Source organism: Bradyrhizobium sp. Ken51, from assembly GCF_055807435.1.
The window spans coordinates 1-47,897 of the sequence record NZ_JBVVPB010000040.1 but is presented as its reverse complement, the minus strand read 5'-3'; the positions used below and the strand labels follow the sequence as shown (position 1 = coordinate 47,897).

Below are 47,897 nucleotides of genomic sequence, written 5' to 3'. Positions count from 1 at the left end.
TTTGGCGATCTTTCTTCGAAAGATGGACTTCTCTTGCTTCGGGTATCATCCCGACGTTGAATCATGACTCACTTCCCAGGGAAAGTGGGTACTAGAATGCGGGGTAATCTCAGGACAGAGACATTGTTGTGTGGAAAGAATGCAAAAGTGCCCCGCAGTGCGGTAGACCATTCGACCGAATGCTCCTCGCAATGCCGCAACGGCGCAATCGCCCGAGATGTTCGCGTACATCGCCAGAAACTTCGATGCCGAGTTCCTCAACGAGTTCTCGGGCAAGGCCTGGCGTGGTGTTTCACCCCCTTCCACCGGTCCGCCTGGCTGCACGAACATTTTGGTCCAACGCTCGCGTACCAGCGGAAGGTTTCGTGCGACATTCGTGGTAGGGCACGCGGCGATCCGCGCTGTGGGCACGGCTGCGGCGTTATCCATCAAGCAAGGACCCCTTTTTTAGATCACCCTCTGGGGCCGCTTGCGGGAGAACTATCAGCAGAGGGATGATGACGACCATACCAGCTGCCAGCATCACTCCTGATGGGCCGGCTACAGTCAACATCTGGGCGCCAAGGACGGCTCCGAAGCCGATGGCCGAATTGATGACCGCCGAGTGCATCGCGGCAGCAGTCATTACTGTCGAACCGGCGGCGCGCAGGATCCAGGTCTGGAGTCCCGCGAACAGCGCCGCGACGGCAGCGCCCCAGATGACCAGCAAGACAAGGACCCGGCCTGTCCCCAAGTGGGGACCAAACGATCCAAGGCCTACGAGCGCCAGACACAGAGCAAGCAGCCCCGCAGTGATGATCGGCTTCATGAAGCGGTCGATGAGGACGCCCGCCAGGATGTTCCCCAGGAAGCCTGCTCCGCCAAAGCCGAACAACAGCGCGCCAATCATGACTTGGGCAACGTTTGGAATCTCGCTGAGGAATGGTTCTATAAATGTGTACGCCCCGAAATGCGCGGCCGCCATGAATGTCGTTACGGCATAGATCCCCAACAGGTCATGCCTGCGGCAGACTGATCCAAGCTCTCTCCATCCTGCTGGCGTCCCGGCCTGCATTTTCGGAAGAACTGCCACCATCAGGGCTGAGGTGATCAGTCCGATGGCGCCAATTAATCTGAACGCTGCGCGCCATCCGCTCACCTGACCGACGAAGTTCGCGAGCGGCACACCAACAACGGTCGCCATCGAGATCCCGCCGAATACGATTGCCATCGCAACACCCATACTGCGGGACGGCGCAATCTTAGACGCAACCGCAGCCGCCATGGCCCAATAGAAACCGTGAACGACAGCGCCCACCGTGCGTGCCAGCAACAACCCTTCGAAAGTGTGAGACATCGTCGCCGCAAACGTTGTTGCGGAAAGGATAAGAGTCAAGGCGATGAGTAGCGGCTTGCGAGGAAACTTCTGAAGCAGAACGGGCGACAACAGAGCGCTGGCAGCACCGATCCAGGCATAGAGGGCCACCGTGAGCCCGACCGCTGCCTGATCTCGTCCGAGATCGCGAGCGATCTGAGACAACAGCCCGATAGGTGCTATCTCTGCCAAGACGATGTGAAACGAGGCGATGCCTAGCACGATGACGGCGAGCCAGATGCGGAGCGAAGATTCTGTGCCGTCACTCGTCATTATTAAATATCACTGTACGAAGGATCCGCCCGTTTCATTTGTCGATGATCAGCCGCTGCTTGTACGCATTTTTCATCCATGGACGTGGCGCCGCATGGCATGGGCGTCTCTCCGGATGTTAATCGACCTGCTTCGGTGGTATCCGATCGTTACGGTTGCATGGGTCGTTCTCTCCATCAACTGCGAGAGTTGATAGTTGACACAGATAGGCGCCGACGCTTGATGCCGATCGGAAGCGCGATGTTTCAAGGTGCCGTGGCATGCGCTCGTTGAATTAGGAGGACCGATCGAGCTTTAGCATTGATGCTAGCAGCCGCTCCGGCTTTGAATCCTCAAGTAGGCATCAACGCGCGATGCCAACGGGCCGTATGTTGGTCCATGCGAAGCCCTAATGATGGACGGAAGCGCTCCGCGGTTACATAAATTAGACTACGAGGGGCACGGATCGGTGGTGGACGCCCGAAATGTCCCGGCTCAGCAAAATCCCCTTGGAATTCCGATAGGTGAGTTCGGCATTGCCTTCGTGCATCTCAAAATTCGATTTTCAGTTCTAGCCGGTTCGCTGCGCCAAGAGGTGAGGCTGCCCACAATCTACGAATTGCCTGGTTGTGAGCCCTCGAGGCTGGCGCCTTGACCCGATCCAACGTCCGGCGAAGGGAGCTCGCGCAGCACCCTGATATCGTAGCCCTCTCGAACCGCTCGAGAGTCCTTGGTTTCCCATCCCTTCGTTGGTCCACACTGTTGAACTCGCGCCGCAGCATCGGGTTTGATCAGCGCCGGCGCCACCACCTCCAGTCCAGGATGATCGGCGAGGATGACCTTCCGACCAATAAGCCGCTCGCGAGCGCGCTTCAAATCGCGCTATGACGAGCGGGCGGACCGACTGTTACCCGTCTACCAAACGGGACAAAGAGGCGACGCGCTAGCGAGCGTCGCTAGCTAGCTACGTTCTCTTGTATTCGGACCCACGAAACGTCAAAAATTGGCGAGAAATGAAACGACCCCAGTGCTTAAAGCGGCTGGGGTCGTTCCGAGGTAAGCGCCAGACTTGGGCGGGGGGCTGAGGCCAGACGCCTACGACATGAAATCAAACACGCAGATTTTCCGCACTGCTTTTACCACGCCTCGGGTCGACTTTAAGCTCGTAAGAGACTGCCTGCCCTTCCCGCAGGTCAGAGAGGCCAGCGCGCTCCAGGGCGCTTATGTGTACAAAAACATCTTGGCCGCTCCCATCCGGCTGAATGAAGCCGAAACCCTTCGTCGCGTTAAACCATTTCACAACACCCCTCGCCACTCCCGTTTCCCATTTGAGCAATACTGTAGAGTAGTTCTGGTCGGACCATTCGGGCGGCACCGATTCGCGCATTGACGCACAATCTCCGCTGCTTCGGCGTCAGCGTAGTTCGCTTGAGGAGTTCGAGTATGGCGAGCCTGGGCGATCATGCTTTCATGCCAGAGACCAGGCGCAGCCGACGGGTTTGACCCAGGTCGCATCGTTCTGATCTTCCATCCTGTTGCGTCACTTGGGTGACGAAGGTCACGTGGGTGGGTTCTCCTAGCAGGGAAGCCGCGAATTTCATCGGCCCAAATGGCTCATCGGCCACTATTTTGCGGACAAGCAGCGGCCTCGCAACTACCAAAAGGGGTAGCTGGACGAGCGTACCGCACCAAATTAGCATGCTCCCATGACTGTTCGGAGAACATGGAAGATGAACTGGAAGAAGGAACTGGAGGCGCTGGTTCAACAATCCGCGGCACTCGTAGAACGCGCACGGAGCGTAGCGCCTATTCCAAAGCTGATAGCACCCATCGCGCCAATCGCAAAAGCTTCCCCACCCGATTCTCCCCGGCGGTTGAGCTGGAACACCTCCGAGCGAGAGCACATCAGCAAACGAGTTGCGAATTTCAGAGCGCATCAAGAGCGCGTGCGCCGCGAGCGCGACGAATATTTTTCCCGCACGATGCAACGGACACGGGATCTCGCGAGAGGCCACGGCTCCGACGAACAGATGTAGGCGGTCGGACAGCTCGCGCAACTTTGCTAACAATCCGCCAAATCGCGCCAGAAGAGTCGACTGCGGCCGACCACCGGCTGGGAACGGCGAGTAGCCGTGAGAGTCGTACGAGTCTCCAAGAGACGCCCGTCACAGCCCATCTGAGGATTGCCGCGCGCTGCGGATTGCCGCGTGGTGTCCTCACGCCATAGATTGCCTTCGTACTGGATGCGCTGGGGCGCAACCACGCGATCGTTGTAGTTGCGCCGCCGACGCCCACACGAATCTGGCGCATGGATTTTGCACCGTCGAGGAAGGCGTGGGTGTTGATGCCCCTCGGGCTTAATCCAGTGTGAAGTTCGTTCTGGCCGAAGACGAGGACCAGAGCATGCAGCACGTTCGAGATCGGAAGGCCCGATCTGCTGGCTCGGCGCGTGAGGCAGAGACACGAGATGTGCGCATCGGGAAGAATTGAGATCAGACGCGCTTCACTGGAGATCGCGATGGCATTTTGCTGCATCGGACCGTTGTTGTCGCGCAGTGTGAAAGCACGGAGTCGACATCGTCCGCGATGATCGAGACGCTGGGAGCGAAATGACGAATGATGATCGTCGTGCACGGCATGACTTGGCTCACGATGTGTCGCATCGGAACGTTGATGTTCGAGGGCTGGAGCGTCTGAAGCTGTGTCGATAGCGCTCAATGATGCGCATGAGGCCACCACAATCGGGACAGGCAGGAACTTCGGCCCAGGTTTGAGCTTCCGAATCCACAGGCGGCGGCTAGCTGTCGTTTGGGGCTGTCTCATGATCGAGAAGTTCGCGGCAAAGGGCGAGCTTGGCAGCGCGATGCCGGTTGGCCATGAAGCCGAAGTGGCGGATGCGATGGAAACCGTCGGGCAGCGTATGAAGCAGGAAGCGGCGAATGAACTCGTCGGGCTTGAGCTTCATGATCTTGGTCGCGCCGTCCTGACGGTAATCCTTCCATGTGAAGGCAACATGATCGTTGTCGAGTGCGACGAGCCGGCTGTTGGCGATCGCGACGCGATGGGTGTAGCGGCCGAGATAGGCCAGCACCTGTGCGGGTCCGCCGAAGAGCCGCTTGGCGTAAGCAACCCAGTTGACGCGCTGCATGGCTTTGGATGCGACCAGCGAAAGCGTCGAGGGGACAATACCGATTCCGGCAGGAATTATAGGCGATCCGCGTCATGCCGCAGTCATTGCGGGCCTCGACGTGGCCGCCGAGCGCCTCGGTTCGGCACCCAACAATGGCGCTCATCACCCGCCGCTCCACGCGACCGAGATGACCGGCATGGTCACGACGATAGGGGGCGCCATGCCGGCGCAAGATATCGGCAATCTCTCGATGGCGGGTCGGTGCGGGCGGACGTCGGGGCGGGTCATAAGCCGGATCCCGGAGCCGTTGTCATGCCGATGGCGTCACCTCCAGCGACAGGCGGTCGAGCGGGCTCTGCGTCGCCCGGATCGTATGGGTGGCGACCTGCGTGTGGCGCGCCGTCGACGACGGATTATTGTGCCCGAGCGGAACCTGGATGATCCGGATGTCGATTCCGTTCTCCAGAAGATGTGTCGCGAAGCTGTGGCGCAGCGTGTGCAGCGTGACGCGCTTGGTCAGGGCCGCAGCCTTGACCGCCGAGCGGCAGGCGGCATGCGACACGGTCGGTTCAATCGGGTGACCTTCGTCGCGCCCAGGGAACAGATAAAGCCGCGGCCGGGCGAGCCGCCAGTAGGTGCGCAGGATGCCGAGCAGTTGGGACGACAGCATCACGTTGCGATCCTTCGCGCCTTTGCCGTGGCGCACCTGGATGACACCCGCGGGTGCTATCGATGTGTTCGATCCGCAGTCCCGCGACCTCGGCCTTGGGCCCGGCCGCATAGGCGGTGGTGAGCGCGCGCGGCTCTTCGGGCTCGACACCGCCTCGAGGAACTGCACCACTTCGTCGGCGCTGAGAACGACCGGCAGCTTGCGGGGCTCTCGCGCGTAGGGAATGCGCTCCGGGATGAGCGCCTCGCCGAGCGTGACGCCGTAGAAAAACCGTAGCGCACAGACGATGATCTGGTTCAGCGCCGGCCATGAGATGTCGGTCGAGACCAGATGCACCTGGAAGGCCCGGACGTCTTCCAGCTCTAACCGCTCAGGCGATCGGCCGAAATAGCGGCTGAACTTCGAAACCGCGCCGATGTAGGATCGCTGCGTCACCGGCGACAGATTGCGGACTGTCATGTCCTCGATCATGCGACGGCGAAGAGGGCTCAAATCGGCCGTCTCAATACTCCTGTCTGAGGGGGGCTCCAACACCCACATCCTCAGCCAGGAGGCGATCTACGCCAGCTCGCCACGCATGCCGCGACAGCGGCTTCGTTCAATCCCAAATCGATTCGGTCTAACCCCATCCGGCTTTAGGCCGCACAATCCGCGAAACGTCCTAACCGCGCTTGCATCGATGTCGGCGCGCCGCAGCTTGGCCGTCAGGCCATGACGGCTCCAGAACACGCGCACCAGCACACATCACACGAACACCGTAATAGCCTCGAAGAAGCCTCCCTCCTGATGCCCGTGTAGGGATGGGTGGCGTCGAGATCGAGGATGATCTGCAGGCCTCAACAATGCGAGAAATGCGCGCTACGCTCAGGAGAGGCCATTGCGGCACCCGCTGAGCTCTGCGTTATAAACAGAACGCTGCCATTGTAGCTCAGCGCTCACTTGCAGGCAGCAAACCAATCAGCGCTTTAGCCTCGGACTTCAGCACTTCAACGGCAGATTTCCGAGCATCTGCATCAAAGCGAGTGCGAATGGCGGAGACTGAGAGCGCGCCCCGCAATTTGCCATAGACATCGATTACGGGCACCGCTGCGGCCGCAACCTCAGGATCACGCTCGCCGATCGAGACGTAGAAGCCACGATCTCTGATCTTCTTTCCATCAGCTAATGCAAAATCGCGGTAAGCGGTAAGAACGCGGCCCGCAGCGCCGCGATCAATCGGCAATCGTTGTCCTTCTTCGAGGTGATGCCGGACGGAACGCGGAGAATTAACGCGATAAAGGCAAATGCGCTCGTCGCCCTCCGCGATGTAGAAGGATGCGGTCTCTCCGGTTGCTTCGACCAGACGATGGAGCGAGGGTCTGATCAGGTCACCGAGGTCGAGCCCACGCTGATAGAGCGCCCCAAGGCGCCATAGCTCCGGTCCGGGTCGAAATAGCCGGTCGGTCCCCCGCACCAGGAATCCGTCCGCTTCCAGGGATGCGGCAAGGCGAAGGACCGTGCTCTTGTAGAAGTCGGTCGCCTCGGCAATCTCGGTCAGCGTCATGGCTGCGCGCTCAGCGCCGAAGGCCTTGAGGATCGCCAGGGCGCGCCCGACCGCATCAACCCCGGTCTTTGCCATTGATACAGCCCTCGTGTTCTGTTCTGCAGAACAGATATCCAGAATGGATAGAAAGTCCAGTAGCTCATGCTCATCTGCGTTCTATGTTGCAGAATGCAATTGACTCCGGATATAGCGCCAGTTACCTGTTTTGAGCCTTAGAACAAGTTCTGCGGAGCGAAACAATGGAAGGGCAGCCGGCACTTGCCGTCGACCTGCGCGACGTGATGATTCGCTTCGGCGACTTCACCGCCGTGAAAAGCATGAACCTCCAGGTCGGCGAAACCGAATTCGTTGCAGTGGTCGGGCCGACCGGCTGCGGAAAATCGACCATTCTCAATAGTGTCACCGGACTGTTGAAGCCGGCCGCCGGCGAGGTTCGCATTTTCGGCAAATCGCTTAGAGGCCTGAACGGTCAGTCTGGCTACATGCTGCAACAGGAAGGGCTGCTGCCCTGGAAAACAGCCCAGGACAATGTCGGCCTCGGGCTGGTGTTTCAGGGAAGCTCGATCGCGAAAGCGCGCGAGCAGGCGCGGCCCTGGCTCGCCAAGGTCGGGCTGAAAGGCTTCGAGGAGCGCTATCCGCATCAATTGTCCGGCGGCCAGCGCAAGCGCGTCGCCATGGCCCAGACCCTGATCATGGAGCCGAAGATTGTCCTGATGGATGAGCCTTTCTCCGCGCTGGACGTTCACACACGCCGCCTCATGCATCGCATCCTGCTCGACCTATGGCAGGCGGACCGGCGCTCCCTCGTCTTCATCACCCACGATCTCGATGAGGCGATCACGCTGGCGGACCGCGTCGTCGTGATGTCCGCCGGTCCCGCGAGCCGCATGGTTGGTGATGTCAGGATCACGCTGCCTCGCCCGCGCGATGTCTCGGCACTGCAAACGACCGATGAATTCGTCGCGCTCTATCGTGAAATTTGGTCGCTGCTCGGCGCCGAAGTGGAGAAAAGCTATGCCACGCACGGGTAAGGTCGCTCTCACGCAGTTCGCCATCGTGCTTGGGCTGATCCTGATCTGGGAATTGGGCGTGCGGGCCGGGTTGATCGACCCGTTCTTCTTTCCGGCCCCGTCGACACTCATCGCAAGGATCGGAGAGTGGATGTCAACGGCCGACTTCTGGACCGATGTCAGCATAACACTGCTGGAGACGGTCCTGTCTTTCCTGGCTGGTATCGGGATCGGCACGGCGCTTGGTATCTGGTTGGGCTTAAGCCCGTTTGCGGCCGAGGTCCTTCAGCCCTTCATCAAGATGTTCAATGCGATCCCGCGCATCTTGCTGGGGCCCATTTTTGTCATCTGGTTCGGATTGGGCCTCACCTCCAAGGTCGCGCTGGGCGTGACGCTGGTTCTCTTTGTCGCATTCTTCAACACATTTCAGGGCGTTCGCGAGGTCAATCCGGTCGTGCTCGCGAATGCCCGCCTGCTGCGTGCATCGAAATCCTCCCTGCTGCGCCACGTCTACCTGCCGTCCGCCACCACGTGGATCCTGTCGAGCCTGCGGGTGTCTGTCGGCATGGCCGTGATGGGCGCGGTGGTCGCCGAATATCTCGGTTCGTCCGCAGGATTGGGGCACCTGATTGCGCAGGCCGAGGGTGTCCTCGATGCCACCGGCGTGTTCGCAGGAATCATCGTCCTCTCCGCCTTCGTCGTCGCCCTCGATGCCATCGTCGATCGCGTGGAAAAGCGGCTGCTGGTCTGGCGGCCGGCACCTGCCCACGAAGTTTGATCGTAGCGCTGCCATTCTCAAAGAGGTTCACATGCACGCTTTTCCACGACTGATGGTGGTCATCGCGATAGCCGCATTCCCGCTCATTTCAGCGCATGCCGCCGAGCCCGAAAAGACAAAATTGAAGATCGCGGTGGGATCACAGATCCTCAACTATATGCCTCTCGAGCTTGGCGTGAAGCTCGGTTCGTTTAAGGACCAGGACCTTGAGGTGACCGTCGAAAACTTCCAGGCCGGTGGTTCGAAGGCCTTGCAGGCGCTGATCGGCGGTTCGGTGGACGGGACGGTCGGCTTTTACGATCACACCATTCAGATGCAGGCGCAGGGCAAGCAAATTTCCTGCGTGTTCCTGCTCAATGACATTCCCGGCGTGTTGCTCGGTATCCGCAGCGACCTCGTTGACAAGGTCAAGTCTGGTGCCGACCTGAAGGGCCTCAAGCTCGGGATCACGGCGCCGGGGTCATCGACCGACACCATGGCGCGCTACTACATCAAGAAATCTGGGTTGGGCCCACGCGATGTGAACATCATCGCAGTTGGCAGCGGTGCACCCGGTATGGTGGCGCTCGAGGCCAAGAATATCGACGCACTCGTCTATTTCGATCCGATTGCGACCCTTCTCGCGCGCAAAAAGAGCGCGACGCCGCTCTTCGACGCGCGCACGCTCGAAGGCTCAAAGCAGGCCTTTGGCGGAATCTATCCGACCGCCTGTCTATACCTTCAGCAGAGTTTCATCGATAAGAATCCGGAAACGGTCCAGCGCCTCGTCAACGCCTTGCTCAAAACGCACCGCTGGATCAACACCGTGTCGACGGAACAGCTCGTTGACGCGGTGCCTGCTGGCTACAAGACCGACAATCGCAAGGTGAACATCGAAATCATGAACGCGTCGAAAGCGCTGTTCTCGTCAACCGGTCAGATGGACATCGAGGCGGCCAAGGTGCCGTTGGCCATCCTTAGCGACTTTGATCCGAAGATCGGTGCCGCAAACATCGACCTGGCCAAGACCTTCACTAACCGTTTCGCGGAACGCGCCGCGCAGCAGCTGAAATAGCTGCCCGGACCAGGATCTCGTGATCGGATCATCAAAGAAGGCTCTTTCGAAATGTCTCTGCCGTTAACCGGTATCCGCGTCCTCGACCTCTCAAACGTGCTGGCTGGTCCGTTCTGCGGCTATCATCTCGCGCGCCTTGGCGCGGAGGTGATCAAAGTCGAAAACCCGAACGGTGGCGACCTGGCGCGGCGCCTCGGCGCGGATCCGAAAAGAGCGGAGCGCCTGCAGGGACTTTCCTTTGTCGCCGTGAACGCCGGCAAGCAGTCGGTTGCGCTGGACCTAAAATCGGAAGCGGGCCGCGAGGTGTTCTTGCGACTGGTCAAGGAAGCCGACGTGGTGCTCGAAAACTTCCGGCCGAAGGTGATGGAACGCCTTGGCCTCGGCTTTGATGTGCTTGTCAGGCTGAACCCGCGTCTGGTCTACTGCGCGATCTCCGGGTTTGGGCAGAGCGGACCGTGGTCCGGCCGTCCGGCCTATGACCAGATCGTCCAGGGTCTCTCCGGAGCCATGAGCGTCACCGGCGATATAGCCTCGGCTCCCCTGCGCACGGGCTTTCCGATCTCGGACACGATCGCGGGACTGACTGCTGCGTTTGCCATCGCCGCGGCTCTGGTCGACCAGCGGAATAGGCACCGGGGTCGGTTCATCGACGTGTCCCTGCTCGAAGCCACCGTCGCCGCGATGGGATGGGTCGTCTCCAACCACCTGAACGCCGGGGTCGAGCCGCAGCCCATCGGCAACGAGAACTTTACCGCGGCTCCGTCCGGCACGTTCCGCACCGCAACGGGCCCGCTGAACATTTCGGCCAACGAGCAGAAGCAGTACCAAGCTCTATGCGACCTGATCGAGCGACCGGACCTGAAGGCGGATCCACGCTTTGCTGGACGCGAGATGCGCAAGGTCAACCGCGCTGCGCTGAGCGCGGAGTTGAACAAGGCATTGATTTGCAAGCCCGCTGAGGAATGGGAGACTCAAATGAATCTGGCTGGTGTCCCTGCCGGCCGTGTGCTGACGGTCTCGCAAGTGTTGCAGCAGCCACAGGTCCTTGAGCGCGGATTCGTCGAGACTTTGGCACCAGAACAAGACGGTGCGCAGCCGTTACGAATCACGCGGCCGGGCTTCCGGCTGGATGAGGAGTTTTCGGTGCCTTCACCACCTGCGACACTCGGAGCAGACACTGAGAGATGGCTGCAGCGGCTCGGCTATTCGTATGCGGAGGTCGAGCAACTGGTCTCAAGCCGGGCCGTCGGGACGCCAAAGCAAGGAGAGGCTGACTTCCTGCCCGTCCGCGTAGCCACGGACGGACCGATATCATGACATCCGACGGCTTGCGGCGGTTGGCAATAGGCAGGTTGAAAAGATGGAACCGGAAATGAGCGAAGAAGAAATGCGACAGCAAGCGGCCAGTTGGTGGCGAACCTCCATTTGCGATATCGCGCCAGGTCGCATCGCCTATCGCGGTTATCCAATTCAAGATTTGATAGGCCGCGTTTCCTTTCCCGCCATGATCTGGCTGATGTTACGTGGCAATCTGCCGACGCCAGCACAGGAGCAGCTGCTGCAAGCTGCGCTGGTTGGATCCGTTGACCACGGTCCGCACGCGCCCTCCATTGCAATTGCCCAAATGGCGGTGAGCTGCGGCCTGCCCCTGAACGGCGCAATGGCCTCGGCAATCAACACGCTCGATGACGTGCATGGCGGAGCAGGGGAGCAGGCTGTCGAACTCTACGAAGATGTGCTGCGACGGCGCCAAGGGCGAGAGATCGAGCAGGCCGCGGGCGCTGCAATCGACCATTTCACCGCAACCCGCAGCAAATATCTGCCGGGCTTCGGCCACCGGTTTCATCCAGTCGACCCGCGCGCGGCCCCGCTATTGGCGCTGGTGGATGCCGCAGCCGACGAGGGCAGTGTCGGCGGCGATTATGCCAAGGCCGCTCGCGCGATCGAGCGGGTGATGCAACAGCGCAAGAGCAAGCTCATTCCGATGAACATTGATGGCGCGACCGCGGTCATTTACGGCGAACTGGGCTTCGCCTCTCCGCTCGCGCGGGGGGTCTTCTGCTTGTCGCGCGCGGTCGGAATCCTGGCTCACGCCTGGGAGCAAACTGGGCGCAACGATCGCAACAAGGGCCCAATGCCCAAGCAGTTCGGCTACAAATACGAGGGCCGGCCGTGTCGCAGACTGGAAGGCCCATCATGAGTATCTCGAAAGCCCGCCAAGCTGATTGAGACCAGCGTGTTTTGGTCGATGGCGGCGGAGTTTCGTCGCCGGGTGTTTCTTCGGAATGGCAAGACGCGAACCGTGGGGATAGCCAGTAGATTGTTTCATCGACGGACCGTCGTTCGACCAGCCCGAGAATCTCTGTGTCGTCGACGTGACGCGCGACAATAGCATCTGGCGCGTACCGCTGATGCGTGACGGCGGCGTCGGGAAGGTTGGACGATTCAGCTGGTTCTTCGGGACGAGCGGTCCTGACGGACTGACGGTCGATCAAAAAGGGAGGCTCTTTGTCGCGCATGATTCCATCGCCACGTCTTCGTATTGGCGCCAAACGGCGAAGCGGTCCGCTCGCATCCAGTCCTGCGCAGGGGGGAGCTGCACGAATGTCGTATTGGACGCGGCACTCGGCGTATTGCTCATTATGGAACACTACCGGATCAGTGTTGATGGCTGATCTCGCTCACCTTCCTCGAAATTCGCCAGCAGGAGTGGCAAGGTGGTGCGGAATCCTTTCACGCGCCGGTCCGTCGCACCAAGATGCAGGAATGAGTGGTAGACGACTGGCCTGGCCACTTGCCCAAAGAATGTAACTGGTGACGAATGGATGGCGTTTGTGTGCTGTGATCTCAAACCAGAGTCAGTAAATCGCACTGCATGGGAGGCACAAAAGAACGATTCGTAAGGCTGGGTCGGGCTTCGCCCGCAACGGGCCGCCGCCGACCTGTCGTCTTTTGGTCGGGCGGGTCGCGGTATCGCTTCCCACAATGAAGAATGATTGGTCGCTGATATTTTCGAACGTTCTCGCCAAGAAGGCCGAAGAGGTAACCGCTCGCGCTGGGAGTCAGCACCGCATAACGTCGAGGTTCTCGATCATGCTCGGCGGCGACGCACGCGTGAAGCGTTCGTTTTCAGAAGCAACAAGCCCCAGGATTTACTGCTTGAAGGACTTTACCGATAGCACGCTAGACCAGGAGACGTTTTAAGTCTGTGGCGCAGAGGCGTACTACTGTCAAAGCCTCTTGCGCGCGCGCAATCCTGCAACCCGATATCCCCTCTCCTCGTAGAAGTGGCGTACCCGTTCTAGGGCCGGATAGCCATCCGGAGACAACGCAACCTCAATCATCTGCCAGCCGCGGCGCTTCGCCTCCGAATCTACCGCCTCGAGCAGATGCCGACCGCCGTCAGAGCTCCGGAAGTCACGAGAAATCCATAGCTCCTGAAGCACGCGTACGCTCCGGCTGCTCTCACCGCCTGTACGGCCGAGATGCTAGCTACCCCTACAATCTTGTCCGGTGCCTTGTTCCTCGACGACAAAATGAAACCCCGTTCGGGATCCTGAATCAGGCGCAACGCCGCCTGCTTCGCGCCTTGAAGGCTGAACTCCGGTCCGGGGCCACCTAATTCTGAAAGTAGCTCTTCGACCGCTTCTGTGACCGCGTTCTCACCTCCTGGCACGCTCTTGCGCAAAGCCGTGCCCCCGCGAGACGGGCCTTGCGCTTCAGCGCCAACACGAACACCCGACCTAGCCCTCTGGAGGAAATTCATGCTCAGTAGGAGACAGAAAACGCAATTGAGAGCAACTATCAGGCTCGGTTAGGAAGCAGGACGTCCACACTCGCTATGGGCAACAGAGCTGAGGTAATTGCAAGCCATTGCCGTTCTCCTCAGAACGACTGCGGCTTGAGCAGCTGCGAACTCATGATGGACTGCCTTCGATTGGAAAACATATCACCAAACGGCACACGCCGGTCATGCCGATCAAACGTTCTAAGAGTGATTGCCGATCGTCGCTCACGAACTACTCGATTGAATAAATCGTGCACCACGATGATCGCAGCGCCATAGGGCGTCAGCTCGGTGCGTCCGAACGAGAGATTCCCACCTCGCGTGCGTCACTCGTACGAAGTTGCGAGAAGCGCGACAGGTATCACACCCGTGCGCCCGATAAAATCGTCTGAGCAAGATCGCGAAAGATTTTGCACACTAATGCACCATCTTAAGCTTATTTCGAACAATCGAAAGATATCGGGAAGCACAGCTTGTTTGGACCTTCGCTCCTCGTTTAAGGCACCGTCACGGAACGGGAGTGGTTGCGATGGAACATGGACAGGCCGAACTGGTCGGAGGGAAACCTGTAATCTTCGGGCAACGTAAGGTGCGGCCGCGGGCGTGCCTGGCCGTCGGCAAGCGGCATCTGCGCGCCTTTCTACGGGATGTGCTGGAGAATATGGGGTTTGTTATTAGCGAATGCAGGACTGCTGACGAGCTGCCGCTCGTACTCAGCACGGAGTTCCCTGATCTGATCCTGCTCGGCATTGGCTCGGACCGCATCGAGCCTGGACGATTGCTCGAGATACTGGTACGCGAAGAATTTGCAGGCCGAGTGCTGGCGTTCGGAGCCCGAGAGTCGATCATCATGGCGGCAGTGCAGCAGGTCGGTAGTGAATATGGGCTTGCTATGCTGCCGCCGCTCAGGACGCCGTTTGCAGCCGAGACGTTGCGCGATCGGATCGCCATGCTCTTGCCAAAAGAGCCGGCGCCCCGTCCCGCGGTTCATGTCGGAGAAGCCTTACATGCTGGCTGGCTTGAGCTCTGGTATGAGCCGAAGTTTGACGCGTGTACCCTTAGCCGCCGCGGCGCAGAGGCGCAAGTGCGAATGCGGCACCCGACCTGGGGCGTTGTTCCACCGGCCTATTTCATCCCGGAGCCTCAGGATCCGCATTTTAGGGAGTTGTCGCAGTTCGTGATCGACCGCGCGATCAAGGATTGGCATTATCTTCTGGAGCAGCAAACTTCGATCGATCTCTCCATCAATCTCCCGGCAGCATTCCTGATTGACCCGCAGGCGGTACGCGATCTCTGTCGGCGCATGCCGTCGCACCCCGCTTTCGGCGGTTTGACGATCGAAATCGAGAGCGTGGAAGCTATCCAGAACCTAGATCTCCTGGTCCAGGTTGCGCGTGAGGTTCGCTTTCACAACATTGGCCTTGCAATCGACAATGTCGGTGCCAATTGGCCACAGCTGATGGGCATAGAAAAATTCCCGTTCATGAAATTGAAAGTGGATCGTCAGTTCGTCGGCGGCTGCGCGAATGGGCCCCTCAAGCGAACGGTGTGCCGCCATATCGTCGATCTAGCCAAAGAGTACAATGTGCGCACCGTCGCCGAAGGTGTGGAGAGCCAGGCCGACCTAATCGCTGTGACCGAACTCGGCTTCGACCTTGCGCAGGGCCATCTGTTCGGAAAAGCCATGCCACTGAAGCAATTTGCACAGTCATCTTTCCACCATGCTCCAGCTTGCGTCACGAGTGGCTGAGTGCGGCCAAGCGAAGCCTAGCAGCGCTCACGAGTACCGCCGTGCCTACTCGGCACCAGGCATGAGCCTGAGTGCAATTCAATCAGTCACTTGGCAAGGCCAGTGTCGCTCGCCCCGCCGCAACTTCACTTCCCTACGAAGCTTGTTGTACCACAAACCCGTTTTTGCAAGCCTCCAGCGAGTCGATCCGCGGAGCTAGCGTTGCAGCCATGAGCGAGGCTTGCGAAAACCTCCGTCGGTGGTGTCTGACCGGAGGTTTGCCGAGATCCGACGTAGACCTGCGTCCGCTCGCGGCTTTTTGTCGCGCGGCCGGTTTCGGAAGCGTCGAGCCTCGCTTGCCCCCGCGCTGACGTCCCAAACAAACCGACGGACGCTCGCAGCGGTCAAGCCGCGACTGACTCTCAAGAGGGCCCGAGAGCTCCTAGCCTGAAATTGAAGCGGCCTGTTGCTGTCGCAGATGCAACATGGTCTCAGACCCCGGACAGTCGAATTGGGCAAATTGCCCAACCTTGAGCGCGTCTGCGTTTGGCACGGCATTTGAAAGGGATCGCCTATGGCATCGCTCGCCTAAGGAGTCGGAAGGCATGGCTTACAAGATCGTCGCTTCGCAATGCACCGTTTGTGGCGCATGTGAGTTCGAGTGTCCCAACGCGGCGATCAGCCTGAAGCGCGACATTTACGTTATAGACGCCAAAAAATGTACGGAGTGCGAGGGCCATTGCGACACGCCGCAATGCGCGGTGGTCTGTCCGGTCCCTGACACCTGTGTCCCGTCCAAGACAGCATAAGCAGCCCGCGTCCAGAAGGCCTCATCGCTCGATTTCGCGAACGAAGTCGTAGATGTCGACCTTGAGGCGACCACCCGCCGCATGGGGCGCATCGAGGTCGATTAACATCGTTACGCGCTTAAGACGCTGATCGACTCCGAGGAGGCCCTCGAAGGGCCTCGGTCGGACGAAGATCCTCCAGTGGCGGCGTTGAGGCTGATGGTCGCTAGTTACGAGCCGAGGCGAGGCAGACCGGCGTGGAGCGGCCACGAGCGCATCGAAGCTGGCGCCAAAGTCGCTCAGCACGTGAATACCTGGCGTACCGAGAAGATCATCTTAACCAACCTCAGGGAGACGGACGACCTCGTGCCTCGTCGCGGGCCGGCCGAACACCAAGGAGTCGACTTGATCATCCGTGCGATCCTGGAGCAATCCGGCTTCCTAGTTTCTAGGGAGCCTCATGGGCTATGACCAAACGGATGCCGGCCAAGGCTCATCGCATCTTCCTAACTCGCAGGTTGGAAAAGCTGCTGACGGACAAGGCCCGCCTCGTCGCGATCATACAGATAGCGAAAACGGCCCGGGTTCGTTCCGGTCGCGGAGTTCATCCGTTTACGCGAGCAGGGTGTTGAAAGCGAACGCATTTTACAAGCGGAGCCTCCACAGATCCGCGCCTGTTCACCAGGCCGCGCGCAGACCCTCGCACGCTGCTAGTACGCTCGCAATCGCTTGGGCAATATCACCGCGAGAATCGGTAGGTTGACGCATCGATCCTCGTGCGCATAATTCCAGCCGTCGCGGTCTTTGGATTTCGTTTGATCCGGAGCTAAGAGGGAAGCCGGTGCAAAACCGGCGCTGCCCCCGCAACTGTAAGCGGCGAGCCGCTGTCCAACGAAGTCACTGAAGCCATGCGGCTTCGGGAAGGCCGGACAGCACCGACGACCCGTGAGCCAGGAGACCTGCCTCGACAAGATATCGTCCACGGGCGGGGTGTCCCGGTGTGCGCCAAGCAGTTGTCGCTCACGCGATGTTCGCTGTATGCGTCCGCCATGGCCTTTGCCCCAATCATGGGGTCTAAGCTATGTCTATCCTTTCGCTTCCCGTTGCCACACTGGGGACGTCACGCATCGGCCCACGACGCGAACTCAAATTCGTGCTCGAGAGCTACTGGGCGGGAAAGTCCAGCGAAGCCGAGCTCCTCGAGGCGGGGAGTGGACTTCGTGCCGCTAATTGGGCACGGCAGAAATCCCGCGGTGCGACCGTCATTCCTTCGAATGACTTCTCGCTCTACGACCATGTGCTCGATACCAGCCTAATGGTCGGCGCCATTCCCGACGTTTACGGCTGGACCGAAGGTCCTGTGTCGCTCAAAACCTACTTCACCATGGCGCGTGGCGCTCAGGACGGTGGTCACGCTCAGCATGGGCCCGGCGTAGCCGCACAGGAGATGACGAAGTGGTTCGATACGAACTACCACTACATGGTGCCGGAATTTCACCAGGATCAGATCTTTAAGTATGTCTCTCGGAAGCCGATCGAGGAATATGAGGAGGCAAGAAGCCTCGGCTATCAGACGCGGCCCGTCCTAGTTGGCCCAGTCACTTTCCTGAAGCTTGGCAAAAGCGTAAATCCCGCATTCAATCCGCTGTCGCTGCTTGATCGGCTCCTCCCAGTCTATGTCGATGTTCTCCGCGAACTAGCCTCGCGCGGTGCTGAATGGGTTCAGCTCGACGAACCATGCCTAGTGATGGACGTCGACGAAACATCTCGCGCGGCTGTCCGCCGGGCCTATGCTCACTTCGTTAACGCCGTGCCGGCTCTAAAAATCATGCTGGCCACATATTTTGGAGCGGTCGGCGACAATCTTGAGACGGTCTTGGCTTTGCCCGTTGCCGGGCTCCATGTCGACTTGGTTCGGGCACCCGGCCAGTTGGACGCGATTGTCGCCAGAGCCCGTGGAGATCTCGTGGTCTCGCTAGGCGTCGTTGATGGTCGCAACGTCTGGCGCTCCAATCTGCCGGCGCTGCTCGACCAGCTTGCTCCTATGGTCAAAAAGCTGGGCAGGGACCGTGTTCAGATTGCTCCCTCCTGCTCGCTACTTCATGTTCCGACTGACGTTGAGCTAGAGACCGATCTCGATCCCAATCTGAAGACGTGGCTGGCGTTCTCAGTGCAGAAGATCGAGGAGCTTTCGATATTGGGCAAAGCGCTGGCCGGCCATGCTGCCGACGTGGCCGATGAACTCGCGCTCTCAGAGGATGCATCCGTCACCCGCGAAACGTCGCCCAAGATCCACAGTGCGAACGTCGCCCGACGAATGGCCGCCATCGGCGATAACATGCGTCGCCGTCGCAGTGCGTTCAACCAGCGTGCGGACGTCCAGCGCGTCGCGTTCGCATTGCCGATGTTTCCAACGACAACCATCGGATCCTTCCCGCAAACGGCCGACGTCCGCAATGCGCGTGCGGCTCATGCCCGGGGAGCGCTGAATGACACGCAGTACGAGCAGCGTCTCAAAGCAGAGACAGCCCGTACCGTGCAGTGGCAGGAACATATCGGCCTGGACGTGCTCGTACACGGTGAGTTCGAGCGCAATGACATGGTTCAATATTTTGGCGAGAAGCTGTTGGGTTTCGCATTTACCAAGCACGGCTGGGTTCAGTCTTATGGCTCGAGGTGCGTTCGTCCTCCTATCCTGTTTGGAGATGTCTCCCGCCCGAAGCCCATGACCATCAAATGGTGGCGCTACGCGCAGTCTCTGACCAAAAAACCCGTCAAGGCTATGCTGACCGGACCGGTGACGATCCTGAATTGGTCGTTCGTCCGTGACGACATCCCGCGGAGCGAGACATGCCGACAGATCGCTCTCGCGATCCGAGATGAGGTCATCGACCTTGAGGCGGCTGGAGCGACCATGATCCAGATCGACGAGGCCGCGTTGCGGGAGGGGTTGCCGCTACGCAAATCGCAGTGGAAGGACTATCTCGATTGGGCAGTGGACAGTTTCCGCATTTGCTCCTCCGCTGTCGCTGATCGAACTCAGATCCATACCCACATGTGCTATTCCGAGTTCAACGAAATCATCGATGCGATCGCAGCAATGGATGCCGACGTCATTTCAATCGAGGCCTCGCGTTCTAGAATGGAATTGCTCGACGCTTTCAAGAGCTACAAATATCCTAATGAGATCGGGCCGGGCGTCTATGACATTCATTCACCGCGCATTCCCGCAGCAGCGGAGATCAAGCAGCTGATCGTGTTGGCGCGGCAGCGCGTTTCCGATCGGCAGCTTTGGATCAATCCCGACTGCGGACTGAAAACTCGAAGGTGGGAGGAGGTACGTCCCGCGCTCGTCAATATGGTGGCCGCCGCACGCGAGTTGCGGGCTGAGACATGATCATACGGAGCGTGTCGCCAACGTATTTGTGAATAAGATGAACGCGGTTTGGGAGGCCGGGACATCTTGCTAGCTTCCCAAACCTTCCAGCGCTTGCGAATGCCGGTCTGCCTCGGTGGAGGCGATCGCATACAGCCGGTGACAAGCTCGAATCCGGAGGACGCCAGCATGCCGGCCATACCGATCAGGTGACATATCCCAACTCATTAACGCTGGAGGCGAACCATGGCCCTATCTTTTTCATTTATCCATCGCGTGGATGCGTCCCATCACCACAATCGATTTTACCGCCCTTACAGAATTTTATACGTAATTGGCGCCTTGGCCCCGTCTTCGAGAAGAGTTGTTGGTGTTGGGGCGCTGCCAAACGCTGCCGCGTGACGGCAAACTGACGCTTGAGTTTCAGGACACGGCAGCCAAACCGCCTGCGCGATGGATCCCAGCTCCATCAAGGCTCCCCTTGCTAACCGGACAGCTGGCAAGTGGTGGCAAGTGTTGAACTTTCCGGCAGGAGCGGAAGGCAGGCGGCTCGCTAAGTTGCGCGGGAGCGATATCCGCTTCTTGTTGTTGACGGCGAGTGCCCTCGCCGTAAATGGATCGGCGGTAGTCCTCCCTACCGACGAAAGCTGGTGCGATGCGGAACGCAGCGTCGCTCCTGCGTGACTTCTGCCCGGCCTCCCGTGGAGGCCGGGCATTTTTTATAGTGCGTGGTGATGAGTGACAGCACAAGATCGTTCATTTAGGCGTCATTGCGGGATGCCAGTTTCTTGCGTTGCATCTGTTGCTGTTCGGCAGGGAATGAGGCCTGTGCTGCTAAGGCTATCTGTCTATTGAAGGCTTTGGTGTCGTGTTGCTACGCGTTGGTAGTACCGGATATTCGATCTTAGGCAGCCGACCGGTCAGCGAATTCAGAAATGCGACAATGTCGCTTTCCTCCGTATCGCTAAGCTTGGCGCCGAGCTGGACTTCACTCATCAGGCCAACAGCTTGCTTGAGGCTCCAAACTTGTCCCGAATGAAAGTAAGGGGCTCGCAACGCGACGTTCCGCAATGGCGCCGCGCGGAAGACATATTCGTCGCCGACCGCCTTAGTGACAGCGAACCGCCCCTTATCGGCGTCCGGAAGCACGCTTGCGTCCGGCTTTTTCGTCACGCCGAACGGGAAGTAGGCCTGTCCACCGAGGTTGATTCCATTGTGGCAAGAGGAACATCCCTTCTCCATAAACAGTGCCAACCCGGACTTCTGCTGATCATCGAGAGCATGTGCATTGCCCTCGAGATACTGATCGAATGGAGCCGCAGGTGTAATGAGAGTCGCTTCAAAAGCCTCGATCGCCTTCGCAAAGTTTTCAAAGGTGACCGGTCTCGCTTCGGTCGGAAAAGCGTTATTGAACAAGACGACATAGCTGGGCATTGAGTTCAAGATACCGAGCACATGATCCGGAGTCGCATTCATTTCGGCACTCGCCTGCACAGGGCCGGTGGCTTGCGCCTTGAGGTCCGCGGCACGTCCGTCCCAGAATTGGGCCGCATTGAACACTGCGTTGTAGACGGTTGGGGCCCGACGTAGGCCGACCTTCCAGCCGTGGCCAACGGAAGTCGGACCGACATCGACTCCGCCGGTCCCGAGATTGTGGCACGTATTGCAGCTAATGATCCCGCTCGCCGATAGCCGCGGATCGAAGAACAGCATCTTGCCGAGCTCGACCTTTCCATGCGTCACTGGATTGTCTTTTACCGCAGGAATGACCGAGGGAATCGGATGGAAGATCTGCTTGGCGTTTCTCATCAGATCATCGTCGGCGTTAGCTCCTGACGACATCAGCAGCCCAACAGCTAAAATAGATGCTTCAGCCACGAGTCGAAGCTCCGGGATCCATTTGTTCATACACCCGCCTCATTAGTTCTGATTGTCAAACAAGGAAAGAGTCGAAGGCGATGCCCCGCGTTCTTCGACGGTCCGGCGCAGCATGCACCGGATCCTCTGAAGCGAGGCTGCATCAAAATGTGCGATTTCGAGGTGCTCGCCGCCAGCGTTCACGCACGGGCTTGAGGGGCTTATGTGATTCGCGAGTTCGCTTCGAGCTAGTCGCGGCCTTTCTGTTGGTGGATCAGACTAGCGCCTCAACGTTCGGCGTGATGATCGATCTGACAACAACAAGCGTGCCGCAAGCAGTAAGCTGTCCGGTGGCCGCATCGGTGCTCCATCGAGCGATTGGTTGGCCAATACGCTCCCGCAAAGTTGATGTATCCGTCTTATACTCTGGGCGCGCTCAGCGCTCCCTGTGTCATTGGACAATTAGCAACTGCGATGCCAGTTGCGTCCGAGATGCAAGTTGCTGATTTAGTTGTAGAACGAGTCCGGACGAACAAACAAAGTGGCATGTGTTGGTTTGATCACTACATTCAGTGTCGCAGATGCCACAAGCGCCAGGCCCGGCTAGAGATGACCACAGATCCTTTTGTGGTGAGGTTCGCTTGCCAGCTTGCCGGCCGCACGCGGGAATGGCGGTACCAAGACCTACGCAGCTGGGCGAGACACTGAGCCGAGGCGCCCGGCGGTGCGCGTTGTTCACGATTTCGCCGAGCCCTGCCGACTGAAGCCTCTCCGGCTCATATCCGGGCCGCTCTGGCGCGCCGCCGCCGCGAAGCCCGGCTCGTTTGCAAGGACGAGCCTCTGAACCGAACATGGCTTGTTGCAATTCCATCTGAGGTTCGGTGGCATGGCAATTGCCGTGCTCAAGTCTGAAAGGCGCGGCTGCCCAGAGTTTGACAGTGCGACCGTCCGAGCCAATTCGACAGGTGGCCGGCCTGACCCCTGATCCGGCGGGTGTTGGCTGAATTACCTAGTCGGCCCACTCACGGGCTGCTGCTAGCTTTTGAAATCCTGCGCGCTGAGGGCAAAATAAGCTGAACTTCTGCAGGAGCAGCCGCTACTTCGTGCTCTTGCGTTGAAAGACGCCGATACAAGAGGACAAGCTGGGAGGAGATCGTGACATCATGTCCGCAGATGGCCCAAGTCCTGAGATCTATCGGCGTCTTAGCGAGGAAGGAGCGATTGAGCACTTGTCCATGGCTCGTTCAAGTTGGGATACGGTATCCGTGATGGCTTCGATTGACGATCGCTTGAATGAGATCAGATCCGTACGGAATGACATTTGGCGTTGTCGCAGAAGGCTTCAAAGCGAGCTAGATGATCTCCAGCGTGAGATGCTCGAAGAGCGTCTGCTTGAGCGGCAGTCTGCCTTTGAACGGCTCGTCTCGGCCACGTTTCCTTTTACATTGAGATTGTGAAGCAATTTTCGGGACCTGTGCCGCGGGAGCATTCCGCGTTAAATAGCGTCCGCTCACAGAGCGCCTGCGCCTGAGTCAGGAATGTAGCGCTCCGGCGCCGCGGGCCGTCGCGCCCCTCATGGCCGCCGCCGACCTGAAAAGCTCGGCCCATAGCCTTGGTTCACCGACGTGCTGCCCGCTGCGCACCGATAATGAAATCGTTCCGGCCCCATCCAAGGGCACTGCCGGGGGGATACCGCTCGCCTCGCTTCTGCGACACCGCAGTCAGCTGAGTAACGGTGATCCGGCAGAACGATCGAAGGAGCTTGAATCGCCCGTAGCGTCAGATTGTACAGAGCAGGGAACGACATTTCAGATCAGGTGCAGTCGAATGATAAGACCCGCTCTCGCTTTTGTACTATGTTCCGCTCTCGACTGGATCGGGCTAAGCATGGGGGCGGTTGCGGAAACAAGGCGGTACGCGTGCACGATCACTGCCGCCGATCGAGAGCCGGCCGGAGTCCGGAACGAGCGGGTCATTCTCACCGTTCAATATGGCTGCCGGATTGCAGGTGGCCTCTTGACCGACGCGGGGATCACAGCAGTGTCGGTCAGCGAGTGGGCTGCTGACAAAAGGACATACTTGGCGTCCATGGAATTTCACCACGCGCTGGAGGGAGTTGCAATTGGGCAACTCTCCGAGGCGACCGACTTCTCTAGCATGGAAGGCGAGCAAGGCATTGGGGTCGCAACTTCCGGCACGACAGTTTTCAAGTTCGCATCTGGTTCATTGGCCGACCTTTCAGGGAAGGCCCTTAAATTCACGACAAAACCCACTGGCCTACGTAGCTTCGAGTTGGAATTCACAGATTGGCCAGAATCTCTTCTATCCAAGTGACGTGTCTTACGCTGAATTCCGCAGGCGCGCGCACACGAATTACTGTCCATATTCTTAGGCACACACATATGTGCTCCCGGGGCTATATATGCCGTCCTCCAAGACGAGCACACCCGCAAAAGTTTAGGCAAAACTCCAAAGGCACTCGAGCGCGGTAGAGCGTTCAAATTGACGTTCTCCCGGTCCGATCGGCAGCTCTTTTGGCCGGCGATCCGCATTCAGGGACGAACTGGCCTCGCATGGCGGCGCCTGCGCGACACCGAAGCTATCAACACGGAACAAAACGCGCAGCCCTATCATGAGCACGAAGAAGAAGAAGCTGCCGGCCCACCGGCTGCCGAACGCCGACGAGCACGAACTCAAGGCAGCTCTCATCGTACAACTGAAGCGGTTGACGGGAGCGGGAGATCACTCAAACCGAAGCGGCGAAGCTGGTCGGCGTGAAGCAGTCCAACCCGTCCAAGCTGCTTCGGGGCAGTTCAAGTTGGTTTCGGCCGAAAAGCTGCTGCGCATGCTGACGGGGTTCGATCGGGACGTCGAAATAAAAGTAAAGCCACATCGGAAGCGTGGCGAAGGGGGCCGGATCACGTTTATTCGGGCCTGAGAGCTGCCGAAACGGAGGGTTCATGACATCTAGGCCGACGGCAGCCAAGCGCTCATGAACCCACCCTGCAGTGCCCGATCTGCAATCGAGATTCGGCTGACTGAATCCTTCGCCGCCGCTCTTCGCGCGGAGATCGTAATCGGACATCGTTAGAGCGGGATCCGCGGCTGGAGTCTTCCCCAGGCGAGGGCCGAATTCTGTTACGTCCAACGCGGATTTTCGAGCACCAATCAGCGCCCACACAGGAGGTGCTCAAACCGGCCGAGCACCGTGAAGCCGAAGACGACGTTCAGGATGGCCAATACCCAGGCGTAGGGATCCCGACCCCAGACGGCGATGATGGTCGCCAGCAGGCACGCCGCGGCAAGTGGGATCATTCCAAGGATTCCGACGGACGTGCTCATAAAGGCGGAAAGCGCGACGATGGCAGCGATGAGCCCGATCCCGAAATGCCGGTGCTCGTTGATGTTCAAGGTGAGTGATTGTCTCCTTGGCGATACTTTCTTCGTCCCTGACTCGACCTTCATGCGGCGAGTAACCGATCTTTGGCGGCGTTCGCAGAGCGCGTAACCGATTGTTTTGTTTCAGACAGACGTTAGCGGCTACTCTTGTCGCTGCCAGACAGAGTCAGCTTTATAACAATCCGCAGCCGGCCGGCTATCTGGCTCTACCGACGTTGCTTTTTGTATTCAACCGGCGCTGGCACACTCGTTGCAGACCCCTGCGCAAGAAGCGTCTGTTAGTCCTTTGCATCGCCATGCACAGGGACATGCCTCGTGATCGCACGCGAGTAAAGAAGCCGATATGATTAACCGCTGGAGAGCAGGTATGACTTCACCGAGACGCGTTTTGGTCATCGATCAACAGCGTCAAACATGGCGCTCCTAAGCGCTTAGCCGAGATGAGCTACAAGGTCGTGAACGACGGCTGCGGCATGGTCCAGAACGCCGCGAACTTGCGATCGGTAGGACCGCTCACGAAGATTGCACGCTTTACACCTGAACGCCGGATCGGAAATCCGTCGGTCCACCACAAAAGCGTCGCTTCTTGTTGAGACCACAATCGAAAAGGAAACGTGTATGAGCCGAGCATCTACCCAAGGCGTTGCAGAGATCAAGGCGCGCAACAAGCAGCTAATCGACGAGGTGTTGAAGGTCTACCCCGAGAAGACCGCCAAAAGGCGCGCCAAGCATCTCAGTGTTCACGAGGCGGGAAAGTCGGATTGTGGCGTCAAGTCGAATATCAAGTCCATTCCCGGCGTGATGACCATCCGCGGCTGCGCCTATGCGGGCTCCAAGGGCGTGGTCTGGGGACCCATCAAGGACATGATCCACATCAGCCACGGTCCGGTCGGCTGTGGTCAGTACTCGTGGGGCTCGCGGCGCAACTACTACGTCGGCACGACCGGCATCGACACGTTCGTGACACTGCAGTTCACCTCCGATTTCCAGGAGAAGGACATCGTGTTCGGCGGCGATAAAAAGGTCACGAAACTCATCGATGAGCTCCAGGAGCTATTTCCTCTCAACAGGGGCATCACCATTCAGTCCGAATGTCCGATTGGCTTGATCGGTGACGATATCGAGGCGGTCTCCCGCGAAAAGTCGAAGGAATATGGCGGCAAAACCATCGTGCCTGTGCGGTGCGAGGGTTTCCGTGGCGTGTCGCAATCGCTCGGCCATCACATCGCGAACGACGCCGTTCGGGATTGGATCTTTGACAAGAGCGCCCCAGAGAGCAGCTCGAAATTTGAGCCGACACCATATGATGTTGCGATCATCGGCGACTACAACATCGGCGGTGACGCCTGGTCGTCGCGAATCCTGCTCGAAGAAATGGGCCTGCGCGTCATCGCGCAGTGGTCCGGGGATGGATCTCTCGCTGAATTGGAGGCGACGCCGAAGGCAAAGCTCAACATACTGCATTGCTATCGCTCGATGAACTACATCTCACGGCACATGGAGGAAAAATTTGGGATTCCCTGGTGCGAGTACAACTTCTTCGGTCCTTCCAAAATTGCGGAGTCGCTACGAAAAATTGCAAGCTTTTTCGATGATAAGATCAAAGAAGGCGCCGAGCGCGTCATCGCGAAATATCGACCGCTTGTCGACGCGGTGACCGCGAAATACCGGCCGCGGCTCGAAGGCAAGACCGTAATGCTGTTCGTCGGCGGCTTACGTCCCCGCCACGTCATCGGCGCCTATGAGGACCTCGGCATGGAGGTTGTCGGCACGGGCTATGAGTTCGGGCATAACGATGACTACCAACGCACCGCCCAGCACTACGTCAAAGATGGCACGCTGATCTACGACGATGTCACCGGCTACGAATTCGAGCGCTTCGTCGAAAAGATCCGGCCAGACCTCGTCGGCTCCGGTATCAAGGAAAAATACGTCTTCCAAAAAATGGGCGTGCCGTTCCGCCAAATGCATTCCTGGGACTACTCGGGTCCTTACCACGGCTATGACGGCTTCGCGATCTTCGCCCGCGACATGGACATGGCGATCAACTCCCCGATCTGGGGGAAGACCACCGCACCTTGGAAGGACGCTCCGCAGCCGAGCCTCATGGCAGCGGAATAAGAAACCGACGCCCTGGCCGTTTCTTTCCCGCAGAGGAGGGAAGGGGCAGGAGAACGAACACAAGAACCCAAAGAGTGCCATGATGACACAGAACGCCGAACACATACTCGACCACTCTGAGCTTTTCCAGGGAGACGAATACCAGCAGATGCTGGCCAAGAAGAAGGCACTATTTGAGAATCCGCATGATCCCGCCGACGTCGATCGCATCAAAGAATGGTCCAAGACATCCGAGTACCGCGAGAAGAACTTCGCCCGCGAGGCGCTAACCGTTAATCCGGCGAAGGCTTGCCAGCCGCTGGGTGCGGTGTTCGCCGCCCTCGGGTTCGAGCGCACACTGCCGTTCGTCCACGGCTCACAGGGCTGCGTCGCGTATTATCGCAGCCATCTGTCACGGCACTTCAAGGAGCCGACATCGTGCGTCTCCTCGTCCATGACGGAAGACGCGGCCGTGTTCGGCGGGCTTAACAATCTTACCGACGGGCTTGCCAACAGCTATAACATGTACAAGCCGAAGATGATCGCGGTCGCCACGACCTGCATGGCGGAAGTCATCGGCGACGATCTCAATGCCTTCATTAAAACATCAAAGGAAAAAGGTTCAGTCCCAGCGGACTACGACGTACCATTCGCTCACACTCCTGCGTTCGTCGGCAGCCACGTTACTGGCTACGACAACACGCTCAAGGGCATCCTCGAGCATTTCTGGGATGGCAAAGCCGGCACGGCCCCAAAACTCGAGCGCAAAGCGAACAACACGATCAACTTCATCGGTGGCTTCGACGGCTACACTGTCGGAAACGTCCGTGAGATAAAGCGTATCTTCGATCTGATGGGCATCGGCTACACCATCCTCGCGGATAACAGTGACGTGTTCGATACCCCCACGGACGGCGAGTTCCGCATGTATGATGGGGGCACTACATTAAAGGATGCCGCGAACGCAGTCCACGCCAAGGCAACCATTTCCATGCAGCAATATTGCACGGAGAAGACGTTGTCCTTCATCAAGGGACACGATCAGGAGGTCGTCGCTTTCAATCACCCGCTGGGCGTCAGCGCCACGGACGATTTCCTGATGACCCTGTCGCGTGTCGCCAACAAGGCAATTCCAGATGCGCTCGAGCAGGAGCGTGGGCGTCTGGTAGACGCAATGGCTGACTCCAGCGCGCATGTTCACGGCAAGAAGTTCGCGATCTACGGGGATCCAGACCTCTGCTATGGCCTGGCCGCATTCTTGCTGGAGCTCGGCGCTGAGCCGATCCACGTGCTGTCGACCAACGCGAATAAGGCCTGGGAGCAGAAGATGCAGGCGCTGTTCGCGAGCTCGCCCTTCGGTCAAAACTGCCGCGCCTTCCCAGGCAAGGATCTCTGGCACATGCGATCGCTCCTGTTCACAGAGCCGGTCGATTTCCTGATCGGTAACACCTACGGCAAGTATCTCGAGCGCGACACGGGAACGCCGCTAATCCGCATCGGTTTTCCCATCTTCGATCGCCATCATCACCATCGTTATCCAGTGTGGGGCTATCAGGGGAGCATGAATGTGCTGGTCAAGATTCTCGACAAGATCTTTGATGAGATCGATCGAAAGACCAGCTCGGTTGGCAAGACAGACTACAGCTTCGACATCATACGCTAAGGCGAGCTCCCCGCTTCATCGTCCGCAGGACCAGCGGCGCTGCGGCGGGGATCACAGGTTGTCCGCCGTCCATCCTTGTGGTCTGCGGTGTGTTGACATTCCCGAGAGAGACACCATGATTTCGCTTCCCACGACCATACAGGACGTTTTTAACGAACCGGGCTGCGCCAGGAACGCGAGCAAATCGAGGGTCGAGCGCAAGAATGGTTGCACCAAGCAGCTCAAGCCGGGCAGCGCCGCCGGCGGATGTGCCTTCGATGGCGCCAAAGTCGCGCTGCAGCCCTTCACAGATGTCGCCCATCTTGTGCATGGTCCAATCGCCTGTGAGGGCAATTCCTGGGACAATCGTGGTTCGGTCTCGTCCGGCTCCGATCTGTGGCGCAGAAGCTTCACCACAGACATGAGCGAGACCGATATCGTCTTCGGCGGCGAGAAGCGGCTGTACAGGGCAGTCAAGGAGATCACAGAGAAATACGACCCGCAGGCCATCTTCGTCTACCAGACATGCGTGCCCGCAATGATCGGTGACGACATCGATATGGTCTGCAAGGCGGCCTCCGCCAAGTTCGGCAAACCGGTCATTCCCATCAATTCACCGGGATTTGTCGGGTCGAAGAACCTTGGTAACAAGCTTGCTGGCGAAGCACTGCTGGAGCATGTCATCGGTACCGGAGAGCCCGATTACACGACGCCGTATGATGTCAACATCATCGGCGAATACAATCTCTCCGGCGAGCTCTGGCAGGTCAAGCCCCTGCTCGATGAGCTCGGAATTCGGATCCTGTCGTGCATCTCGGGGGACGGCAAGTACCGCGAGGTCGCTTATTCGCACCGGGCCAAAGCCGCGATGATGGTTTGCTCAAGGGCAATGATCAACGTCGCACGCAAGATGAGGCAGCGCTACGGCATCCCGTTTTTTGAAGGCTCCTTCTACGGTATCGAGGATACCAGCGATTCACTCCGCCAGATCGCGCGCATGCTGACCGAAAGTGGCGCGCCGGCTGAGCTGATGGAACGCACGCAAGCCCTGATCGCACGGGAAGAGACCAAGGCCTGGGCTGCGATTGAACGTTTCAAGCCGCGCTTTGCCGGCAAGAGGGTTGTTCTCATCACCGGCGGTGTGAAATCCTGGTCGATGGTGGCCGCCTTGCAGGAGGCCGGGCTCGAGATCGTCGGCACGTCCGTGAAGAAATCGACCAAGAAGGACAAGGAACGTATCAAGGAATTAATGGGCCAGGAGGCCCATATGATCGAGGACATGTCGCCTCGCGAGATCTACAAGATGCTCAAGGACGCAAAAGCCGATATCATGCTCTCGGGCGGCAAGTCGCAATTTGTCGCACTGAAGGCGGCGATGCCGTGGCTCGATATCAACCAGGAGCGCTGCCACGCCTATATGGGCTATGTCGGGATCCTCAAGCTCATGGAAGAGATCGAGAAGGCGCTCTACAGTCCGATATGGGATCAGCTCCGCCAAGGCGCGCCATGGGATGAGTTCGACCGGAAGCCTCAGGGAAGGACGGTTGCCCAGATGAATGCGCAAGCCGCGAATCCAGTTCGGGACCCAAGCAGGAACGGCGTCAGGGCGATAAGTTTCTCCAATCAAGCTGAGGCCAGCGAGCGTGAGAGCGCGATTGCGGCGCATGGCCCGAAGCTCGCCGAGCCCAACACGCCGTGCACCAGTTCCAGCGGGCGGTGCATTGCTTGTAGGGACATTCCATCCGATCTCCAGCCGCCGGCACTGCAGGCGGCGGAGTAGGGGACATGGCGATCGTCACTACCTCGAAGAAAGCCTGTTCGGTCAATCCGCTCAAGATGAGTCAGCCGATCGGCGGCTCATTTGCCTTCATGGGGTTGCGCGGCGCGATGCCGCTTTTGCACGGCCCGCAAGGTTGCGCCTCCTTTGGGCTGACGCTGTTCGTGCGCCATTTCAATGAAGCCGTGCCGATGCAGACAACTGCTATGAGCGAGGTTGCTACCGTGCTGGGCGGCCACGAGAATCTCGAACAAGCGATCCTCAACATCTACAATCGCGCCGAGCCCGAGATCATTGGCATCAATTCAACTGGGGTCACCGAGACCAACGGCGATGACGTCGAAGCCTTCATCCGGTTGATCCGACAGAAGCACCCGCAGCTCGAAAAGCTCCCCCTTGTCTACGTCTCGACCCCGGATTTCAAGGATGCCTTTCAGGATGGCTGGGGGAAGACGGTGGCGCGGATGATCGAGGTGCTTGTGGCACCGTTCGACCCAGCCAGACCGCGCGATGCCTCCCGCGTTAACGTGCTACCTGGTTGCCACCTCACGCCCGGCGACCTCGACGAGCTTCGCACGATCTTTGAGGATTTCGGTCTCAAGCCCTCCTTCCTGCCGGACCTTGCAGGTTCCCTGGACGGCCACATCCCCGACGAATTCACGCCGACTACAATCGGGGGGATTGGCGTAGACGAAATTGCGACCATGGGGCAGGTGGCCTGGACGATCGCGATCGGCGCGCAAATGCGCCGTGCGGCCGAGACCATGCAGGTGCGGACAGGCGCGCCGTTCCGTCTGTTCGAGCGGCTCTGTGGCCTTATCCCAAACGACGATTTTATGGCGTTCTTGAGCCAGATCACCGGCCGGTCAGTACCCTCGAAATATCGCCGTCAGCGTGGACAGCTGGCAGACGCCATGCTGGATGCTCATTTCCATATCGGCGGCCGCAAGCTCGCGATCGGCGCCGAGCCGGATTTGTTATTTGACCTCTCCAACTCGCTCCATGAGATGGGGGCGCAGGTCACTGCTGCGGTGACGACGACGAACTCCCCGGTGCTGCAGCGGGTCAGGACCGAGAACGTCCTGATCGGCGATCTGGAGGATCTTGAAGAGCTTGCCAGGTCGCGTGACTGCGACCTCTTGATGTCGCATTCACATGGCCGCCAGGCCGCTTCGCGACTCAATATTCCATTCTTCCGGGTGGGCTTTCCGATGTTCGATCGCGTTGGCGCTGCGCACCTCACAACGGTTGGCTATCGCGGCACGCGCGACCTGATCTTTGACATCGCCAATCTCATCATCACCGACCGCGAACTCAACCATGGGCCGACGCCTGACACCTGGCGATCCACCAACTCTGACCTGCAGGTCGTTTCGCCTGGGTTGCATTGAGCAGGGAAAGAAAACAACATCGGATGAAAGTTGCATTCGCCACTCAGGACTTGAAGCATGTCGATGCGCACTTCGGCTGGGCCAAGAACATCGCGATCTACGAGGTTGGCCCGGAGGGGCATCGGTTCATTGAGGCGATCCAGTTCGGTGGTGACCTCACGGAAGACGGCAATGAGGATAAGCTCGCGCCCAAGATCGAGGCGATCAGGGACTGCGCAATCCTCTATGTTGCGGCGATCGGCGGCTCGGGTGCCGCACGAGTCGTCGCGAGCAAGATCCATCCGATGAAGGTGCTGCAACCAGAGCCCATCATCGAACTTTGCGTTAAACTCGAAACCGTGCTGAAGGGCTCGCCGCCGCCCTGGCTGCGGAAGCTGCTCGCCAAAGACCCGGAACGTACAGTGGATTTCGAAACCTGAAGGAACGAGGATGGGAGATGCGTCCGAAGTCACTCCAGCCGCCGCGGTGGCGGAGCAGCCATTTCTGAAAGAGCTCGTCAAGATCTGGCGCGCCCAGGACTCCCACGGTGCCTGGGAGGGCAAGAAGGATCTCGATTTGCTCGAACCCTACGTTCTCGACAAGCACAAGCGCCGTGCGCTGCCTATTGTCGGCAATCCCGACCCCGAGACGACATGGCGGCTGGAGCTGTTCTTTAACGCGGTTGCGCTCTCGATCGAGAAGGCGACCGGAGTGATGATCTCCCCAATGCTGAAGATGCACAACGAAGGGTTCGGTCGGATCGTGTTGATCGGCGGCCGGCTCGTTGTCGTGAGCAAGCAGCTGCGCGACGTGCATCGCTTTGGTTTCGACCATTTCTCTGATCTCGCTGATCAAGGCGACAAATTCGTCAGCAGTGGCGTTGAGATGATCCGTAAGTTCCCGGAAGTGGCGAATTATTGAGGCAAGCATGAACGATGTTGAAGCGCTGAAAGCGGAAATAAGGAAGCTGTCGGCGAAGGCGACCCAAGCCAAGATGGACCTCCACGACCTCTCCGAGGAGCTGCCGGTCAACTGGTGCTCGATCCTGAGTGTGGCGCAGAAGGCCCACGCTGCTTTCAGCGAGCTCGAAAGCAAGCGCCAAAATCTCCAAGCGCTAGACAAAGCATAGCGGATCTCAAGCCATGTCATTTAGGACCCGCGACGGCCGCAGTTGGGAACCGGATTACCTGGTTTCTATCGATCTCAAGAAGTGCATCGGCTGCGGCCGCTGCTATAAGGTTTGCGGCCGCGAGGTCATGACGCTGAAGGGGCTAAGCGAGGGTGGCCAAATCATCGATCTCGATGAGGACGATGAGCTCGAAAAAAAGGTCATGGTGCTGAATGACGAAGGCGCTTGCATCGGCTGCAGCGCCTGCGCGCGGGTTTGTCCGACAAACTGTCAGACGCACGCGCCACGGGTTTGAAGCGACTTTGTCCGATATCAATAGGGCTGCTTTGTCAGAGACGAAGGCAAGTCGGGAGATCCGGTATCGAGCCGACGACATCTACGGTGCGATGTTCAATATCGAAGCCCAGTCGGAGATTCATTTGCTATTCGCCAACGTGCGACATCCAACCTGCTCTGTTGGCGCCAACCCAGCGTTCCTGAGCTGACCGTGCCCGAACATGGACTGTTGGCTGTCCTTCGGGGGGATCGGTCAAATGACACGACCGCGCCGTCTCGTGCTCGCGAACTATAGTAACCACGGCGCAAGGAGTTGATGGGCTAGGTGACTTTGGTTGCGACATCTGCACGGTTTCACGTCGTTCTCACTGTATTGAGTACGCGCGGCTAACGCTGCTCCACCATGCCCCGAGCCAGGTTGGAGCAACCAGTACGCGGCCACCCTATTTGAGATTGTCCGGAACCGCACGTCCAAGGCAACCCGCATAACACGGGAGCGCTGGGTCGAACTGATCGATGCACGTGCCAATCAATGGACAGGTCACCGCCCATCAGTGCGGCAGAAATGCTCGTGAGTAGCCTGTCGGCTGGCTAGCATAGCCTGTCGTCCGTGAAGAACGCGGCTTTCATGCTGGAGCGGACTGACGGGTTGGCATGAGGGCGAGGATAATCTGGCACAATAAAAGCCGGAGCCATCGGATCAGCCGGCGGAAGTTGTAGCCGACGGCGGCGAGGACCGGGTTGGCAGCGTCGCCCCGGCGGTGCCAGAGATAGTTTCTGCCCATGCGATGCTCGGCTTTGAGATGGCCGATCACGGGTTCGATGGCTGCCCGGCGGCGCAACTGGCGTTTGATGTTGGGTGTGACGCCGCGTTTCTGGCCGGATATGAAGACCCTGAACTTGTGATCTGGCGGTGCATTGTGGCCGCGATATCCCTTGTCGGCGAGGATGCGATCAAGGGTATTGCCGACCAGGGCCTCCATTTCCGGGATCACGGTTGCCAGGGTGTGTCCGTCGTAGGGGTTGCCCGGCATCGACTTCACGTGGGTGACGAACTGGCCGCCCTTGGCGCGGCCGATGGTGGTGGCAACGCTGACCTTGACGCCGAACTCGTAAGGCCGGTGGGCCTTGCCCTTGCCGATGCATTCGACTTCCGGGGCATGCAGGGAATAGACCTTGGGGCCGCGCTGGCGCTGCTGTTGCTCGCGTACGCGCCGCGCCAGCATCAGCAACTGGGCGAACGCTGCTTCGAGCCCGCCGTCGCCATCGATCTTGCGGGTGATGTCGCGAATGACGCGGCCGAGCAAGGTGCGCAGCTTCTTCAGCATCCGGTTGGCGCGATTGAACTGCTTGGCGTGAGCATAGCGCTGGTGCTGGATCAGGGCGAACTTGCCGACCCGTGTATAGGACTGGCGCAGAGCCACCCCGTGTTGCTTCGCCAGCCGCACCAGTTTCTCGCGCGCCCGGTTCAGCAGCCTGGCATCGGTGGGGAACATCACGTTCTTGGGCTGCACGGTGGTATCGACGATCACCCGTGACAGATCGGACGGCTTGATCGCCTTGGTCCTGGTGGCGACCGACAGGCTTTCCTGGAGCAACGCCTGCAACCGCTCCTCGCCCATCCGGTTGCGCCAGCGCGTCAACGACGAGCGATCGAACACCAGCCGGTGCTGGAAGAACTCCTCGCCGCAGAAGTACTGGTAATAGGGGTTCTCGACCCAGCGCTCGCACAGCACCTCATCGGACAGGTCATAGGTGTGCTTGAGGATCGCCAGCCCCGCCATCAGTCGTGTCGGCAGCGGCGGATGGCCGGGATCGTCCGTGTAGACCTGGCTGAAGCCTCCTTCCAGGAAGCCCCAGTCCACCGTTCGCGCCAGCTTCGCCAGCGGATGGTTCATGTCGATGATCTGATCAAGCCGGGAGCGAAACAGATCCTGCTCGCCCGTCTCCCGTCGTTCCCGTGGCCGCATCTCGTCCTCTCCCGAAGCCGCGATACGACACAGAATCACGAATCAAATTTGCAAGGAATCCCCTTTCGCGCGGCCAGTTTCCGGCAAATTCGATTTCCACAATTCGTCGTTTTAGGATTCCAAATCAACAGCTTGGGCATTCTTCACGGACGACTAGCCTGGTTCAGGGCTGCGCGCGCAGTCTCCGCCTTTGCGCCAGATCAAGAGACGCTCGGCAGGAGATGTGAGCGGCCTTGGGCACCCCGGCTAGATCGCGCGGCAGTAAGGGGTGATCCTTAACTCGGTCAGCGCCCTGAGCCCGCCGCCGAGCGTTTACGGCGAAGCCTACGTCGCGGCTGGCGGATGCGCATTCGCGTTTTGGCGACCCGAAGGGCGCGTTGCGTGCCCGAAACCTGACGCTCACGCAAAGCATGTCAGGCTACAGTGGACCTATTGGGCGTGCGGATGTTTTTCTTAGAGCTTTTCATGTGCTTAGTGCGCGCGGAGCGCCTGGCACGGTGATTGCTAACTCAGTGTAGAGACAAGCTCTCGCAACAACTGACTTTGGAGAAGAAATGATGGTGCTGTGCATGGCGACCCCGGCTCCTTCGCTCAAAGTCGAGAACTGGCTGCGTGGCGACCCCCTTACGAACTTCCAGCCAGGGAAAGTGTACATCGTCGAATTTTGGGCAAGCTGGTGCGGTCCATGTGAGGAGGCGATGCCCCATCTCATTGAGCTGCAAGCGAAATACAAAGACGAGGGGCTTGAGGTCGTCGGAGTCGCAGCTAGGGAACAAGCACCAACGGCGCATGAGGCTCGCACCAAGTTGGACGCATGGTTGACTGAGAAGTTCTCAAATTTGAACTATCGAATCGGGTTCGACAGTACGGGCGAAATGAACAAGCTTTGGATGGATGCCAGCTCATCTGTCGGGATTCCGACGTCGTTCGTCGTCGACCGCGACGGCCACATTGCCTTTATCGGTCATCCGATCACACTCGACGACGTCTTGCCGAAAATAATAAACGGCACTTGGCGCAGCAGCTATCAAGCTAAAGCCGCTGATGCGAAACGGATTGCGGAAGGCCAGCGCCTGGCGCGCGAACGCTCAATGCGCCGGAGAATTGGAGCGGCGATGGAAGCAAAGGACTGGCCGACCGCGCTATTAGCCGTCGAAGAGGGCATTGCCGCGACGCCGGACAATCTCCACTTCCGGGAGATTCATGCGCATCTGTTGCTTCACAAAATGCGCGACACGGCGACTGGTTTCCAGGTCTTACGCCAACTGGTTCGAGATGCGATTGAGAAACAGTCAGAGGCTTTGAGTGCGCTGGTTGGCGCGATGAGGCAACTCTTTTATGCGGAGAACGACAACACGCACCTTCCGCGTGCGGAACGCTTTGCGATCGGCAGGGATGTTTCGGAACACATCCTCAATCCTGGGCAGGCCTTCGGCGGCCTCAACTGCTCTTCTTATATGGTGGTCGCTCAGTACTACTACGAGAGTGGTGACAAGCAACATGCCATCGAGCTGATCGAGCGGGCGATGACGTGGCTAGACGATCCGAAAGCTATGCCGGAATCAATGAGGGAGGGTGCGAAGAAGTATTATATGCCGGGGCTGCTCCAAGCCTTGGCCAACTACAGGGACGAGAGGGTTTCTTGCGGCGGGTCTTGTTCGGTTCCGCGAGAGAAGTCTCCTGGAGCTCCCACGTCCAGCCGCAGGAGGAGACATGAAGAGAAATGTTAATCAGAAAAACGCGCCATCGGGCCCAATTAAGCGCCTTCGAGCGACCAGCAGAATCATTCAGGGCGATTGCGACATGCAGTTCACAAGGAAAACCTAGCCGACAACGAGCGATGCCACCCCCTGCGGCCCTTCGTTGCTTGGTGTCTCGTTAGTGCCTGTTTTCAAGGGATGCCGGCTCCGCCGTTCTTACATACTCTGGTTTGTAGCTCGATACTATCGATCTGCTGCTCACATCGAGCATTACTCACGCAGTTATGTTCGTCTTTGCCGGCACAAACCGCACCTTCGAAGAATTTAAATCCAGCATCGAGGCTCGATCTGGCAGTCTTCTACCGGTTGCGCCGCCGCAGACGTGAATCCCATGCTCTATTGGGCTAGCATAATGAACAGAACTTGTTGTTCTAGAAAAGGAGGTGGCCGCTTCAGAAAGTGCTGAAGGCGACTTGAGAGTGTCCGATCTCGAATGCTTCGTGATCGACAACTCCTCCGCTTTCCGAATGGATCCGAACCTGCCGCTGGTGATCCTCGACATCAATGCGGCCCGCGTCCGCGACCGCAAGGGTATCATCGCTAACCCGAAGTGCGCCGCGATCACCGCGCTGGTGCTGCTTTGGCCAATCCACCAGAAGAACCGCATCAGCGCGTGATAAGCGCAACTTACCGGGCCGCCAGCGGGGCCGGCGCCGCTGCGAAGGAAGAGTTTCCTGAAGTTCACGCGTGTCAATCTCAATTGCCAACTTTCAAGACCTTCGATGACGGGATGATCGTGACTGGCGTGACCTGCATCCGCGTACCCGTGCTGCGCGCCCATCAACTTCGAATGCGAGAAGCCGATCAGCGAGGAGCATGTGCGCCCGATCATGGCGCAAGCGCCCGGCGTGAAGGTCGTCCGACCGCACCAAAAAACGAGGTCCGATACCAATCGACGCGGCTGGCCAGGGTGATGTTCTGGTCGGCCGCATCCACAAGGACCTCGGCGATCCCTCAGGGCATCAGATCTCGATGTTCGTGGCGGCGGATCAACTGCTCAAAGGGGCGGCGCTGAACGCCATGCAGATCGCAGGGCTGTTGCTGGGCCTGTAATCAGGCGCACACCGAGACGATAGGTCTAAGCCTGGGCGGCCGAGGCTGACGGGAAATCCACCCGCCTGCTCGACCTCGCGGGTGCTGCCGATTACAGCGACGGGTACTCGGGCACTCCTACACAGTTGCCAACACCTCCACCCCTGCGGCGACCACTTCGTCCTCCACACTCCCTGCGGCGGATTCTGCCGGGCGATTTCGCACGTGCGCTACCGCGCATCCGGGTCGGCGCGAGTTCTGCATCCATCGTGGTCGCTCCAGTCGCGGATGGCGCTGGCTTTCCGCAGCACGGGTATCGCGCAGCCCCGGAATGTCCGGATCACCGGTGGCCTTGAACATCAGCATAGTGATCGCTCCTCGCGCGACATCTCAGCGCCGCTGAGGCCGGCAAAGGCCTGGAGCACAACGCCAAAGCCAATCCACACACCGTCGATCGGCCCTTTGAAGTGTGACCGCGACCATGAACCGGTCAGACTTGGAATGTCCTGATCACGATAGACTCTGTCAGTCGGACCGTCGCGGTGAGCCGGCCTCAGCGTGATGACGACAGTGCTCTTGGCCATCACACGACCAGCAGAGTGGCATGTCGTCTGCCCGAAAAGCTGGGCCGGAAGTGCATGGCCAAGGTTAGAAAGAGCCCGCCGCAGGCGAAGCGTTTGCAGTGAATCTCTTTGCGGCGGACTGTCGAGCTGGCGAGAAAGGGGCTGAGGCGATGCCTCAGACTGGGCGGTTTTCGCTTCTGTTCTTCACCGGCTCCATTTTGGCTAGGCCGTCCTCGTATGAGATCTCCGTGTATGATCCATCGATTTCCTTGGCGGCATCAAGCAAGTAGTCGAGCCTCGCGGCGGTACCGAGCTTTTTGAGATCGTTCTTGTCGATGCCGGCGAGGTCCATCATCTCCTTCCATACGGTTGATTCGTTGCATGGCAGAATCCGGAAGGTGATGTCCCCTATTCTCGTGCGGTACTTCGCGAGCAGATCAATGTTGTTGCAGAAGATGAAATAGCTGCCTTTGGGGCTCAGCCTGCCATCCAGCACCTTCGCGGCCTCGGGTAGATAAGCGAAAGAATGCAGATATCCGGCAAGGACTGGGATGGTTGGTTCGCCTTCCTGTGCAATTGCAAGAACTTGTTCGATGGAATAATCCGGCGGTCGTTTTTCGTCGGCGAGCTGGGCTTGGAACTTCAGCGCGATGTCGCCTCGAAATCCAAACCGGCCCGACTTCGTTGTTGCACTCTTAAGCACCGCATTCAGCAACCGCCCCTCCTTGTCCAGCGGGCCAAGAGCGGTGTTGGCGATCGAGGTCATGGCAGGCTCCTCATCAGTTTGTGGTGTGCACGGGTCGCCCAATGCGACGTGTCCCCCACCTTCCTGCAAGTTGTTTGCCGTCCGCGATGTCTGCGGCGACGTAGAGCGTAAACGGCGGCTTGGCGCGATTTGCGTGGATACCCGCTGCCACCATCACGAGGCCTCGCCTGCATGACATCCTGCTGCCGGAAAACCGCCTGTCGCGAACCCGACAGGTCGCAAATCGAATGGTGGGCCTCTGCAACAGAAGCTGGTTTCATCTGCATCTCGACTGGCATGGGATTTGCCATTTGTGCTTTGCGACAGAACTGAGAACGAGCCAGAGATGATCAACCTGACGGATAGCGCCATCACCGCATTGAAGGCCGCAATCTCCTCGACAGCGCAGCCGGCAAGCGGTTTGCGGATCATGATCGAAGGCGGCGGCTGCCAGGGATTCACATATAAAATGGGTCTTGCTCATGAGCCAAGCTCCGATGAGACCGTGTTCGAGCAAGGCGGGATTAAAGTGTTTGTCGACAACGCGAGCCGGGCGCATCTCAACGGCACCACGATCGATTTCGTGGTGTCGCTCGAAGGATCAGGATTCCGCTTCGATAACCCAAATGCCAAAGCGAGCTGTTCCTGCGGCAAATCGTTCAGCTGAGTCGCCTTGGTACGCTTGGCAATGGAATGAGCATCGAACATGGGCCTGAAGGCTGAACGGACGAAGCAGTCTTCGACCATCGAGCCTTCCGATCGCGAGCGGATTGTCCGCGCCGTGCTCGATGAGAGTCGGCCAAGCCTCAGGCGCGATCGGGGACATTGTGACCTCATCGATAGACGGCAACAAGATCATGGTCGGGCTAACCGGCGCTTGCATGGTATGCAAGCTTGCGGGCACGACGCTCGCCGCCATTCAGGCGCGCCTGATCGAGCGGCTCGGAAAGTTTGTCCGCCTGATCCGTTCCCCGGAGCTGCCAAAGTGAGGGCTTAAATGCAGAGCGAACTCTCCGTGCGGTCGATTTACCTGGACAATAACGCCACGACCCCTGCACATCCCTTGGTGGTCGCCGCGATGCTGCCGTTCTTCTCTGAGCAATTCGGCAATGCGTCGTCCGGGCATGCATTCGGCATTGAGGTTGCACCCGCATTGACGCAGGCGCGCCGAAATGTGCAGGCTCTCATTGGCGCGGCATTCGATCACGAGATCGTTTTCACCTCCGGCGCGACGGAATCTGACAACACTGCGATCCTGTCCGCGCTCGCCGTGCAGGAAGGACGCGACGAGATCGTCACAACCGCAGTTGAGCATTCGGCCGTGCTGTCTCTTGCCGAGGAGCTGGGCCGACGAGGATTCAAGATCCACGTCATTCCGGTCGATGCAAGCGGTCGATTGGACATCGAGAGCTATGGCAACGTCTTGTCGGAGCGTACGTCAGTCGCCTCGATTATGTGGGCTAATAATGAGACCGGTACGATCTTTCCGGTGAAGTCCCTCGCCAAGATGGCGCGCTCAGTCGGCGCGCTCTTTCACACCGATGCAGTCCAGGCCGTCGGTCGGATTCCCATTGACCTGAAGACGACGGACATCGATATGCTGTCGCTCTCCGGCCACAAGCTCCATGGTCCGAAGGGCGTCGGCGCGCTGTATGTGCGCAAGGACATTAAGTTCCGGCCGCTGATCTTCGGCGGCGTGCAAGAGCGGCGTCGCCGCGCTGGCACCGAAAATGTCCCAGGCATTGTTGGGCTCGGCAAGGCGGCGGAACTCGCGGCGGCACACCTCATACAAGATCAGATCCAGATTTGCGCCCTTCGCGACCGGCTGGAGCGAGGCATTCTCGCTCTCGGCGGATGCATCGCGCTTGGTGATATCAAAAACCGCCTGCCAAATACCTCTAATATTGCCTTCGAGCATCTCGAAGCGGAGGCCATCGTCCACCACCTGAATCGTGACGGAATTGCCACCTCACTCGGTTCAGCCTGCGCGTGCGGCTCGATGGAGCCGTCCCATGTCCTGCGCGCGATGAGAGTAGCACCGGCCTTTTTGCGGGGTGCGGTTCGCTTCTCGCTCTCGCGAGAGACGGCGACGGATGAGATCGATCGTGTGCTGCAAGTCCTGGCGCACATTACTTCCAAACAGAGAGCCTTGTGGCGTGCGTGTCAGGAGCGTGCGGGCGAGAGTTCGCAACCTGCAGAGCCCCTATGAAAGTCATGATTCGTCGTTCACCCGAGACAGGCCTTTCGATTTATGTACCCAAGAAAGATCTTGAGGAGCCGATCGTCGACTGGGAGCACGAGACGCTGTGGGGTGGTTGGATTAAAATCGCAAACGGCTGGGTGCTCGACCTACCGGCGATGGCGAGCGACACCACCCTACCAATCACCATAAACGCCAAGAAGCGCGGCGGCGAAGCAACCGAAAAATGAACGCTCCGAGTCTACAGACGTCGTCAAACAGGCGATGTCCAGGGAAGTCTTGGCGGGCGCGGTGCGGGCATACCGGTCAACGCGACAGTCCTTGCAGCCTTGTTTCGGAACCAAGATCGTGCTGCCGCACGATGCCAAAGGCAGTATCTTGGCCGGGGCGCAGCATCGAGGCATCCGGCCAGCGCGATAGCGTTGATGGGAGGCCTTCGCGACCTCCCCCTTTTCGGCGACCGCCAGGCCGCTCGTTGCATTCCACGCGTCTTAACATCGTCAGGCCAATGGCTGGACTCCATAAGGTTCAGCTTTGAATAGTTGAGTCGCGCGCCGGCCCAGATCGCAGGCTCAGAAGTATCAACCTTCGTGATGATCCCCGACCCTGGCGAGGGGGCGTTTCTCTTCAGCTCGTTGACAATGCCCTTCCGAACATCACGCAGGGGTCCGCGTGATCTTCCATGGCATAGGTCAGTCACTGGACTGCGTTTTCTCTGCTTCTAGGAGGGCTCGCCTTATCAAGGTGTCCTTCAAAGCGTCCGGAACGTCTTTTGCGCATTGTGCTTTGCCTAGGCGTCACATTCTGACGGAAGATCAACTTTCAAGCGACGCCCGCATGCGGTTCGCCGAAGCTATACGCTGAAGCAGCCTACCGCTCCTCAAAACAATGGTGTCAGCGCTGTTGTGATCGCAATCCCTGTCAGCTTTCCAACATGACTTGATAAATCTGACATTCGACCAGGCATTAGCTAACTGCTTGAAGCGAACTGTAAAAATCATTGTGGCCGGAATGGCACGCCATTTGCTTTTGGCTTTTCAGAAACCGAAAGGGTTCGGCTTGCGAAAAGAATTGGAATAATGAGTACTTCAGCGCAACACCAGGTATCCTGCAGCGGCAAGATCAGCGAGACCATGCAAGTCATGGTGAAGCACAAGGGCTGCGGTACGATCGGTGGCAGCGGTAAGGCAAGCTGCGGATCTCAGGCTGGCATCGCTAATCTGCCAATTGAGATCTGGGAAAAAGTGAAGAACCATCCCTGTTACAGCGAGGAGGCGCACCACCATTATGCCCGCATGCATGTCGCGGTCGCACCCGCCTGCAATATCCAATGCAATTACTGCAATCGCAAGTACGATTGCGCGAATGAATCGCGTCCTGGCATTGTCAGCGAAAAGTTGACGCCGGAGCAGGCCGCCAAGAAGGTGCTGGCGGTCGCTTCCGCGATCCCTCAGATGAGCGTGGTCGGCGTTGCGGGTCCTGGCGATCCGCTCGCGAACCCGGACAAGACATTCAGGACGTTCGAGCTCGTCAATAAGCTCGCGCCAGATATCAAGCTGTGCCTCTCGACGAACGGTCTTGCGCTACCCGATCATGTCGACACGATTGCGAGACTCAAGGTCGACCACGTGACGATCACCATCAACATGATCGATCCAGAAATTGGTGCAAAGATCCATCCCTGGATCTTTTACGGCCACAAGCGTTACACCGGCATCGAAGCCGCGAGAATACTCAGCAATCGACAGCTCCAAGGGCTGGAGATGCTCACCGCGCGCGGCGTCCTGTGCAAGGTCAACTCGGTGATGATCCCCGGGATTAACGATCAGCATCTGGTCGAGGTTAACAAGGCCGTGAAGTCGCGCGGCGCCTTCCTGCATAATGTGATGCCGCTGATATCGTCGCCGGAGCATGGGACCGTCTTCGGCCTCAGGGGGCAACGCGGCCCGACTGCACAGGAAGTGACAGCATTGCACGATAGCTGCGAAAGCGAGATGAACATGATGCGTCACTGTCGCCAGTGCCGGGCCGACGCCGTCGGACTGCTCGGGGAGGACCGTGGCGCGGAGTTCACCATGGAGAAAATCATGGCGATGGACATCAAATACGACGAGCAGGCCCGGAAGGAGTATCAGGCTAAGGTTGAGAAGGCGCGCACCGCGAACCTTGTGGCCAAGCAGGAGGCGCTTGCGCGGCTCGCCAGCGCGTCCAGCGAAATCAAGGTGCTGGTGGCGGTTGCAACCAAGGGCTCGGGATTGATCAACCAGCACTTCGGTCATGCCAAGGAGTTCCAGGTCTACGAGCTCTCGACTTCAGGCGCAAAATACGTTGGTCATCGAGCAATCCATTCCTATTGCCAAGGTGGTCACGGCGAGGACAGCAAGCTCGAAATCGCCATCGGCGCCATCAAGGATTGCCACGCCATATTCGTGTCAAAGATCGGCGGCTGCCCGAAGGCCGAATTGATCAAGGCCGGCATAGAGCCGGTCGATCGGTACGCCTGCGAGTTCATCGATGGCTCGGTCACCGCCTGGTTCCAACTCTATCTCGATAAAGTCAATGAGGGGAAGATCAATCACGTTGAAAGGGTCGATGCGGCGGCCTGCTCCAACTCGCTGACTTCCGCCGCCTGAGGATGGGTTCGAGATAATGCCATTCAAGATCATCGTGTCGCAATGCACGGGCTGTTCGGCGTGCGAAACGCAATGCCCGAACCTCGCTATTTCCGAGCGAGCCGGCGTTTTCCTGATTGATCCTGAGAAATGCACCGAGTGCGCCGGCTACTTTGACGAGCCACAATGCGTGGCGGTTTGCCCCGTTGACAATACATGCGTGCTCGACGCGGCGCTGCCGCGTCAGCAGGAGCCTGCTTGAGGGCCACGATGGATGTCATGACGACACTAGCCGTTCAGAAACTCGGGCGGTTGATGCTCCGCATTGAACGGCGGCGACCGCGGCTGTCGCCTTCTCAAACCGGATGGAAGGCTCGCCCTCGTCGCCAAGCTATTCGCCAGCTACCGAGCCATATTCTGGCGACGCGGGCGTCGGCGGGACTGCGTCAAACGATTCCGGTCCGCCCGAATCCCGCTGTCTTGAGCGTCGCGGATCGAATTCGCTGATGGGCCCACGAAGAGCGGACGCGTGTTCCGGGACATCGATCCATTCCCCTGCAGCCATCCTTGAACGGGCGACATTCATGTCCAGGTCGTTCTTAAGTCCGCCATCCGAGAGAAACGAGGGTGTCCTCACCGACTCCTGCGTTGGTCGTGCGGTGTCGAGCCGACCTAGCATCATCTCAGGGCGGCAGGGTAATCATATCAGCCTGCCGAAAATCTACCTGCGTCAAGCCAACGCGTTCGCACCCGATCACGTGATGCGCAGACGATTTCCTGCCGAGTGGCGCTCTCGGCGCCAGCAAGCCCGAGTTTGGCCGCAATGGCCCTGGCGTGCGCCGTCCTGTTCTCGTTCAATGCTCTTGCGCCTGCTTGCGTTACGGGCAACCCGACAACCGACGCAGCTGTCCAGAGACTGGTGGGGCTCGCTACCACGCGCAAGATCGGCGCCGAGGTGTTATTATGGGGCGCTTGAGCCTATGGGCAGGACCGTGAATGGTGACGTCCACAATGCCCTCAGTTGCCGGGGTAATCAGGCCGACTCCGCCGGCTGTGCGCATCCGGCGCTGAAACACGCGGCTCGCCGCGCCGCCGGCTCAACCATGCCTCCGTCGATGACGGACGCGCGTGCCGCATCGAGGGCTTGTTCAACATCAACCATGGGCTCATGGATAGTTATCTCGAGCATCTGGATTTCAGTTGCGGGCGTTGCGCTGCACCGGCTCGAAAGGCTCATGCAAGCCGTGATCGCAAACCGCACCGCCGTGCGGGGATCGACGCGGCTGATCGGGGATAATGATAGGGCGGTCGGTGAGGCAGGGCGTTGGCGAGACGTTGTATCGAACTGTGGAACGGGGACGATAGCATGAGCAACATCGTCCGCGATAGTGAGATCGTCGAGCTGACGGACAGCCCCTTGTTTGATTATGGCGACAAGGTGCGGGCCAACCGCACCATCCGCAACGACGGCACCTATGTGGGCAAGGAGATTGGTGAGGTTCTGGTCAAGAAAGGTGAGCTTGGCTATGTCGTCTCGATCGGCACGTTCCTACAACAATTTTATATCTATGGGGTTGAATTCCTCGGCTCCGGCCATCGCGTCGGCATGAAAGGCAAGGAGCTCGATCTAGTCAGGCGAAGCCACGAAGGCGAGGGGCCTTCCTTGCCAGGAGCGGCAGCCCGATGATCGAACCAAGACTGCCAAGATACCAGTCAGGCCAACGTGTCAAGGCGGCGATAGATCTGCTCAACGACGGTTCCTTTCCGGACGCGTCGCCGGAAGAGTGCTTGGTCAGCGTCGGGCACATTGGTGAGATCGTCCAGATCGGTTGCCATACGGAAGCGAACCTATTCATTTATATGGTCGACTTCGGCAAGCAGTTGGTGGTTGGCTGCATCGAGGCAGAAATCTCTGCAGTCTAGGAGATTGCGCAATGAACGCGGCAATCATCAGAAGACATCATTCCGGCTTGCCTGCCCATCCCAACGAGCTCGACCGATGGCGAATCGTGCGCGCACTCACGAAGCGCGAGCGCTACCGATATGTCTCGCCAGAGGTGACTGCGGTTCCTGGCGGCTATCTGGTCGAGAGCCCGTGTTGCTCAGGCAATATCAATGCGGAGCGCGGCCTCGTCGAGGTTGCGCTGCTGCACCACGATACGACTGGGGCGGCATGGCAGCTGTTCCGCAAAGATCACCGCAAGGGCGTCTGGGAGTGGCATTCGACCCATCAACGGCTTGGCTTGGCGACAGCGGTTCTGAACGCCGACCCTGCACGTTTGTTTTGGCAATAAGGATTCTGGAAATGGTGCTCGAAGGCGAGTTGACGAACATCGGGCAGACGCTCACCTCTATTGATGCAGCCTCTGAGCCTTGCCCGACGCTCCGGCAGAAATTTCCACATCTTGCCTGGATTTGTTGCGACGCCTCCGACATGACACACACTCCGTTCCGCCGTTTTGGACAGTTTGACCTGCATCTGCTCGACAGTGGAGCTCAATGTGCACAGATCACGAATGATCCGGAGCGCGCCACCGGCATCGTGCTGGCCAAGCGCTCTGCCATGTCATGATCAAGCAATCGCCTGCCGGTGCCAGGCTCACAGGGCGCTAAGCCCGCGGGTTGTTTGCCATGCCGTCGTGCCGGGCCTAGCGAAATGTCACGATCAGATCGCTCGCTCGTTCACCGGGTCCATGACACGGGGCAGGCGATGGTCTGGAATCTTGTTCGCTGAGGATGGAATTGCCTGGCTATCTCTACGTGGCCTCTTCGATCAAGGATACTGCGGCTGTCAAATTAGAAAGAGCAAGCCGTGCTCGATTAGTTGACGAAGCAAACCTCAGCCGCCGCAGGATTCGCATTTGTGAGTACTCGACCTAAATCCGCAGAAGCCCAGCAAGTATGAGACGACGTTTATTCTTCGCGCGGTAACGCCGTACACTCGTGAAGCCCGGTTCATCATGCGCGGGAGCACCACGATTGTCCTGGCCGATCCAGCGCTACTCCATCAATTCTGGCGCCTGAATATTGCTCTACGAAACTTCTTGGTGAGTGAAGTTGATGTATTTAAGCAAGAAGCGCTTTCGAGTTGGTTTTTGAAGGACCGAATCGAGCATCCCTGTCTCGCTAGCTTGCTTCCATGTTGAACCGCCTGGCGTGCGTCGGGAACCGGGTTTGTCGCGCGGATAAAGATACAGAAGGACAGAGAACAAATTCGCGTGTAGTTCATGTTCTTATCTGGAAGATAAAAGCCCGCTTGAATAGTTGCCGATGGTCATTGATGTGGTAATGGGAAGCAGTTGCGTCGTTTTTCAATAACAAGGCGCTGCAGATAAATGTGCAAAGCGAAATCGGAGAACGTCACGTGGCAAAAAGCACCAAGCGCAAAGAATATAGTAAGGACGAGGTCAAGCTGCTCAAGGCGCACTCAAGGGCCCGCACCCCTGTAGCTAGGGTTTCAAAGCTTATGAAGCGCTCCGAAGGCTCCCTAAGGCAGAAAGCGTCTACCTTGGGGATTGGCTTGGGTCACCAGCGCTGAGATGTGATTCAGTTTCGGAAATCGACCGGCGTGATGATCGAGGCCGTCAGGCGGCTTGCGATTGCTGGCTAGTTGGTCGTCTCAGGCTGGGCGCCGACGGTTAGGTCTCGCTGCGAACGAGCTGACCGGCTTCTCCGTCGATCCGGTCACTTGACCTAAACCCGACCGATTGTCGTGTTCAATCAGCGACTCAAGCGAATCGCTCGTCGCATCGTGCTGCTTAGGCGCTGAATATAGATTGGTGAGCTCGGAAAATACGGTGTGCGAGCGCGGCGGCGGATCATCAACTCGTTGGGCACACGTCATTCGATGGTGAGCCATCTGCCGCTGCGTCCACGCTTCTCGAGGCGGCGACTGGAAACTAGTACCCACTTTCCCTGGGAAGTGAGTCATGATTCAACGTCGGGATGATACCCGAAGCAAGAGAAGTCCATCTTACGAAGAAAGATCGCCAAG

At 58.7% G+C, this 47,897-nt stretch carries 37 protein-coding genes, 3 pseudogenes and 1 riboswitch; of the genes and pseudogenes, 30 read left to right on the top strand and 10 right to left on the bottom strand.

Annotation, left to right across the window (positions count from 1 at the left end; all coding sequences use genetic code 11):
- Positions 1-421: 421 nt before the first annotated feature.
- Together AC0L27_RS36475 and AC0L27_RS36470 are read right to left on the bottom strand one after the other, a co-directional pair.
- Positions 422-1,627, bottom strand: a complete 1,206-nt coding sequence (locus AC0L27_RS36475) for an MFS transporter (RefSeq protein ID WP_409190678.1) — start codon at positions 1,625-1,627, stop codon at positions 422-424.
- Between the two features lie 1,087 nt (positions 1,628-2,714).
- Positions 2,715-2,921, bottom strand: a complete 207-nt coding sequence (locus AC0L27_RS36470) for a cold-shock protein (RefSeq protein ID WP_409192721.1) — start codon at positions 2,919-2,921, stop codon at positions 2,715-2,717.
- A 415-nt stretch (positions 2,922-3,336) separates the two neighbouring features.
- Here AC0L27_RS36470 and AC0L27_RS36465 point away from each other — a divergent pair, with 415 nt between their 5' ends.
- Positions 3,337-3,642 (top strand): hypothetical protein, encoded by a 306-nt coding sequence (locus AC0L27_RS36465; protein WP_473322584.1) that lies wholly within the window; start codon positions 3,337-3,339, stop codon positions 3,640-3,642.
- A 611-nt stretch (positions 3,643-4,253) separates the two neighbouring features.
- Here the strand turns inward: AC0L27_RS36465 and AC0L27_RS36460 are convergent.
- From AC0L27_RS36460 to AC0L27_RS36450, 3 genes and pseudogenes are all read right to left on the bottom strand, one after another.
- Positions 4,254-4,980: pseudogene (locus tag AC0L27_RS36460) on the bottom strand (IS91 family transposase).
- Between the two features lie 66 nt (positions 4,981-5,046).
- Positions 5,047-5,877: pseudogene (locus AC0L27_RS36455) on the bottom strand (tyrosine-type recombinase/integrase).
- 457 nt (positions 5,878-6,334) lie between these two features.
- The gene (locus AC0L27_RS36450; RefSeq protein WP_369726401.1) at positions 6,335-7,024 is read right to left on the bottom strand and encodes an IclR family transcriptional regulator; all 690 of its coding nucleotides are present in this window, start codon (positions 7,022-7,024) and stop codon (positions 6,335-6,337) included.
- A gap of 164 nt (positions 7,025-7,188) precedes the next feature.
- On the opposite strand from AC0L27_RS36450, the gene AC0L27_RS36445 reads away from it, so the two are divergent.
- From AC0L27_RS36445 to metE, 8 genes are all read left to right on the top strand, one after another.
- Positions 7,189-7,980: an ABC transporter ATP-binding protein gene (locus AC0L27_RS36445; RefSeq protein ID WP_473322581.1), complete on the top strand. Its 792-nt coding sequence runs from the start codon at positions 7,189-7,191 to the stop codon at positions 7,978-7,980.
- Entirely contained in the window at positions 7,964-8,737 is a 774-nt protein-coding gene (locus AC0L27_RS36440; RefSeq protein ID WP_369726399.1) for an ABC transporter permease, read from the top strand. The genes AC0L27_RS36445 and AC0L27_RS36440 overlap by 17 nt, the downstream gene beginning before the upstream one ends.
- 31 nt (positions 8,738-8,768) lie before the next feature.
- Positions 8,769-9,791: an ABC transporter substrate-binding protein gene (locus AC0L27_RS36435; RefSeq protein WP_473322577.1), complete on the top strand. Its 1,023-nt coding sequence runs from the start codon at positions 8,769-8,771 to the stop codon at positions 9,789-9,791.
- 51 nt (positions 9,792-9,842) lie between these two features.
- Complete coding sequence (locus AC0L27_RS36430; RefSeq protein ID WP_473322574.1) at positions 9,843-11,108, top strand: CaiB/BaiF CoA transferase family protein; 1,266 nt, start codon at positions 9,843-9,845, stop codon at positions 11,106-11,108.
- Between the two features lie 55 nt (positions 11,109-11,163).
- On the top strand, positions 11,164-11,991 hold the full coding sequence (locus tag AC0L27_RS36425; RefSeq protein ID WP_473322571.1) for a citryl-CoA lyase: 828 nt from the start codon (positions 11,164-11,166) through the stop codon (positions 11,989-11,991).
- A 2,116-nt stretch (positions 11,992-14,107) separates the two neighbouring features.
- Entirely contained in the window at positions 14,108-15,328 is a 1,221-nt protein-coding gene (locus tag AC0L27_RS36420; protein WP_473322568.1) for an EAL domain-containing response regulator, read from the top strand.
- 584 nt (positions 15,329-15,912) lie between these two features.
- Entirely contained in the window at positions 15,913-16,116 is a 204-nt protein-coding gene (locus AC0L27_RS36415) for a 4Fe-4S binding protein (protein WP_247804211.1), read from the top strand.
- A gap of 760 nt (positions 16,117-16,876) precedes the next feature.
- A riboswitch (cobalamin riboswitch) is annotated at positions 16,877-17,076 on the top strand.
- Between the two features lie 100 nt (positions 17,077-17,176).
- A complete protein-coding gene (gene metE, locus AC0L27_RS36410; RefSeq protein ID WP_473322562.1) occupies positions 17,177-19,492 on the top strand; it encodes a 5-methyltetrahydropteroyltriglutamate--homocysteine S-methyltransferase in 2,316 nt (771 codons plus the stop codon).
- Between the two features lie 819 nt (positions 19,493-20,311).
- Here metE and AC0L27_RS36405 read toward each other — a convergent pair.
- Entirely contained in the window at positions 20,312-21,379 is a 1,068-nt protein-coding gene (locus AC0L27_RS36405) for a cytochrome-c peroxidase (protein ID WP_473322560.1), read from the bottom strand.
- A gap of 2,581 nt (positions 21,380-23,960) precedes the next feature.
- Here AC0L27_RS36405 and AC0L27_RS36400 point away from each other — a divergent pair.
- The gene (locus tag AC0L27_RS36400) at positions 23,961-24,266 is read left to right on the top strand and encodes a helix-turn-helix domain-containing protein (RefSeq protein WP_473322557.1); all 306 of its coding nucleotides are present in this window, start codon (positions 23,961-23,963) and stop codon (positions 24,264-24,266) included.
- Positions 24,267-24,496: 230 nt separating this feature from the next.
- Here AC0L27_RS36400 and AC0L27_RS36395 read toward each other — a convergent pair whose 3' ends face one another.
- Positions 24,497-24,739, bottom strand: coding sequence for a hypothetical protein (locus AC0L27_RS36395; protein WP_473322555.1), 243 nt, complete (start codon positions 24,737-24,739; stop codon positions 24,497-24,499).
- Positions 24,740-25,345: 606 nt separating this feature from the next.
- On the opposite strand from AC0L27_RS36395, the gene nifD reads away from it, so the two are divergent.
- The 8 genes from nifD (at position 25,346) to fdxB (ending at position 33,040) form a co-directional block, all read left to right on the top strand.
- Positions 25,346-26,848, top strand: a complete 1,503-nt coding sequence (gene nifD, locus AC0L27_RS36390; RefSeq protein ID WP_473322552.1) for a nitrogenase molybdenum-iron protein alpha chain — start codon at positions 25,346-25,348, stop codon at positions 26,846-26,848.
- An 82-nt stretch (positions 26,849-26,930) separates the two neighbouring features.
- The gene (gene nifK / locus AC0L27_RS36385; RefSeq protein WP_473322587.1) at positions 26,931-28,490 is read left to right on the top strand and encodes a nitrogenase molybdenum-iron protein subunit beta; all 1,560 of its coding nucleotides are present in this window, start codon (positions 26,931-26,933) and stop codon (positions 28,488-28,490) included.
- A gap of 115 nt (positions 28,491-28,605) precedes the next feature.
- Complete coding sequence (nifE, locus tag AC0L27_RS36380) at positions 28,606-30,249, top strand: nitrogenase iron-molybdenum cofactor biosynthesis protein NifE (protein WP_473322549.1); 1,644 nt, start codon at positions 28,606-28,608, stop codon at positions 30,247-30,249.
- 5 nt (positions 30,250-30,254) lie between these two features.
- Positions 30,255-31,637: a nitrogenase iron-molybdenum cofactor biosynthesis protein NifN gene (nifN, locus tag AC0L27_RS36375; protein WP_369726384.1), complete on the top strand. Its 1,383-nt coding sequence runs from the start codon at positions 30,255-30,257 to the stop codon at positions 31,635-31,637.
- 23 nt (positions 31,638-31,660) lie between these two features.
- Complete coding sequence (gene nifX / locus AC0L27_RS36370; protein WP_473322586.1) at positions 31,661-32,056, top strand: nitrogen fixation protein NifX; 396 nt, start codon at positions 31,661-31,663, stop codon at positions 32,054-32,056.
- Positions 32,057-32,066: 10 nt separating this feature from the next.
- Complete coding sequence (locus AC0L27_RS36365; protein WP_473322548.1) at positions 32,067-32,537, top strand: NifX-associated nitrogen fixation protein; 471 nt, start codon at positions 32,067-32,069, stop codon at positions 32,535-32,537.
- A gap of 7 nt (positions 32,538-32,544) precedes the next feature.
- On the top strand, positions 32,545-32,745 hold the full coding sequence (locus tag AC0L27_RS36360) for a CCE_0567 family metalloprotein (protein WP_473322546.1): 201 nt from the start codon (positions 32,545-32,547) through the stop codon (positions 32,743-32,745).
- A 13-nt stretch (positions 32,746-32,758) separates the two neighbouring features.
- Complete coding sequence (gene fdxB / locus AC0L27_RS36355; protein ID WP_369726380.1) at positions 32,759-33,040, top strand: ferredoxin III, nif-specific; 282 nt, start codon at positions 32,759-32,761, stop codon at positions 33,038-33,040.
- Positions 33,041-33,647: 607 nt separating this feature from the next.
- Here fdxB and AC0L27_RS36350 read toward each other — a convergent pair.
- Positions 33,648-34,991, bottom strand: coding sequence for an IS5 family transposase (locus AC0L27_RS36350; RefSeq protein ID WP_473322543.1), 1,344 nt, complete (start codon positions 34,989-34,991; stop codon positions 33,648-33,650).
- A 554-nt stretch (positions 34,992-35,545) separates the two neighbouring features.
- Between AC0L27_RS36350 and AC0L27_RS36345 the strand changes: the two genes are divergently transcribed.
- A complete protein-coding gene (locus AC0L27_RS36345; RefSeq protein WP_473322542.1) occupies positions 35,546-36,721 on the top strand; it encodes a TlpA disulfide reductase family protein in 1,176 nt (391 codons plus the stop codon).
- Between the two features lie 470 nt (positions 36,722-37,191).
- Positions 37,192-37,804, top strand: a pseudogene (locus AC0L27_RS36340) (Asd/ArgC dimerization domain-containing protein); the annotation flags it as partial.
- Between the two features lie 117 nt (positions 37,805-37,921).
- On the opposite strand, the gene AC0L27_RS36335 reads toward AC0L27_RS36340, so the two are convergent.
- Together AC0L27_RS36335 and AC0L27_RS36330 are read right to left on the bottom strand one after the other, a co-directional pair.
- Positions 37,922-38,149 carry a hypothetical protein gene (locus AC0L27_RS36335; protein WP_473322540.1) on the bottom strand — a complete coding sequence of 76 codons (228 nt, stop codon included), beginning with the start codon at positions 38,147-38,149 and terminating at the stop codon, positions 37,922-37,924.
- A 372-nt stretch (positions 38,150-38,521) separates the two neighbouring features.
- Positions 38,522-39,112, bottom strand: a complete 591-nt coding sequence (locus tag AC0L27_RS36330; protein WP_473322539.1) for a hypothetical protein — start codon at positions 39,110-39,112, stop codon at positions 38,522-38,524.
- Between the two features lie 325 nt (positions 39,113-39,437).
- Between AC0L27_RS36330 and AC0L27_RS36325 the strand changes: the two genes are divergently transcribed.
- From AC0L27_RS36325 to AC0L27_RS36280, 10 genes are all read left to right on the top strand, one after another.
- The gene (locus AC0L27_RS36325) at positions 39,438-39,758 is read left to right on the top strand and encodes an iron-sulfur cluster assembly accessory protein (RefSeq protein WP_473322535.1); all 321 of its coding nucleotides are present in this window, start codon (positions 39,438-39,440) and stop codon (positions 39,756-39,758) included.
- A gap of 160 nt (positions 39,759-39,918) precedes the next feature.
- Positions 39,919-40,080, top strand: a complete 162-nt coding sequence (locus AC0L27_RS36320; RefSeq protein WP_473322531.1) for a NifU family protein — start codon at positions 39,919-39,921, stop codon at positions 40,078-40,080.
- Between the two features lie 8 nt (positions 40,081-40,088).
- Positions 40,089-41,300: a cysteine desulfurase NifS gene (nifS, locus tag AC0L27_RS36315; RefSeq protein ID WP_473322529.1), complete on the top strand. Its 1,212-nt coding sequence runs from the start codon at positions 40,089-40,091 to the stop codon at positions 41,298-41,300.
- On the top strand, positions 41,297-41,521 hold the full coding sequence (nifT, locus tag AC0L27_RS36310; protein ID WP_473322528.1) for a putative nitrogen fixation protein NifT: 225 nt from the start codon (positions 41,297-41,299) through the stop codon (positions 41,519-41,521). Before nifS ends, nifT begins: the two co-directional genes overlap by 4 nt.
- An 849-nt stretch (positions 41,522-42,370) precedes the next feature.
- Positions 42,371-43,924 carry a nitrogenase cofactor biosynthesis protein NifB gene (gene nifB, locus AC0L27_RS36305; RefSeq protein WP_473322526.1) on the top strand — a complete coding sequence of 518 codons (1,554 nt, stop codon included), beginning with the start codon at positions 42,371-42,373 and terminating at the stop codon, positions 43,922-43,924.
- Between the two features lie 16 nt (positions 43,925-43,940).
- A complete protein-coding gene (locus AC0L27_RS36300; protein WP_473322524.1) occupies positions 43,941-44,165 on the top strand; it encodes a 4Fe-4S binding protein in 225 nt (74 codons plus the stop codon).
- Between the two features lie 1,104 nt (positions 44,166-45,269).
- Positions 45,270-45,590 carry a nitrogen fixation protein NifZ gene (locus AC0L27_RS36295; protein ID WP_473322522.1) on the top strand — a complete coding sequence of 107 codons (321 nt, stop codon included), beginning with the start codon at positions 45,270-45,272 and terminating at the stop codon, positions 45,588-45,590.
- Entirely contained in the window at positions 45,587-45,826 is a 240-nt protein-coding gene (locus tag AC0L27_RS36290) for a nitrogen fixation protein NifZ (RefSeq protein ID WP_369726371.1), read from the top strand. The genes AC0L27_RS36295 and AC0L27_RS36290 overlap by 4 nt, the downstream gene beginning before the upstream one ends.
- An 11-nt stretch (positions 45,827-45,837) precedes the next feature.
- Positions 45,838-46,197, top strand: a complete 360-nt coding sequence (locus AC0L27_RS36285; RefSeq protein ID WP_473322519.1) for a DUF3024 domain-containing protein — start codon at positions 45,838-45,840, stop codon at positions 46,195-46,197.
- Between the two features lie 11 nt (positions 46,198-46,208).
- On the top strand, positions 46,209-46,475 hold the full coding sequence (locus AC0L27_RS36280; RefSeq protein WP_409190659.1) for a hypothetical protein: 267 nt from the start codon (positions 46,209-46,211) through the stop codon (positions 46,473-46,475).
- The last annotated feature ends 1,422 nt before the right edge of the window (positions 46,476-47,897 follow it).

Bases quoted from the DNA above. Each gene is read 5' to 3' on its own strand.
- AC0L27_RS36475 (WP_409190678.1), bottom strand. From the start codon at position 1,627: ATGACGAGTGACGGCACAGAATCTTCGCTCCGCATCTGGCTCGCCGTC.
- AC0L27_RS36465 (WP_473322584.1), top strand. From the start codon at position 3,337: ATGAACTGGAAGAAGGAACTGGAGGCGCTGGTTCAACAATCCGCGGCA.
- AC0L27_RS36450 (WP_369726401.1), bottom strand. From the start codon at position 7,024: ATGGCAAAGACCGGGGTTGATGCGGTCGGGCGCGCCCTGGCGATCCTC.
- AC0L27_RS36445 (WP_473322581.1), top strand. From the start codon at position 7,189: ATGGAAGGGCAGCCGGCACTTGCCGTCGACCTGCGCGACGTGATGATT.
- AC0L27_RS36440 (WP_369726399.1), top strand. From the start codon at position 7,964: ATGCCACGCACGGGTAAGGTCGCTCTCACGCAGTTCGCCATCGTGCTT.
- AC0L27_RS36435 (WP_473322577.1), top strand. From the start codon at position 8,769: ATGCACGCTTTTCCACGACTGATGGTGGTCATCGCGATAGCCGCATTC.
- AC0L27_RS36430 (WP_473322574.1), top strand. From the start codon at position 9,843: ATGTCTCTGCCGTTAACCGGTATCCGCGTCCTCGACCTCTCAAACGTG.
- AC0L27_RS36425 (WP_473322571.1), top strand. From the start codon at position 11,164: ATGAGCGAAGAAGAAATGCGACAGCAAGCGGCCAGTTGGTGGCGAACC.
- AC0L27_RS36420 (WP_473322568.1), top strand. From the start codon at position 14,108: ATGGAACATGGACAGGCCGAACTGGTCGGAGGGAAACCTGTAATCTTC.
- AC0L27_RS36415 (WP_247804211.1), top strand. From the start codon at position 15,913: ATGGCTTACAAGATCGTCGCTTCGCAATGCACCGTTTGTGGCGCATGT.
- metE (WP_473322562.1), top strand. From the start codon at position 17,177: ATGTCTATCCTTTCGCTTCCCGTTGCCACACTGGGGACGTCACGCATC.
- AC0L27_RS36405 (WP_473322560.1), bottom strand. From the start codon at position 21,379: ATGAACAAATGGATCCCGGAGCTTCGACTCGTGGCTGAAGCATCTATT.
- AC0L27_RS36400 (WP_473322557.1), top strand. From the start codon at position 23,961: ATGAGCACGAAGAAGAAGAAGCTGCCGGCCCACCGGCTGCCGAACGCC.
- nifD (WP_473322552.1), top strand. From the start codon at position 25,346: ATGAGCCGAGCATCTACCCAAGGCGTTGCAGAGATCAAGGCGCGCAAC.
- nifK (WP_473322587.1), top strand. From the start codon at position 26,931: ATGACACAGAACGCCGAACACATACTCGACCACTCTGAGCTTTTCCAG.
- nifE (WP_473322549.1), top strand. From the start codon at position 28,606: ATGATTTCGCTTCCCACGACCATACAGGACGTTTTTAACGAACCGGGC.
- nifN (WP_369726384.1), top strand. From the start codon at position 30,255: ATGGCGATCGTCACTACCTCGAAGAAAGCCTGTTCGGTCAATCCGCTC.
- nifX (WP_473322586.1), top strand. From the start codon at position 31,661: ATGAAAGTTGCATTCGCCACTCAGGACTTGAAGCATGTCGATGCGCAC.
- AC0L27_RS36365 (WP_473322548.1), top strand. From the start codon at position 32,067: ATGGGAGATGCGTCCGAAGTCACTCCAGCCGCCGCGGTGGCGGAGCAG.
- AC0L27_RS36360 (WP_473322546.1), top strand. From the start codon at position 32,545: ATGAACGATGTTGAAGCGCTGAAAGCGGAAATAAGGAAGCTGTCGGCG.
- fdxB (WP_369726380.1), top strand. From the start codon at position 32,759: ATGTCATTTAGGACCCGCGACGGCCGCAGTTGGGAACCGGATTACCTG.
- AC0L27_RS36350 (WP_473322543.1), bottom strand. From the start codon at position 34,991: ATGCGGCCACGGGAACGACGGGAGACGGGCGAGCAGGATCTGTTTCGC.
- AC0L27_RS36345 (WP_473322542.1), top strand. From the start codon at position 35,546: ATGATGGTGCTGTGCATGGCGACCCCGGCTCCTTCGCTCAAAGTCGAG.
- AC0L27_RS36335 (WP_473322540.1), bottom strand. From the start codon at position 38,149: ATGCTGATGTTCAAGGCCACCGGTGATCCGGACATTCCGGGGCTGCGC.
- AC0L27_RS36330 (WP_473322539.1), bottom strand. From the start codon at position 39,112: ATGACCTCGATCGCCAACACCGCTCTTGGCCCGCTGGACAAGGAGGGG.
- AC0L27_RS36325 (WP_473322535.1), top strand. From the start codon at position 39,438: ATGATCAACCTGACGGATAGCGCCATCACCGCATTGAAGGCCGCAATC.
- nifS (WP_473322529.1), top strand. From the start codon at position 40,089: ATGCAGAGCGAACTCTCCGTGCGGTCGATTTACCTGGACAATAACGCC.
- nifT (WP_473322528.1), top strand. From the start codon at position 41,297: ATGAAAGTCATGATTCGTCGTTCACCCGAGACAGGCCTTTCGATTTAT.
- nifB (WP_473322526.1), top strand. From the start codon at position 42,371: ATGAGTACTTCAGCGCAACACCAGGTATCCTGCAGCGGCAAGATCAGC.
- AC0L27_RS36300 (WP_473322524.1), top strand. From the start codon at position 43,941: ATGCCATTCAAGATCATCGTGTCGCAATGCACGGGCTGTTCGGCGTGC.
- AC0L27_RS36295 (WP_473322522.1), top strand. From the start codon at position 45,270: ATGAGCAACATCGTCCGCGATAGTGAGATCGTCGAGCTGACGGACAGC.
- AC0L27_RS36290 (WP_369726371.1), top strand. From the start codon at position 45,587: ATGATCGAACCAAGACTGCCAAGATACCAGTCAGGCCAACGTGTCAAG.
- AC0L27_RS36285 (WP_473322519.1), top strand. From the start codon at position 45,838: ATGAACGCGGCAATCATCAGAAGACATCATTCCGGCTTGCCTGCCCAT.
- AC0L27_RS36280 (WP_409190659.1), top strand. From the start codon at position 46,209: ATGGTGCTCGAAGGCGAGTTGACGAACATCGGGCAGACGCTCACCTCT.